Here is a 57428-nt window from a genome sequence, read left to right as displayed (position 1 = left end):
AAGTGCTGGATCACCAACGGTGGTAAGTCCACCTGGTACACCGTCATGGCCGTCACCGACCCCGAGAAGGGCGCCAACGGCATCTCCTCCTTCATGGTCCACAAGGACGACGAGGGCTTCGTCGTCGGACCGAAGGAGAAGAAGCTCGGCATCAAGGGCTCCCCCACCGCCGAGCTGTACTTCGAGAACTGCCGCATCCCCGGCGACCGCATCGTCGGCGAGCCGGGCACCGGCTTCAAGACCGCTCTCGCGACCCTCGACCACACCCGCCCCACCATCGGTGCGCAGGCCGTCGGCCTCGCCCAGGGCGCCCTCGACGCGGCGACCGCCTACGTCAAGGACCGCAAGCAGTTCGGCCGCCCGATCTCCGACAACCAGGGTGTGCAGTTCATGCTCGCCGACATGGCGATGAAGGTCGAGGCCGCACGCCTGATGGTCTACACCTCCGCCGCTCGCGCCGAGCGCGGCGAGCCCAACCTCGGCTTCATCTCGGCCGCCGCGAAGTGCTTCGCGTCGGACGTCGCCATGGAGGTCACCACCGACGCCGTGCAGCTGTTCGGTGGCGCCGGCTACACCACCGACTTCCCGGTCGAGCGCATGATGCGCGACGCGAAGATCACGCAGATCTACGAGGGCACCAACCAGATCCAACGCGTCGTCATGTCGCGCGCGCTGCTGCGCTGACACCGGTCGCGTAGGTTACCCCCGGAACATCGAAGCGATCAGGAGTTACCGCAGTGGCAGTGGAAAAGGTAGGCGTGATCGGTGGCGGCACCATGGGTGCCGGTATCGCCGAGGTGTGCGCCAAGGCCGGTAGCGACGTCCTCGTCAAGGAGACCACCGAGGAGTTCGCCGCCGCGGCACGCGAGCGTCTGAAGAAGTCGATCGGACGTGGCGTCAAGTCCGGCAAGATCACGCAAGAGGACGCCGACGCGGTCCTCGGACGGATCCGCGTCACCCTCGACCTGAAGGAGTTCGCCGACCGCGACCTCGTCGTCGAGGCCGCCCCCGAGATCGAGTCTCTCAAGGTGGAGATCTTCTCCGAGCTCGACAAGATCGTGAAGCCCGAAGGCATCCTCGCCACCAACACGTCGTCGATCCCCGTCATCAAGATGGCGCAGGCGACGCAGCGGCCCGGCAAGGTCGTGGGCGTGCACTTCTTCAACCCGGTGCCGGTGATGCCGCTCGTCGAGATCATTTCGGCGCTCACCACCGACGAGGCCACCGCCGACACGGTGTTCGACTACGCGAAGAACACCCTCGGCAAGACGGCCGTGCGCGCAGGCGACCGTGCGGGTTTCATCGTCAACGCCCTGCTCATCCCGTACCTGTGCTCGGCAGTGCGCATGCTCGAGTCGGGCTACGCGACGAAGGAAGACATCGACGCCGCGATGAAGGGCGGCTGCGGCTACCCGATGGGACCGCTGACCCTCATCGACACCGTCGGCCTCGACATCACCCTCAACGCCGCGCAGTCGCTGTACGACGAGTTCGCCGAGCCGCACTACGCACCCCCGGCACTGCTGCGCCGCATGGTCGACGCGGGTCGCCTGGGTCGCAAGACCGGCGAGGGCTTCTACAGCTACAAGTAGGCCTCACTCGGACGCCCCTGCCGTTCCTTCTCGGAACGGCGGGGGCGTCTGCGCATCCGGACAGCCGGGGGTACGCAACAGCAGTTCCGGGTTCGCAACACGGCCAGCAACTGCCGGCGTTGCGAACCTTCACTACGTGTTGCGTACCTCGCGCACGACCGATGCCCCGCTCGAAGTCGCCCGACGGTCCGCTCCGGTTCCGTGAGGGCGCCGTCTGCTATCGTCCCCACCCGGACGTATCGGGGGATTCTGTCGGGGGGCAGTGGTGACATTGCACGTAGATCCTGAAGTGCTGCGCACATTCGCAGCCTTCGTGGCGGACACCGCCGACGCGATGAACGACTGGGACGTCGGCGAACCGTATGCCGTGTCGCAATCGGCACTTCCCGGAACAGAATTCGCGGCCGTCTGCGCACGAGCCTTCACCGCCACCGATCAAGCACTCGGCAACGTGTGCAGTCGCCTGCGCGAGATCGTCGACATCACCGACGGCGCCGCGAACGATTACGTCGTCGCAGAGACGGACTTCGTGGCTGCACTCCCGGCGATGGATCAGCACGGATGAGACCGGGAGTCGCTGCGGTCCGGTCCTGGAATCCCGACGCGCTGCGAATCACCGCCGACCACCTCGACGTGCTCGTCGACACACTCGACGACCGCATGAAAGCTCTGCTCACCGAGCAGGATGTGCTCGCCGAGCGATGGTCCGGCGACGCCGCACGTGCCGCCGCCGCGCGAGTGGTCCGCGAACGCTCATTGGGCAGCGCCATCGCCGAAGCCCTCCTGCAGGTCGCGGAGGCGTACCGCACCGGCGCGTGGCTCGTCGAAGGCACCCGCCTGCACCTCCTGTCGGTCGTGGGCGGCGCCGAACAGTCCGGGTTCACCGTGCACGACGACGGCACCGTCGACCCCTCCGACCAGATCCACATCCTCTCGGCGACGCTGCCGGCCGAAGCCGTCGCAGAGGCCCGCGTCCGCCTCGAACACGAAGCAACGGAACTGACCCACACCGTCACCGGCGCTCTCGAACAGGCGTCGCGAGCCGCAACCGAAACTGCCGATCGCATCACCGCTGCCGTTGCGGTACTCGAAGCAGCCAGGGATGCCGCGGTGCCGGGGAAGGTCGTGCAGAACGAGAACGGCGAGTTCTCCTGGTGGCCGGACTGGCCATCCACCATCGCAGCGTCGTCCATCAGCGCAATGTCCGGAGCTACCAAGGAACTCCTGACCGACGCGGCGGTGGCCTCGGGCGACGATGTCGCACGCAACATCGCGCGCGGAATGAACCCGGCTGCCGCTGCAGTAGGCACCGTTCCTGCGATCGTCAACGACATCAAGGGAGGGATGGATCCCACCGAGGCAATAGTCTCCGAGAGCGCCGGAACCGTTGCCGGCATGCTCGGTGCCGTAGCCGCATCGAAACTTTCAGCGGCGTTCATCGGGGCAGTGGGCGGTTCGGTCGTCCCGGGAGTCGGCACTGCAGCGGGCTTCGTTGCCGGCCTCATAGGTGGCGGCGCAGCCACATGGTACGCATCCAAGAAAATCCAGGAGTTGTGGTGACGACCGAAAACGTTCCGCCGGACCGATATCGAACTCACATCGATTCGTTCTTCGACCCTCGTTGGCCGCAGCAACTGCGAATCGGGTGGTGCATGGGCGGGGTCTTCGCTGCTGTTCTGGCTGTATGGTCCCTCGGGGATGCACTGGTGAACGTCGGGCACGAAGAATCGATATCCACAATCGGCTCGGTAGTGTTCGGAACGTCGATGCTACTCATGAGTGTCGCAGCGTTCAGGCACGGCGGGATTCGAAATGTATTGCATTCCAAGCGGGTCAGGAGTAATAAACATTCTGAGCTCGGAATCGGAATCGTTGTGCCGGGAGGACTCACCCTTCCCAGCCTGGCTGTTGCCATGCTTATCTTCAACGGCCTTACCGGTTTGGCCATCTCTGCTCTGAACGTCTACATCACCGACAGATCCGAGTTGCCGCATGGTTACGACCCCCGAACCACTGCAATCTTCGCGCTCGTGGGTGGGATCGTTCTCTTGCTCATGGCGGCGGCGTTCATCTGGTTCCGACTTCCCACCACACTGGGGTTGTATCCACACGGAATCGAAAGAGTCGTACGTTCTCGCAAGCTCCGACGAAACAATGCCACCGTGCAATTTGTGCATTGGAACGATATCGAGGGCATCGCCGGAACGGATATCGTGACCCGTTCCGGATACGGCGACGTCCGGACTCCGATGATCCACATCCACACGACCGGACGGATTCCCCCGGAAGCGCGCATCCCCCACGACGAAGAACACATTCTCGCCATCGTCTGCACTTGGCTCATCGCAGAACCCAACACACTCCTGGCCCTGGCCCGACGAATGCATGAACGTCCACACGACCGCACACTCCTCGCTCGGGAGGACGCGGCCGAACTTCTCAGACCACCGCCTTTGCGAGGGCGATTCCGGATGGCACGCCACCAGGAGGCGTCTCGATGAATGCTTCGCTTCAGACGACGCTCTCCGACTACCTCGCAGCACGCGAAGTCGAACTGAGCCCCTGCGACCCGGACGATCCGCGGCACCCGCAACCGGAATCCCAGGCGCCGGAAGGCTGGATCACACTCCCCCGCGATGTCTTTCCGCACGCACATACGGTTCTCGTAGCTCCCCAGTCCGTCATGGATGATTGGGCACCCAACGCCGTACTCCTCCACGGCGCACTGTCGAAATGGCGGCCGACGGACGAACTGCTGGAGGTCGCGGGGAATGAAGTTCGCGAACTGCCCGCATGGAGGGAGAGGTTCCGCGACACATCCGATTTCCGCGGGCACCGATCGGTGATCGTCCAAGGCTCCTATCGAGTCGCTCTGCCTCGGCGTGTTCCTGGCCGGGACCGGAATCCTTGTGCTGCAGAAGACCGTCGACGTTCGACGAGCGGATGACGGCGGAGCCATCGCCCTGGGGTTCTGTCTCGCTGTGATGACGGCGTCAAGTTCGGCCTGGGGATTCGAGCGAGCCGGCTTCCACCGATTCGGTGTGCATCCGAGGATCCAGCAGTACCGAGACGACGTTCACAGCCCTGGCATCGAGATTCCTTACGTGAGGATACTTCCCGTTCAGCTGTCCGTCGTGTTCTCCTGCATGACAGTAGCGGGTGCTTTCATGATTACATGGCTCGTGCGGCGTGGCGTTTCGGACGTGTTCGTTCGATGGGACGAGATCCGGGAAGTGGCTGCCGATGTCTACACCGTCTCGGGTAGCGGGGCGTCTACACACAATCCGCTCATCCGTCTGCACGTACCCGGCTATGAACCGACTCCACCTCGCATGGGGCACGACAAACCGGATTCGTTGACCGTTCCGGCGTACGTTCTCGTCAGCGAACCCCACACGCTGCTCGGGCTCGTCGACCGTCTCCATCGGTGTCCCGAAGATCGCCATCTCGTCACCACACCCGAGGCCCCAGAACTCCTCCGTCCCCTCCCTGTGCGTGAACGCTTACGTATCGCGCGGAAGATCCCGCGTCAACAGTGGGAATGGTGATGGGCACGCAACACCGGTGGTGGGTTCGCAACGCCGACAGTGACCGACCACGTTGCGAGCCTTCACCCCATGTTGCGTACCTCGGTCAGTTCCCGTTGTTCGGGCCGTGGACGCGGCGGTGCAGTGCTTCCATCCGCAGGTCCAGATTGCGCGCAGTTTCCGCGGCGAGGCGGAGTTCTTCGCGCAGTTCGTCCGGTACCTCGCGGTCGTGCTTGTAGTAGATCTTGTGTTCCAGGCTCGCCCAGAAGTCCATGGCGACCGTGCGGATCTGCAGTTCGACGTAGACGCGCTCGACCCGGTCGGACATGTACACCGGGATCTGGACGATCACGTGCACGCTGCTGTACCCGTTGGGTTTCGGGCGGGCGATGTAGTCCTCGATCTCGACGACCGTCACGTCGAGCTGGCTCGTGATCATGTCGATGATTCGGTAGACGTCCGACGTGAAGCTGCACGTGATGCGGATGCCTGCGATATCGCGGACGGCCTCGCGGATGCCGTCGAGCGAGGCGGGCGCACCCTTCCGTTCCGCCTTGGCGAGGATCGACTCGGGGCTCTTCAACCGCGACTTCACGTGCTCGATCGGGTTGTACTCGCGGGCGTAGGTGAACTCCTCGCGCAGGATGTTGATCTTCGTCATCATCTCGTCGATGCCGAACTTGTACACCATGAGTGCGCGTCGCAGATCTTGCGCGAGATGCTCCACTGCCACCAGGGCTGCCGGCACCTCGTCCGGTGCCGGCAGCCCTGGTTCGGGTTCGCCCACCGTCGTCTTCACTCGATTCCTCCTCGATCACTTCCGGGATCGAGTCTGCCAGTCCGACCACGACAGGCGGTTCTGACCGCTCTGACCTGCAGTGATGCGAGACGGTCCACTCGAGCAGGACTCCCGCCGATCGTCGATCGAGGCATCCGGACGCCTCGAAGCCCAGTGCTTGCCCCAACCGAGTTCAGCGCTTACCCCGACCGAGTCGGTCGAGCACGACCGCCCGCAGCGAACGCGCTTCGATGCCGGCCTCGCGGCGGGCGCGTCCTCGGGTCACGAGCACCCCGATAAGCGCGATCACCCAGATCGGATACTGCGCGAACCACGCGACGCGGAAGGCGTCGAAGGTGTAGCCGCCGAGCCGGTCGAGCACGATGCCCATCGTCTGCACGACCAGCAGTGTCGCGAGGAAGCCACCGATGTTGACGATGCCGTTGGCCGTGCCGAGCGCGGTCCCGGGATTGAAGGTGCGGGCGTAGTCGAAGCCGATCATCGATCCCGGCCCGCCCACCGAGATGACGACGACGAGCACCACGAGCAGCCACAGCGGTGCGGGTCCGGGCAGGGCGAGCACCGCCGACCACGTCACTGCGCTGGCGAGGATGATCATGAGCACGAGCCACGAGCGTCTGGTCGGGAAGCGTCCCGACAGCACGCCGAGGATGGGTCCGGCGGAGATGGCGGTGACCACCGAGACGGTCAGCATCGAGCCGGCCGCCGCGGGTGACAGGCCCTGAGCGGAGACCAGATACGGCACGCCCCACATGAGCGCGAAGGTCGTCACCGAGAACTGCGTGCCCATGTGGGTGAAGAAGCCGAGTTTGGTGCCGGGGCGCCGCCACACCGTGCCGAGCCCGCCGATCACCTCCCGCAGCCCTGACGCGGTGGCTTCGCGCGTCTCACCGGGCGGGGTGTCGCGCACGACCGCGAACACCAGCACGCACGCGAGCAGGCCGAGCGCCGCGGCACTGCCGTAGGCGGCCGTCCATCCGGTGCCGGTGAGCAGCAGGACGAACGGCACCGCCGACAGCACCTGGCCGAGCTGGCCGAAGATGCCCGTCAGCTGCGAAACGACAGGCACGCGGCGCGGCGCGAACCACACCGGCACGAGCCGCAGCACCGAGATGAACGTCAGGGCGTCACCGACACCGACCAGCACTCGGGCCAGATACGCGACCGGCAGCGACTCGGTGAGGGCGAGGATCGCCTGACCGACGGCGAGGATCACGGCGCCGGTCGCGATCATCCGCCGCGAACCGAACCTGTCGAGGAGCACACCGGCCGGGATCTGCATCCCCGCGTAGACGATGAGTTGGAGGACGACGAAGCCGGACAGCACCGACGGTGAGATATCGAAGCGTTCGGTGGCGGCGAGTCCGGAGACACCGAACGCCGTCCGGTGGAGGACGGCGACGATGTAGGCGAAGACTCCGATACCCCAGACCAGCCATGCCCTCATGTCACAAGGACGATACGCGTCGGTCTGTTAACGGTGCTGATTACTCACGTCCGAGCGACACCCACATCGGGTCGGCCGCACGCGGACCGGCGACCTTGTCGGCGAGACGATCCAGCCGTGCAACCTGCTCGTCGGTGAGCGTCACGTCGAGCGCTCCGGCGTTCTCGGTGACGCGATTCGCGTAGCGGGTGCCGGGGATCGACACCGACGGCAACCCGAACTCGCGCCCCTTCGCATCCAGCCATGCCAGGGCGATCTGCGCGATGGTCGCGTCCGCCTCCTTCGCAACCGCCCGCACCTCTTCACGGACCGCGAGGTTGGTCGGCAGGGCGTCGGCGTCGAAGCGCGGGAAGCGCTTGCGCAGGTCGTTCTCGGCGACCTGTCCGGGATCGAAGGCGTCGGTGAGCAGCCCCCGGCTCACCGGCGAGTACGGCACGAAGCCGATGCCGAGTTCGGCGGCGGTGGGCACCACGTGCCGTTCGACGTCGCGCGAGACGATGCTCCACTCCGACTGGATCACCGCGATCGGGTGGACGGCGTGCGCGCGGCGCAGTTCGTCGCCCGTGGCCTCCGACAGTCCGATGTGCTGCACCTTGCCGGCCTGCACGAGTTCGGCGAGGGCACCGACCGTATCCTCGACCGGCACGTCAGGATCCACGCGGTGCAGGTAGTACAGGTCGACGCCGAGACGCCCGAGCGACTCGTCGATGGCCTGCTTCGCGTATTCGGGACGGCCGTTGATGCGACGGTTGGCGGTGCCCGTGCCGCCGACCGCGCCGACGAGACCGAACTTCGTCGCCAGCTGGACCTCGTCCCGCCGGTCGGCGAGCAGCGTGCCGACCACCTTCTCGCTGGTGCCGTCGCCGTAGACGTCGGCGGTGTCGATGAAGGTGATGCCCAGATCCACGGCGTGGTGCAGGGTCGCGAGCGCCTCGTCGAGATTCACCTCGCCGTATGCGGGGGCGACGGACATCGCGCCGTAACCCTGGGCGCTGACGACGAGACCGGGCGCGAGCTGGACGGTGGGGACAGGCATGTACTTCTCCTCGACGACGACACGGTGCGACTCCCGATCGTCCCGCATCCCGCGCATGATCGCAGGAGTTGAAATCGCCGTGATCCGAGCAGCCTGCGCCCTAGGCTGAGATCCATGGTGACCGACTGGCTTTCCCTGCAACGAACCGCGCGTCGCGAGTTCGACGACCGTGTCGCGCAGATCCGCGACTGGCACGCACCCACCCCGGACACCGAGTGGGACGTCACCGACCTGGTGTGGCACATGGTCGACGAGCAGCGCTGGATCCAGCCGCTGCTCTCCGGCCGTTCCCTCGACGACGCGAAGGCCGTACTCGAACCGATCGGGGACGATCTCGCCGCCGAATGGGCACGCTTCGCCGAGCAGGCGACCGCCGCGTGGGCGATGGCGTCACCGTCCCAGGAGGTCCACCTGTCCTACGGCACCGTCCCGTGCCTCGACTACATGAAACAGCAGGTCGCGGACATCACCGTGCACACCTGGGATCTCGCCCGGGCCATCGGTGCCGACGAAACGCTCGACGCCGACCTCGTCGAGGCCGTGCTCGCCGACATCGAACCGCAGAAGGACATGCTCGCCTCGAGCGGTCTGTTCGCCGATCCCGTCCCGGTCCCCGACGATGCGTCCCCGCAGTACCGGCTCATCGCCCTCACCGGCCGCGACCCCAGGAAGGCGTCATGACGGACCGACCCGATATCAAGCCCCGTAGCCGCGACGTCACCGACGGCATGGAGAAGGCCGCCTCGCGCGGCATGCTCCGTGCGGTGGGGATGGGAGACGAGGACTGGGGCAAGCCGCAGATCGGTGTGGCGTCGTCGTGGAACGAGATCACCCCCTGCAACCTCCCGCTCGAACGCCTCGCGCGATCGGTGAAGGAGGGCGTGCACGCCGCGGGCGGTTACCCGCTCGAATTCGGCACCATCTCCGTGTCCGACGGGATCTCGATGGGGCATGAGGGTATGCACTTCTCCCTGGTCTCCCGTGAGGTCATCGCCGACAGCGTCGAGACGGTGATGCAGGCCGAGCGACTCGACGGCTCGGTGCTGCTCGCGGGATGCGACAAGTCCCTGCCCGGCATGCTCATGGCTGCCGCCCGCCTCGATCTCGCCGCCGTCTTCCTGTACGCCGGGTCGATCCTGCCGGGCATCGCGAAACTGTCCGACGGCACCGAACGCGACGTGACGATCATCGATGCCTTCGAAGCGGTCGGGGCGTGTGCGCGGGGCCTGATGTCCGAGACCGACCTCGACGCGATCGAGCGTGCCATCTGCCCCGGCGAGGGTGCGTGCGGCGGCATGTACACCGCGAACACGATGGCCGCCTCGGCCGAAGCGCTCGGCATGTCGCTGCCGGGAAGCGCGTCGCCGCCCGCCACGGATCGTCGCCGCGACGGTTTCGCCCGGCGCAGCGGACAGGCGGTGGTCGAGTTGTTGCGTCGCGGAATCACGGCCTCCGACATCCTCACCAAGGAGGCGTTCGAGAACGCCATCGCGGTGGTCATGGCCTTCGGGGGATCCACGAACGCCGTGCTCCACCTGCTCGCGATCGCGCACGAGGCGCAGGTGGATCTGAGCCTCGACGACTTCGTCCGCGTGGGTGCGCGGGTGCCGCATCTCGCCGACGTCAAACCGTTCGGCCGGCACGTGATGAAGGACGTCGACCACATCGGCGGCGTCCCGGTCATCATGAAGGCGCTGCTCGACGCGGGTCTGCTGCACGGTGACTGCCTCACCGTCACCGGGAACACCGTGGCCGAGAACCTCGCCGGCATCAGGCCACCCGACCCGGACGGCAAGGTGCTGCGTGCCCTGAGCGACCCCATCCACCCCACGGGGGGCATCACGATCCTGCGGGGCAGTCTCGCTCCCGGCGGAGCGGTGGTGAAGTCCGCAGGCTTCGACGAGTCGGTCTTCGAGGGAACGGCGCGGGTCTTCGAACGCGAACGCGCCGCGATGGACGCGCTCGAGGACGGCACCATCACCGCAGGCGACGTGGTGGTCATCCGGTACGAGGGTCCCAAGGGCGGCCCGGGCATGCGCGAGATGCTCGCGATCACCGGTGCGATCAAGGGTGCCGGGCTCGGCAAGGACGTCCTGCTGCTCACCGACGGACGATTCTCCGGTGGTACCACCGGGTTGTGCGTCGGGCACGTCGCCCCGGAGGCCGTCGACGGCGGCCCCATCGCCTTCGTCCGCGACGGCGACCGGATCCGTCTCGACGTCTCGAACGGCCTGCTCGACGTGCTGGTCGACGAGAAGGAAATGGAAACGCGGCGACAGTGCTGGGAGCCACTGCCGCCGCGCTACACCCGGGGTGTACTGGCGAAGTACACGAAGCTGGTCGGTTCCGCATCGAACGGTGCGGTGTGCGGATGAGGGTCGGGTGAACCCTCCCGCTCCGGGGGTGCTGCTAGATCGGACGGAAACCTGCGCCCGGCCCGCCCCGACCGTTGATGTCGGCCATGATCACGTCGATGTTCGTTCCGACCTCGGGGCCGGCGCATGGCGCGAGCAGGTAGGCGTTGACCATCGCGACGAGCGTCGTGCCCACCACGAGCGGTGCGCCCGAGTCGCCTTCGATGACGCACACCTGCGTCCAGGTCTCCTGCGAGCCGAACACGTCGCCCCAGACGATGCCGCAGGTGTTGCCCGTGGTGCGGCCTTCCTTGCAAGCGATGTTCGGGAAGCCCGCGGGGGCACCGAGGCCGGTGATCGTCACGTTGCCGACGCGGTTGACCGGAACGACCTTGCTCCGGTCGAACTCGATCACGGCGTAGTCGAGCCGTTCGTTGGTCGACACGATGCGGCCCACCGAGCCGGCAGCGAGGTCGTATTCGGCTTTCACCGTCATGCCGGGAGAGCCGCAGTGCGCGGCAGTGAGACCCACGAGGCGTCCGGCGGCGTCGTTGCCGATCGTGGTGAGCGTGCAGTCGAAGATGTCCTGCCCGTTGTCTCCGAGAGTGATGCCCGAACCGCCACCGAGGGTGACCGGAGGAGCCGCGACGGCCACCCCGGAACCCGCGCCGACCAGCGCGACCGCGCTCGCGATTGCAACAACCAGTTTTCTGAACATGGAGGCCCTCCTGCGCTGCGCCGTCCGGCAGCCGTCGGGCTGAGCGTACTAGAGGTTTCCGCCGGATTTCCGGGTTGCGCCCAAGCTTTCCAGAGCTTGACGGGCCTCCTCGAGCTCGCGGCTGAGCTGCGCGACCCGCTCCTCGGCCGCGCGACGCGCCTCCTCGATCACCGACTGGACGGCCTCGGTGGCCGTGGGATCGCCGAGTTCCTTCACCGCACGTTCGACGGCGTCGGGTGCGACCGTTGCGGGCTTACCGACCTTGCGGGTGCCGTGCGCGACCCCCACCGTCCACTCGTTCTCCGGGTCGATCGTGACGGTGATCGTGATCGACGGCGCCTTCTTCGCTTTGCGGGCCGGGGCCTTCGGCTTCGCCGGTGCAGGCGGCCGGGAGGCGGGAGTGTCGGACGAAGCGGGGGTCGTCTGGGTCACGGGCTTCTTCTCCTGGGCGCGGGGAACCGCAGCGACTGCTGGGCTCTCGGATTTCTGGGGGGCAGGCTTCTGTGCAGCAGGCCTGGATGCGGTAGCCCGTGGGGTCGCGGGTTGCACAGGTGGCACCTTCGCGGGAGCTGCCTTCGCCGGAGCGGGCTTCGCACCACCGGACGTGCGCGCGGTCTTCGTCGGTGCGCGCTTCGTTCCGGCCGGCTCGCGGGTGGCGCGCAATTCGTCGGTCTCGAACGGCAACTCGTCGTCGACGCCCTTCGGCCGCACCATCACGGTGCTGCCGCTGATCGATACCACCCGCGCCGACGTCCCCGGGTCGATGCCGAGACTCGGAATGCCCTCGACGAGGTAGACGGTCGCGCGGCGCCCCTCGGCGAGAGCGGCACCGAGCTCTCCGAGTTGTTCCTCCGTCAGGTGGTCCGCGCGTCTGCGGGGCGACATGCGACGTCCTTTCTCGGTTCGCCGAAGGGTCGGCAGGGCTTCGATGTCGGTCACTGTCGCACATCCGTACGACACGCCTGTACACCTGTTCGATACGACCTGCCGCGCGCATGGGTCCGGGGCACGGTAAGGATGGAGGAGTGACCCCGTCCGATCCGGCACCTGCCTCAGGAACCGACGTGCTGTCCGTGATCCAGTCACAGCTGGAGAACGCGCTGCTCGGTGGTCCTCTTCGTTACACCCTGAACGAGGTGGCCGAGTTGTGCGGGCTCGCACCTGCGCGGGTGCGCCGGCTGTGGCAGGCACTCGGTCTGACCGTCGATCCCGATCCCGACGTCGTGATGTTCACCGACGGCGACGTCGAGGCCCTGCGTGCGACGGCGGCCATCATCGCGAGCGGCGCGATCGACGAAAGCCTCGAGGTGCCCGCGGCCCGGTCGATCGGACAGTCGATGTCGCGGCTGACCGAGTGGCAACTGAATCTGCTCAACACCCACGTCTTCACCCAGTTGGCCTCCGCCTACGCGAAAACGGAGACTCCCCCGCAGGAAGAGGAGATCCGCGCGCTGATCGACCACATCGTCGATCGCACGACCGAGCTCACGCTGAGCCTCCAGAGCCACATGTGGCGTCGGCACCTGGTGGCCACGACCGCCCGGGCCGCCGCGCGCCCGCAGGATTCCGGGGAGCTCCACGAGTTGGTCGTCGGTTTCGCCGACATGGTCGGCTACACACGGTTGACCCGGCAGATCGATGCGGCCGCGCTGAGCGAGCTGCTCGACTACTTCGAATCGGAGGTCTCCGACGTCATCGCCCGGCACAACGGCTGGGTGATCAAAACCGTCGGCGACGAGGTGATGTTCGCGGCCGAACGTCCGGTCGACGCCGCACGGATCGCCCTCGAACTGCAGGATTCGTTCAGGTCCCAGAAGGACTATCCGGACCTGCGGATCGGACTGGCGTGGGGCCAGGCGTTGCCGCGCTTCGGCGACCTGTTCGGTTCGGTCGTCAACATCGCGGCCCGTCTCACCGGCGCGGCGCGGCCGGGCACGATCCTCGTCGACGAGAACCTCGCCGACGCCCTCTCCGACTGCGAGGAGTTCCGCTTCCAGACGGTGCGCACGCTGCGGCTGCGGGACTTCCAGCATTCGCGGCTGTACGTCCTGCGTCGTCCGCGCGAGGAGAAGAAGGCGGCGGTGGGCGTGGAGGGTCTGCACGACGAGGACATGGGTCTGTGACCGGCAGGCTGACAACAGTCGAAGTACAACCCCCGTGCGGCGGTCGACGACGCGACCCGCGAGATCGGTGCGGCGATCGGTGTTGCGATCACGGGCAGCGTCCTGGCCGCAGCCTACGGGCACGGCATCGATCCGGTGGCGCCGATGATCCCCGAGCCGGCCCTTGCCGCCGTGCAGGATTCGCTCGCCGCCGCGATACAGGTCGCCGAGCATGCGGGTCCGCAGGGCGAGCAACTCGCCGAACTCGCACAGAACGCCTTCCTCGACGGCTTGCAACAGGCATCGTGGGCAGTCGCCGCGATCTTGCTGGTCGGAGCGTTGATCTCCGCCTTCTGGCCACCCCGGCGCCCGTAACCCTCTTCTCTCTTTTCTTTCTCGATGCCCGCGACGCAGGTCGCGGGCATTGTGCTGTGCGCGTGATCACGCTAACCTGGATAACAGTTACTAGTCGTCACACTAAAAAGGTGGAGGCATGACCGCATCGCTCACCCGCGAGACCAGCAAGGGCTTCATCCCCGGCGTCGCACTGTCCGATCGCGAAGAAACCGCCGGACGACTGCTCGCCTCGTCCGCACGTAAGTCGTACGACCCGGTCGTCGAGGTGGACTGGGAAGCCCCCGTCCCCGACGACAAGTTCGGAATGACCCCCGAATGGAGCACGCTCTACGGCACCGCACTGTGGGACGAGCTCACCGACGAACAGCGCATCGAGCTGACCAAGCATGAGGCCGCGAGCGTTTCGAGCGTCGGCTTGTGGTTCGAGATCCTGCTCATGCAGATGCTCCTGCGCGACGTCTACGACCGCGACAAGCATTCGCGTCACGTCCAGTTCGCCCTCACCGAGGTCGCCGACGAGTGCCGCCACTCGGTGATGTTCGCGCGCGCCGGCGAACGGCTGAACATGCCGGGCTACGGTCCGGCCCGCTACATCCACCAGCTCGGTCGCCTGTGGGGCCATTTCTTCAAGGGCGCCAACGCCTATGCATCGGTCATGGCTGCCGAGGAGATCCTCGACATGATGCAGCGCGACTTCATGCGCGACGAGCGGGTGCAGCCCGTCACCCGCGCGGTGTCGAAGATCCACGTCCTCGAGGAAGCGCGCCACATCCGCTTCGCCCGCGAGGAGGTCGCACGCCGACTCGCCGGTGCGAGCCGCACGCGACTCGCGTTCGAGCGGTTCAACACCGCGCTCGTGGTGTTCTTCGTCGTCAAGAGCATGATCCACCCCGACGTTTACACCAATGCGGGCCTCGATCGCGAGCGCGCTCTGCAAGAGGCGAAGGGCAACAAGCACTATCACGATCGCGTGCGCAAGTCCGGCGCGAAGCTGATGACCTTCCTCGACAACGTCGGCCTCATCGGCGGACCGTCGAAGATCCTCTACAAGAAGGTCCACCTGCTCTGATACGGCCTACGGCCATACAACGAACTGTGCGCAGTTCTCGTCGATCTCCTCGAGGGATTTCCGACGAGAACTGCGCACAGTCCTTCGTGGCGAAAACCGAAAGGCGTCAGCCCACCTTCTCGGTGGCCCGCAGGCTGTCGTCGCGCTCCTGCTCCGGGAACAGCGTGCGCGTGATCTTTCGAGCGGTATCGGCGACGATCGGCGCCACCCACTCCAGGCGAGTCGAACGCGCGTCCGCTGCCAGCGACAGGGCGGCGACCGGGCCGTCGACGCCGCGGAGCGCGACGCCCACGCATCCGATGCCCCGCGCAGCTTCCTCACGTTCGAACGCGACGCCACGACGCTTGCGAATGCGGTTGAGCTCCTGGTGCAGTGCGACGTGATCGCGGATGGTGCGCTCGGTGCACGGCACGAGAGTCTTGCCGTACAGCGCGTCGATGCGTTCGGGCTCGAGCCACGCGAGGATGGACTTGCCGGCCGCGGTGGCGTAGGCGGGGAACCGACCGCCCACCCGTGACGGCACGCTCGACGCGAACTGTCCACCAACCTTGTCGAGGTAGAGCACCTCGTTGCCCTCGAGGACCGTCAAGTGGACGACGGCGCCGGTCTGCATCGCCAGGTCGTGGAGATGCGGCGCAGCGGCCTCCCGGATGCGGCGGTGGCCCGTGTCGCTGCCACCGAGACCGAGGGCACGCGGGCCGAGGCAGTAGCCGAAGGATGCGTGCTCGATCCAGTCGCGACGCACGAGGTGATCGAGGATGCGGTGCACCGTCGAACGGGGCAACCCGGAGCGACAGGTGACCTCTTCGAGAGTGAGTGCGCCGCGGCTGTCGAAGGCCTCCAGGATGAGGGTCATCCGATCGACCATCGATGGTGGAAGTTCTCGTTTCGACGAGGTTCCGACGGGCTCGAGCGCGGAGTCGACGGCGGTCAACTGCACCTCCATAAGTCCTGGCCACGACCCTGCGCGCCTCATGAAACTGGAATCTGTTCCAGAACGTTAGCAGTAACAGAGGTCACACCGGAAGGGGTACACACAGACTGTAGGTACTCCGGAGTCAGTTTCCTGGCGAGAGCGAATTCCTATGAGTCTGGTCGGAATCGTGCGGACAGGATATTGTCGGGACCGTGAGCAAGACGTACGAGCGGGCGAGCCGGTCGCCGCACCGTCGTGCCCAACTCTCGTGTACCCGCGGGTGCCTGGCCCGCTGACCGCCGCACCCGTTCCTACCCCCTCCACACCGCCGTACGGTGATGTCGTGTAGCGGGCCCGAAGGTCAGCATGTCGACGATCAGAACACATCCCGAATCCGGAGCAGAGCCATGAGCGACACCACCCCTGAAGCAACCGATCCCAGCGCGAACTGGAGCTTCGAGACCAAGCAGATCCACGTGGGACAGCCCGCCGGCGGCGACACGAAGGCCCGGGCCCTGCCCATCTACCAGACCACCAGCTACACCTTCGACAACACCGATCACGCCGCGGCGCTGTTCGGTCTCGCCGAACCGGGCAACATCTACACCCGCATCATGAACCCGACGCAGGACGCGGTCGAGCAGCGCATCGCTGCCCTCGAAGGTGGCGTCGCCGCCCTCCTCCTCGCGTCCGGACAGGCCGCCGAGACCTTCGCGATCCTCAACCTGGCGCAGGCCGGCGATCACATCGTGTCGAGCCCGTATCTCTACGGCGGCACGTACAACCTGTTCCACTACACGCTGCCCAAGCTCGGCATCGAGGTCACCTTCGTCCAGGATCCCGACAACCTCGACCAGTGGCGCGAGGCCGTCCGCGACAACACCCGCGCATTCTTCGGCGAGACGATCGCCAACCCGAAGAACCACATCCTCGACCTGCCCGGCATCTCGGGTGTCGCCCACGAGAACGGGCTACCGCTGATCGTCGACAACACGGTCGCGACCCCCTACCTGCTCCGCCCGCTCGAGCACGGTGCCGACATCGTCGTGCACTCGGCCACCAAGTACCTCGGCGGCCACGGCACGGCCATCGCCGGTGTCATCGTCGACGGCGGCACGTTCGACTGGACGCAGGGCCGCCACGTCGGTTTCACGACCCCCGACCCGAGCTACCACGGTGTCGTCTTCGCCGACCTCGGCGCTCCGGCCTACGCACTCAAGGCGCGCGTGCAACTGCTGCGCGACATGGGCGCGGCGGTCTCCCCGTTCAACGCCTTCCTCATCTCGCAGGGCATCGAGACGCTGAGTCTGCGCATCGAGCGGCACGTGGAGAACGCACAGAAGGTCGCCGAGTTCCTCGAGGGACGCCCGGAGGTCACCTCCGTCGCCTACGCCGGCCTGAAGTCCTCGCCATGGTACGACCGCGCCCAGCAGCTCACCCCGCGCGGCGCCGGTGCGATCGTGGTGTTCGAGCTCTCCGGCGGCATCGACGCCGGCAAGCGCTTCGTCAACGCGCTGACCCTGCACAGCCACGTCGCGAACATCGGCGACGTCCGTTCGCTGGTCATCCACCCCGCGTCGACCACCCACTCGCAGCTCACCGGCGAGGAGCAGATCGCCGCGGGTGTCACCCCGGGTCTCGTGCGACTCGCCGTGGGCATCGAGAACATCGACGACATCCTTGCCGACATCACCACCGGTCTCGAGGCTGCCGGCAGCTGATTCCGGCACATCGACAACGGCGACGGCCCATCCCTCGGGGTGGGCCGTCGCCGCGTTCGGCGTATGTGCGCTCAGTCGTTGCGTGCGAGCGCCTGCGCGATCCGCTCGGCCTGCGTGCTGCTCTCGAGTAACTGCCTGACCAGCCACAGACGCAGGACACGAGTGACCGCGGCGGCGAGATGGACCGCCACACCGATCAGAGTGACAGCCACGAAGCCGAGAGCGAGCAACTGGTAGGACAGCAGGTCACGGGTATCGGAGAGGGTCAGCGACGCAATGTAGACGACGAAGATCGCGATGGCGCCGATCACCATCAGGGCCAGGCCGACGATGCGGGCCTTTCCTCCCGAATCCGGACGGGGAGCGTCGAGACCCAGCGCTGCAACGTCCTTCTTGAACTGTTCACGTCGCTCGTCGGCGAGTGCGGTCATGGTCATCCTCCTAGATAGGTGGTGGAAAGTTCTTCTTCGATCTCCGCCGGATCGCCCGTGCGCACCACCCGGCCCTGCAACATCAGCGCGGCACTGGTGGCGATCGGGAGCACCGCTCGCGCGAACTGTTCGGCTACGAGAATCGACACCCCCTCGGCGGCGAGTTCGCCGACGATGTCGTAGATCCGGGAGACGATGCGCGGTGCCAGACCCATCGACAGTTCGTCGAGCAACAGCACCGTGGGATGGGTACCGAGCGCCCGCGACAGCGCAAGCATCTGCTGTTCGCCGCCGGACATCGAACCGGCCAGCTGTGATCGGCGCTCACCGAGAACGGGGAATCGCGTGTACGCCACCTCTTCGAGGTCTGCGAGAGGAACACCGGTGCCGGTTCCGATCCACAGGTTCTCGCGGACGGTGAGGTTGGGGAAGATGCCGCGTCCCTCGGGAATCGAGCACACCCCCAGACGTGCGAATTCCGCTGCGGACACACCGTTGACGACGCGGCCGGCCAGCCGGAACTCACCCGACGAGACCGGATGGATACGCGAGCACACGCGCAGGGTCGTCGTCTTACCTCCGCCGTTGGGCCCGAGCAGGGCGACCACCGCGCCCGGTTCGAGTATGAGATCCACGCTGTGCAGCACCTCGATCGCACCGTATCCGGCCCGGACACCCGACAGTTCGAGCAACGGTTCGACGCTCATACCGCTTCCTCCTCGGTGCCGATGTAGGCGTTGATCACTGCCGGATCGTTCTTGATCTCGTCCGGGACGCCACTGGCCAGCACCGCGCCGTAGTCGAGCACGTGAATCCGGGAGCAGATCTTCATCACGAGCGGAATGTCGTGCTCGACGAGGCAGATCGCGAGACCCGAATCGGCCAGATCGCGGAGCAGGGCGGCGAACGCCTCCGTTTCCTGTTCCGTCTGCCCGGAGGCGGGTTCGTCGAGCAGCAGCACCCGCGGCGAGGTCATCAACGCGCGGGCGACCTCCACGACGCGGGCGAGGCCGGTGGGTACGTCCGAGACGTCGGTGCTCGCGATATCGGCCAGGCCGGTCAGCTCGAGGAGCCGGTCGACTTCCTCGTCCAGATCGATCTTGTTGCGTCCGTTGGCATTGTGGATGTCCCCGGCCACTCGGAGGTTGTCGCGCACGGACAGCGACACGAACAACTCGAGACGCTGGAACGTGCGGGCCATACCCATGCGGGACCGCTTGTAGGGCGGTAGCGACGTGATGTCACGACCATCGAGGAAGACCTTGCCTACCGTCGGCCGTTGCAGGCCGGTGATCGGGTTGAACAGGGTCGTCTTCCCGGCCCCGTTGGGTCCGATCGGGCCCGTCACCGTTCCCGGTTCGATGCCGAGGCTCACGTCCTTGACCGCGACGTGTCCGCCGAATCGGACTGTGATTCCGCGTGTTTCCAGAATGGGTGTCTCAGCCATGAGGAATCAGTTCCTTCTCCGACCCGGTGGCACGTGCGGCCAGAAGTTCGTCGATGCCGAGTTCACGGTCGATCTCGTCCCGTGCCTGCTCGTTGTAGGGCTCGTCGATTCCGATCCGTTCGGGAACCAGCGGCGCGCGACGTTGCGCTTCCTCTGCGCCGAGCACAGCTTCGGGCATCAGCCACTGTCCCACGACCGGAAGCATGAACACCGTCGCGATGGTGATCGACGCGAACCACCAGTTGTCGAGCGCGCCGACGAGCGCGAGCAGGTAGGACACGAGCACCACCGCGGCACCCCCGACCAACACGGGCTCCGCGTTCTTCAGGTGACGGTAGCCCTCCACCATCTGGTGGACGCTGCCGCTCGGGTTGGCCGCGACGCCGATACCGATGAGCGCGGGGCTCACTGCGGCGACGTGACCGAGGAAGGTCCACATTCCGGCCAGTTCCGGCTGTCCCGCAGCGAGATCGGAGAACGAAACCATGATGACGGCGAAGCCGATACCCGACATCAGACCACCGAACAGCGCACCGGAGGCGTAACCGATCCCGGCCACGACGGTGAGCATCAGCAGCGACAAGCTCACCATGATCGAGAAGCTTTCGTTCGACACCGAGCCCATCGCACTCGACATGAACAGCCCGCCCAGTCCGGCGATGCCCGCCGACAGGGTGAAGACCCCGAGCTTCAGACGCACCAGGCTCTGGCCGAGCATCGCCGCCGCGGCGGGGCTGTCCTTCATCGCTGCGAGCCGGCGGCCGTAGCCGCTGTTGCGCAGGGCGATGAGGCCCACGCCGAGAACTGCGAAGATCACCGTCACCGTCATGAAGAAGGCCGTCTCGTTCCGCAGGTCGAGTGGGCCGACCTTCAACGGCGGGATCGCGATGTTGCCGTCGGTGAACAGCGAGAACCTGATGCCGAACAGCTCGTGCTGGGTGGTGTCGCGCAGCACCATGTTCGACAGGAACACACCGAACGCCATCGTGGCCAGGGCGAGATAGAGGCCGCGCAACCGCAGGGCCGGAAGCGCAATGAGCCCGCCGATCACGGCCGTGACGGCAACGCCGAGCGCCACGCCCCACAGGTTCAGGTGGGCAGCCAGTCCGCTCCCGGAGATACCGAAGTGGAACGCCACGATCGTCGCGATGGCACCGAAAGATACCGGCGCGAGGTTCATCTCGCCCGCGTATCCGGTCAGCAGGGTCAGCGACAACGCGATGATCGCGAAGGCCATGCCGATCGTGAGGGTCGTGACCGCCGACGTCACCATGAGCAGGCGGATGGCATAGACGATGACGACGAGCGCGACCGCCCAGGCGATCGCCTTGCGCACCGACGGCACGTGGTAGCGCTCCCTGGTACGGGTGACGGCACCGCGCAACCGATCCTGCGGCAGTACGACGAGAACCACGAACAGCGCGATCATCGGCAGGGACACCCGCAGATTCGACGTCCACGTCCACGCGGTCGGGAAGTAGGCGAGCACGTATGTGGCTGCCAGGCCGAGGAACAGCGCACCGGCGAAGGTGCGCGGAATGCTGCGCAGCCGGCCGAACATCGCCGCCGCGAACGCGTCGATGACGAGCAGGGTCAGCATGTTCGCTTCGAGGGTGCCACCGTTGATCGGTGTCACGAGGACACCTGCCAGCACCGCGAGGGTCGAACCCATCATCCAGGACAGCGCGGCGAGCCGGTCGGGGTCGTGCCCGTTCAGGCGCAGCAGATCGGGATCATCGACCACACCTCGCATCGCCACTCCGACGCGGGTGCGCACGAACATGATTCGCAGTCCCACGGCGATGAGCACCGCGGCGGCGAGACAGATCAATTCGTGGTAGCGAATGGTGACGCCGAAGAGGTCGATCCTTGCCTGGTCGCCGAAGAACATCGTCATGGTGCGTGCGGTCTCCGGATGCCGGAACCAGTGCGACACCGAGACCATGCCGAGCAGGATCGACACGGTGACGACGATTTTGGTGACCTCGGCGGTGTCACGCATGCCGCGCATGATCACGACGTAGAGCAACAGGCCCGTCATCGGGCCGAGGACGCCGAGGACGCCGAGGACGAGAAGCAACGCGACGGGTGTGGGCAGCCCCCAGCCGTAGCGCAGTTGCCAGTAGGCGAACGCACCGAGCATCGCCTGTGCGCCGTGCGCGAAGTTGAAGATGCCGGACGTGTTGTAGGTGAGAACGAGGCCCGATGCAGCGATCGCGTAAACCGATCCGAGCACCAACCCCACGATCGTGAAGGTCAGAAAGGTGTCCATACGAGTACCTCTGGTCGGGGTTCCGGCGAGTGCGTGTCAGGCCTCGCCGGCACCGGGCGCTCGGATCAGACGGTCGGTCTGATGATGTTCGGGTTCAGGTATTTCGTCGCGACGCGGTCGGGTCCGAGTTCGGTGCCCCACGTGCTCGGATCGGTTGCGACGCGGTAGCGGTCGTCGCACTTGAAGGTGCCGGCCTCCGTGGGGAACGCCTGGGTGTATTGGGCGCCGGTGAGCCTCACGACGAGCCCGCAGGTTGCCGGCATGTTGTTCCCGGGATCGGTGACGGCGTGCAGCCCGCCTCCGTCCCACTCGTCGATTCGGGACAGTTCGTCGATGACGCACTGACGGGACAGGTCCGATCCGCAGGCGTCCGCAGCGGTCGCCCACAACAGGAACGAAGAGGTGGCCTGCATGCCGAGCAGCGCGGTCTTGCCGTCCTGCTCGGTGACCAGCTCGACGTACTTCTTCACGGCCGGTACGGCATCAGCGTTCTCGATCATCTGGAAGGTCATGCCGGCGTGGAGGTTGTCGAGCAGACCGCTCTCCCCGTTCCACGCCTGGTCGGCGTTGCCGTACCAGGTGGCCTCACCGAGCAGGATCGGGTCGATGCCGGCCTGGTCGAGTGCCTTCACGAAGTTGAACTCGGCCGGCACCGGAGAACGGGACGTCCACAGGCCCTTGACGCCGCACTGCTTGAACTTCTCGGCGAAGGGCGCGTAACTCGACTCGCCCTCGTAGTTGAGCGTGACACCGCAGTTCTTCAGCGTGAAGCCGGCGGCCTCGGCGATGGACCGGATCTTGGTGCTCGCCGAGATGATCGTGGGCATCGTGCTGTCGATGACGTCGAACCCGCCGACCAGGTCCGGGTACATCTCGGCGATCTGGAACCACTGCGAGCCGTTCGCGTAGTCGACCGGGAACGGGACGCCCTGGTAGGTCATCGGGCCGTTGGCCGCGTCGGGGGACACGGTGAAGGCGGGGACAGCGGCGAGATTGCACGCGACCCGAGTCTGCTCGGACGTCTGGTCCATGGCGAAGCCGTGACCGACCATCATGAACTCGCTCGCACACGCGTTCTGCATCACGGCGTTGGCCTGCGTCATCGCAGCGTCGTAGTGGGTACCGACGATCGTGCGACCGTTGATGCCACCCTGGGCATTGCACCAGTCGATCATCGCGGAGACGGCGTCACCGATCTCCTTGTTGAGTCCGGGACTTTTCGAGTAGCTCCGGTCGTCGCCGTATCCGATGCGGATCTCGGTATCCTACACTCCCTGGTCGGTGCTTCCTGCCGCATCCCCCGGCCCGCACGGAGACACGAGGGTTCCGAACGATTCCTCGGCCGTGGGGGCCGCCGGAGCGAGGGCGCCCGCCGACGGGTCGGCGCCGCGGTCCGACGCACAAGCGGACGTCGCCACTACGACGGCGAACAGACCCGCCATCGATTTCGAGGCAGCGCTGAGTTTCACGACGATGGACTCCTTGGTCTCGGTCTGGGCTGAAGCGCAATTCCGGGGCGCCGGACGGTAGGCCGGGTGTCGCGAAGGTAGCCACCCCACAGAGTGAGACCTGGGCCACTCTCACTCACCGGGACAAATCTGTGACAGTGAACACAGCGCCTAGGGTTCGATGCACTACGTCACCCGACACAGTTCTCCGATCCCCCTGTGTACGCCCTGCTGCGCGACGAAACCGTGCGGGACCGAGAAAGGCGAATCCTTGACAGCACAAGCAGATCTGCAGCAGATGTTGCAGATGGTCGTTTCCCAGCTCACCGGCCCCGGTGGCCGATTCGAAATCGTCGAAGAGGACGTGCGCGGCAACCGGATGCAGGTCATGCGCAACCGCGACCGCCGCATCGGCGACCTCGTCGCCGCGTCCCGGCAATGGGGCGACCGCGACTACCTCGTGACGACCGATCGCCGCCTCTCGTTCAGCGCGCACGCCGACGCCGTCGCCGCCCTGGCGACCGTCCTGCGCGACGAGCACGGCGTGAAGAAGGGCGACCGCGTCGCGCTTCTCGCGGCCAATTCTCCCGAATGGATCATCACCTTCTGGGCCGCTCAGTGCCTGGGTGCAATTGCAGTGGGCCTGAACTCCTGGTGGACGCCGCCCGAGATCGCGTACGGCGTGAACCTGGTGCGGCCCAAGGTGATCGTCGCCGACGCCAAACGCGCCGCGTTGCTGGCGAGAGCGGGGGTCTCCGGGTTCGATCTGCTCACCACCGAGCAGGACGTGCCCCGGATCGTGGCCGCGGCGTCCGGCGCCGAACTGCCGTCGGCGGACGTGGAGGAGGACGATCCCGCGGTCATCCTGTTCACGAGCGGTACCAGTGGGCGTCCCAAGGGGGCACTGCACTCCCACCGCAACGTGCTCGCCGTCGTCGACTATCACCGATACTCCGACGCGCTGGTTGCCGCGATGCAGCAGCGCCCCTATGACGACTCGGTGCCCAACGACAACCGGTATCTCCTGACCTCACCGTTGTTCCACATCGCGAGCCTGCACAACCTTGCGGTGCCGCGACTCGCAACGGGAAGCGCCGCTGTCATGACGGAAGGCCGGTTCGACGTCGACAAGGTCTTCACGCTCATCGAGCGCGAGAGGGTGACCAACTGGGGTGCGGTGCCGACGATGGCTTCGCGCATGCTCGAGCACGAGAACACCGACAAGTACGACCTCGGCTCGCTCACTGCGTTCGCGCTGGCTTCTGCTCCGTCCTCCCCCGAGTTCAAGCAACGCCTGCAGGCGAAGTTCCCCTTCGCGCGACAGGCTCTGGTGGACAGCTATGGGCTGACCGAGTGCAGCACCGCGATCGCCATGGCGACGGCCCCGGAAATCGAGGCCTTCCCCGGAACCCTCGGCTCCCCCATCATCACGGTGAGCATGGAGATCCGCGATCCGTTCGGCGAACGGGTGCCCGACGGCACCGAGGGTGAGATCTGCGTCCGCAGTCCCTACGTAATGCTCGGCTACTGGGAGGATCCGGCCGCAACGGACGCGGCCATCACCCCGGAGGGATGGTTGCGTACCGGCGACTACGGCGCGATCGAGAACGGACGTCTGCGGCTCACGGGCCGACGGTCCGATCTCATCCTGCGCGGCGGCGAGAACGTCTATCCCACGGAGATCGAACAGTGCCTCGACGAGCACCCCGGCGTCGTCGAGAGCGCCGTGATCGGCGTGGACCACGAGGATCTGGGACAGGAGATCGCCGCCGTCGTCGTGCTGCGACCCGGCAGCACGATCACCGAGGACGAGTTGCGAGCCTTCTGCGCCGAGCGACTGGCCTACTACAAGGTCCCTACTGTCTGGCGGATCACGCAGGATCTGCTCCCCCGCAACGCGACCGGCAAGATCGTCCGACGCTCGATCACCGTCTGACCGGCGAACCCGTCGATCACTCGCCGAGCCCGAACAGCGACGTGGCGTTGTCGCGGCACACCGCGCGGATCCACTCGCTGTCGGGCGCGACGCGCTCGAGCACCTCGAGCTGGTGCAGATAGTCGTACGGAATGTTCGGAAAATCCGTGCCGAGCAGGATCTTCCGACGCAGCGCGTCGAGACGCGGCAGCTGATCCCTCGGGAAGGGTGTGTCCTCCTCGACGAAATCGGTGAACGCCATCGTCGTGTCGAGATACACCCGCTCGTACTGTTCCGCGAGGTCGAGGAACTCGCGGTACTCGGGCATACCCATGTGCGCGACGATCACCGTCAGCTGCGGGTACCGGCGCATGAGTTCCTGCATCGGAGCCGGACCGGTGTACGTGCCGGGCGCCGGGCCCGACCCGCAGTGCACGACGATGGGCACGCCCGAGTCCTCGAGCAGGCCCCACACGTCGTCGAGGAGCGGATCGAGCGGCGAGTAATCGCCGACCTGGATGTGGGATTTGAACACGCGCGCGCCCGCCTCGATCGCCGACGCGACGTACTCCTTCGCCTCGGCCTCCGGGTAGAAGGTGGCGGTGTGGAGACAGTCGGGGGTCCGGGCCGCGAAGTCGGCCGCCCACGAGTTGAGCCACGCCGCCATCTCCGGCTTGTGCGGGTACAGCATGGCGGTGAACCGGCGTACCCCGAAGTCGCGGAGACGCGCGACGCGTTCCTCCTCGTCGTGCCGGTAGGTGATCGGCCAGGGCCGTCCGACGAGCGGGCCTGCGGAGTCGAAGTACGCCCAGACCTTGTCCATGACCTGGCGGGGCATGAAGTGCGTGTGGACGTCGATCAGGTGATCGAGACCGTGGGTGCTCCGAAAGCGTGCGACCGACTCGACTTCGTTCATGCCGCGACCCTATCCGGCGACCCTCAGCAGGGGTGACGTGAGTAGTTGATATTCGCTCCGGGAGATCGTTGTCACATACCCCCAGCAGGACAAAGGTTTGCCTTACCAATACTATGTGAAACTTGAATTACCGATCCGCGAGCGTCTTGGCGCATGTCAGCACGCCGTCCGACCCTTCCTCGGACGTCACCCCGTGAAACTGAATCTCAAGCGCCTGCTCCTCGCACCGGCCCTCGCCGGGGCGCTCGTCCTGACCGCCTGCGGTGACAGCGGTATCGACAGCGCCGACGCCGAGAACGGCGCGACCGTCACCATCGAGACCGTTCGCGGGAACGATGGTGCTCATCGTCGTCCTGCGCCGGATCGCGCTGAAGTCGTCGATCATCGTGCCGCTCGTCGGCATCATGCTCGGTGCCGTGGTCGGCTCGATCACCACTTTCCTCGCCGGCAACTTCGACCTGCTGCAGTCGATGTCGGCGTGGCGTTCGGGTGGCTTCAGCAGCGTGGTTCGCGGCTTCTACGAACCGCTGTGGGCGGTGCTCGCCGTCGCCGTCCTCGCCTATCTCCTCGCCGACCGGTTCACCATCGCCGGTCTCGGTAGAGACCTCGCCACCAACGTGGGGCTGAAGTACGAGCAGGTCGTCTTCCTCGGCGTCATGCTCGTCGCGATCGCCACCGGCGTCACTACCGTGGTGGTGGGCTTCATCCCGTTCCTCGGCCTGATCGTCCCGAATCTCGTGTCGATGATGCTCGGCGACGACATGCACAAGAACCTGCCCTGGGTCGCCGTCATCGGCGCCGGACTACTTCTCGCGTGCGATCTCGTCGGCCGCACGATCGTCGCCCCCATGGAGATTCCCGCGTCCGTCGTCCTCGGCGTCGTCGGCGCCGTCGTCTTCATCACTCTCGTTCTGAGGCAGCGTCGTCATGTCAGTGCTTGATTCCGTACGCGCCCGGGCCGTCCCGTCCGGCAAGGGTGAGCGCCGTCGCCTGTCGCCGGGAGTGCGCCTGGCCATCGTCGCCGCGATCGCTGCCGTAGCGGTCGCCTGCTATCTGTTCCTGTTCATCCGCGGCTCGTTCGACTTCACCTTCCCTCGCCGGCTCACCGTCCTGGGAGCCATGGTGGTCGCGGCGTTCGCGCACGGCATGGGGACCGTCGTGTTTCACACGGTCACCGACAACCGCATCCTCACGCCGTCCATCATCGGGTTCGATTCCCTGTACACGCTGATGCAGACGCTGACGGTCTTCTTCTTCGGAGCCACCGCGATCGCGACCTCCGAAGGCATCCCGAAGCTCGTCCTCCAGACCGGGCTCATGGTGGCACTGGCGACGCTGCTCTATCGCTGGTTGTTCTCCGGCCGTTTCGGCAGCCTGTTCCTGATGCTGCTCGTCGGCGTCGTACTCGGAATGGCGTTCGACAGTCTCTCGACGTTCATCCAGCGGGTGCTCTCCCCCACCGAGTACGACATGCTCTCGGTCGAGCTGATGGGTCGCCTGTCGTCCGTACCCGGCGACTATCTGCCCCTCGCGTTCGGCATCTGCATCGTCGTGGGGGTGATCCTGTGGCGCCGTCGCCACCGTCTCGATGCGCTGCTGCTCGGCCGCGACACCGCAACCAACATCGGTGTCGCCTACAAGCGCGAGTTGACGCTGATGCTCGTCCTCATCGCGCTGCTCGTGGCGTTCGCGACCGCATTGGCCGGGCCCATGACCTTCTTCGGCTTCCTCGTCGCCACCCTCGCCTACCAGATCGCCGGTTCGTACAAGCACCAGTACGTCATGCCCATGGCGTTCCTGCTCGGCGTGATCACCCTCGCCTTCGGCCAGTTCTTCATGCAGCACGTCTTCTACGCGGGCGGGTTCCTGACGGTGATCATCGAGTTCGTCGGCGGCATCCTGTTCCTGTTCATGCTCCTGAGAAAGGGAACGCTGTGATCGAGTTCCACGACGTCTCGATGTCGTACCAGGACAAGCGGGTCCTCGGACCCGTCTCCGGCACGATCCGCGAGGGCGGAATCACCTCCCTGATCGGACCGAACGGTGCCGGCAAGTCGACGCTCATGACGATCATCGGCCGACTGCTGCAACCCACCAGCGGCACCGTCACCGTGGGCGGACTCGACGTGCATTCCACGAAGACCCGGGAGCTGGCCAAGCATCTGTCGATCCTGCGGCAGGAGAACCACATCACCGCGCGCCTGACGGTCCGCGAACTGGTCGGCTTCGGTCGATTCCCGCACTGCCAGGGCAGACTCACCGCGGAAGACGTGCGGCACGTCGACGAGGCGGTGGAATTCCTCAACCTCACCGACCTCGCAGACCGCTTCCTCGACCAGCTCTCCGGCGGTCAGCGGCAGCGCACCTTCGTGGCGATGGTGCTGGCACAGGACACCAAGTACGTGCTGCTCGACGAGCCGCTCAACAACCTCGACATGAAGCACGCCGTGCTGATGATGCGTCAGCTGCGGCGGGCAGCGGACGAACTGGGCAAGACGATCGTGCTCGTCATCCACGACGTGAACATCGCCGCCGCGTACTCCGATCACATCATCGCGTTGCGCGACGGCCTGATCGTCACCAGCGGCACGTCCGACGAGATCATGCGGGACGAGATCCTCACCGACGTGTTCGATACCCCCGTGACCGTCCACGCGATCAACGGGCAACCCACCGCGGTCTACGCGCGCTGAGCGGAACTTCGCTCAGAACAAGGTCAATTCGGCGTCGTCGGCGCACTTCGGCGGCTTGTGCGCGACCACGGGCGTGCTCGGCACCTCGATCGGTCCGGGCTGCGCCGCGATCTCGCGGGCGGCCTGGCCGGCGAGCGTGTCGGCCATCTCGTTGAAGTGGTTGCCGACGTGGCCGCGCACCCAGCGGAACCGCACCGGACCGGTGCGGTCGGTGAGCTCGCGGTCGATGGCGCGCACGAGTTCGAGGTTCTTCACCGGCGCGCCGGTGGCCGTCTTCCAACCCTTGCGCTTCCATCCGGGCAGCCATTCGGAGGCGCACTTGATCGCGTACTGCGAATCGGATTCGATGATCATCGGCTCGGCGCCGGGATGCGCGCGCAGTGCCTCGAGCACCGCCCGGAGCTCGGCGATCTGATTCGTGCCCGAACGCTCACCGCCCGACGCGCTGGGCCCCTCGTGATTGACCCACGCCCACCCGATGGCGCCACCGGGATTGCGAAGGCAGGATCCGTCGGTGCTCACGATGATCATGCGCCCGACCATAGCCGCACCCTCCGACACCACGAAAGTCGGCTCGAGCGCACAGAGTCGCGAAAGTCGGCTCCAGCGCACAGAGTCGCGAAAGTCGGCTCCAGCGCACAGAGTACGGTAGGACGGTGACCGTGTCCGACGAGCGAGGCCGTCGCATCGCGAGCGTGGCGGACGAAGCACCCCTCGACACCCGCGTGCGCGTGCCGTGGCCGGTCGACGTGGTGCGCACCCTGCGCCCGCTGCAGCGCGGGCCGTGGGATCCGTGTCATCGCGTCGTCGCCGGCGCCGTCTGGCGTACCTCCCGGATGAACACCGGTGCCGTGACGTACCGACTCACCCAGGACGGTCCGCACGGCGCGCGGTGTCTGGCGTGGGGTCCGGGCGCATCCGAGTTGGTCGATCGGCTTCCGGCGCTGCTCGGCGCCGACGACGACCCATCCGGCTTCGTACCCGAGCATCCCCTGCTCGTCGAGGCGCACCGACGCATGCCTGCCCTGCGCATCACCCGCACGGGCCGGGTGCTCGAATCCCTGGTGCCGGCCATCCTGGAACAGCGGGTGCACGGGGTGGCGGCGTTCGCGTCCTGGCGTCGTCTCGTCACGTGGTTCGGCGATCCGGCGCCCGGTCCGGCCCCGGAGGGCATGCGCGTGCCGCCCTCCGCGGCGACCTGGCGGACCGTGCCGTCCTGGGAGTTCCATCGGGCGAACGTCGACCCCGGCCGCGCACGCACTGTGGTGCGGTGCGCGCAGGTCGCCGACTCCCTCGAGCGCCTCGTGCATGAACCGGCCGCCGACGCCCGACGGAAGTTGCGGGTCGTGCCGGGGGTGGGCGTGTGGACGGCCGCGGAGGTCGCCCAGCGCGCGTTCGGCGACACCGATGCGCTCTCCGTCGGCGACTACCACCTCGCGAAGGTCGTCGGATGGGCGCTGCTCGGTAAGCCCCTCGACGATCCCGGCATGATCGAATACCTCGAACCCCTGCGTCCGCAACGCTATCGGGCGGTTCGACTGATCGTGGAGTCCGGTGGGTACGCGCAGGTTCCGAAACGCGGCCCTCGCACCCCCATCACCGACCACCGTCGGCGGTGACGGGGTCTCGATCCACAGGGCCCGTAATCGTAGACTCGGTCACATGTCCGCCACCCACGACGCGGCCGGCCCCGATCGGCTCGGACACCTCCCGAGCTATCTGATGACCCTGGCGGCGCGACACGTGCATCGCGTCGTGTTCGACCGCCTCGATTCCGCCGATGCCCGAGGTCACCACTACCGGATCCTGGCCGCCCTCGAGGTACACGGTCCGTCCAGTCAGATCGACCTCGCCCGTCGCTGCGGACTCGATCGCAGCGACGTCGCCGCCGCCGTCGACGCACTCGTCGACCGGCGTTTCGTCGAACGAGCACCCGACCCGACCGATCGGCGACGCAACATCATCACCCTCCCCCAGCGCGGGCGCCGGCGACTGTTCGATCTCGACCGGATGCTCACCGCGGCGCAGGACGAGGCGTTCGCTCCCCTCGACGCGGCCGAACGCGCACAGCTCACCGCCATGCTGACCAGAATTGTCGAGTATCACACCAGGCCTGCGCCGATTTCCGCGCAGCAGTCGTAGGCTTGTAGAGGTGCATCCGGCGGAGATCCCGCCGTGAGCACGATCTACGAAAGGACCATCGGCGTGCAGGCCAAACCTTGCCGAGAATCGCGAGTCGTCAAGACCAGCAGGGTGTTTCCCAACGACGTCAACGACCACAACACGTTGTTCGGCGGGAAGCTGATGAGCGACATCGACATGACCGCGTCGATCTCGGCGACCCGTCACAGTCGTGCCTCGGTTGTGACGGCGTCGACCGATTCCGTGGCCTTCCTCGAACCCGTCCGTCCGTCCGATTCGGTGTGCCTCGAGTCGTTCGTGACGTGGACCGGACGTAGCTCGATGGAGGTCTTCGTCAAGGTCACCGCCGAAGATCTGCGCAGCGGGGAGCGGCGCATCGCCGCCACCGCCTTCCTCACCTTCGTCGCCGTCGACGACGGCGGTCGAACCATGCAGGTCCCACCGGTGCTGCCCGAATCCGACGAGGAACGCAAGCTGAACGAGTCCGGTGACGAGCGGGCGGAGCACCGCCGCATGCACCGCGCGCAGAGTCAGGAGATGGCGAAGTATCTCACCACGAGCCGGCCGTGGTAGGTGCCTTCACCCGGTGAAGGTCCGTCAACGGCCCGTCGCGAAGGCCGGCGAGCAGCCTCGTGAGGTAGATCGGGCAGTGGGACACTGCGCGGACGACATTCGCAGCATCCTCGGATGGTACGGCGTCGAGTCGCCGGCTCGCGTTCCGGAGGATCGGTCGTTGGAGCCGTGCCCAGGCCCGCTCACCGAGCACCCGCGCCGCTGCCGCCAACGGAAACTGCGCAATGAACGACAAGCCGATACGGAACTCCCTCCATGAGAAACGTTTCCGACCGCGACTCGGACTGACAGCAGCCGGCGAACGTGCACGGCCATGGCGTTCGAGTTCGAACCCGACCTGTCCACGGAGGGAGTTCCCGACGATGTGGCAGGTGCCCCAGCCCGATGCGTCGAGTTCACGCTCGACACCGTCGGCGATTCCGCGGACCCGACCTCATGCACCCTGACACGTTCCCGACGACGAGAAAGGAGCATCGTGACCGAGTATCGGAATCACAACACGGCCTTCCACTCGGAGTTGCTCGCAGCGGTTCCGCACCGTGACAGCAGCGTCCTCGATATCGGCTGCGGCGACGGACTTCTCCTTCGGAAACTCGCCACGGCAGCTGCATCGGTCACCGGCATCGATTCGGATCACTCGGCTGTCGCCCGAGCGCGCGCACGCCTTGCCGACACCCCCGACGCGCACGTCGTCGAGGGAGATGTCCTCACCTCGTCGGAACTCGATGATCGGCGCTTCGACCTGATCACGTGCGTCGCCACCCTCCATCACATGCCGCTGATCATCGCGCTCGAACGCATGCGAGAACTTCTGGCCCCGGGAGGGAGCCTGCGCATCGTGGGGCTGTCTGCCAACAAGACCGTGATCGATCGGCTCGTCGCCGGGGCCCTTGTTCTTCCCGTTCGCGTAGCGAGCACCATCCACCGCGAATCCGGCTACCCCGGCATGACGACCGAACAACCCCGCGAGTCACTCGCCGATATCCGTCGCGCGGCCGCGATGGTGCTGCCCGGAAGCCGTATCCATCGACGCTTCTACTACCGCTACACGCTGGACTGGACCAAGCCCCTCTGAGGGAATCAGTGAAATCCCGGTGATCGGCGTCGAACTGTGGAAGTATCTCGACGACTCGACGCGAAGGGGGATCGCGTGTTCGACATCGAGCTTTCGGCAGGAACGATCGAGTACGAGGACACCGGTGGCGACGGACCGGTTCTCGTGTTCATCCACGGTCTACTGATGGACGGAACCGCGTGGCGAAACGTCGTGGAACAACTCCGCGGCACCTACCGCTGCATCGCGCCGACCTGGCCTCTCGGCTCGCACCGCATACCGATGCGCCCGGAGGCAGACCTCACCCTCGTCGGCATGGGCCATCTCATCGGGGAGTTCCTCGACGCTCTCGACCTGCGTGACGTCACGCTGATCCAGAACGATTGGGGCGGCGCCCAGGCCTTCTTCGCCGTGTCGAATCCCGAACGGGTCTCGCGACTCGTGCTCGCCGCGTGCGAGGCATTCGACAACTACCCTCCCGGCCCGGTGAAACGACTCCTGCCGCTGGTCAAGCTTCCGGGTGGGGTACGCCTGCTCATGGCGGTGCTCGGCACGAAGTTCGGCCGGCGTGGCCCCGGCACCTGGGGATGGATGAGCAAACGTCCGGTACCCGGACCCGTCATGGACGCCTGGTTCCGCCCGGCCACCGTCGACCGGAACATCCGGCGTGATCTGGCCAAGTACGCACTCTCGGCCCCGCCCAAGCAACAGCTGCTCGAGATCGCTGCGAAAGCGGCGCGATTCTCCGGGCCGGTGCTGGTCGTGTGGGCCACCGAGGACCGCATGATGCCGCGCGATCACGGGCGACGCCTCGCCGAGGCCTTCCCCGACGCGCGGCTGGTCGAAATCGACGACAGCTACACCCTGCTGGCCGAAGACCAGCCCGAGAAGCTCACGGCGGCGATCGAAGAGTTCTTGACCGCCACAGCCCGCTGAGACGTCCCGCATCCGGATACGACTCGGCGGTTACAGCGCCCGCGCGATGATCTGCTTCATGACCTCGTTCGCGCCGGCGTAGATCCGCTGGACGCGCGCGTCCTCGTACATCCGCGCGATGAGGTATTCGCGCATGTAGCCGTAGCCGCCGTGCAACTGCACGCACCGGTCGATGACCTCGCACTGCTTGTCGGTCAGCCAGTACTTGACCATCGCGGCATCGGACGGATCGAGTTGGCCCTTCAGGTGCTGCTCGATGCAGTGGTCGAGGAAGATGCGGCAGGTGCGGGCGATGGTTTGACACTCGGCGAGTTCGAAGGCCGTGTTCTGGAACTCGAACAGGCTGTGCCCGAACGCCTGTCGCGCCTTGGTGTAGCGGACGGTCTCCTCGACGGCCCGGTCCATCGCACCGGCGGCCTGCGCGCCGATGATCAGACGTTCCTGCACGAGCTGTGCCATGAGCTGACCGAAGCCGAGACCTTCGGATTCGCCGAGCAGGTTCGTCACGGGCACGCGCACGTCGACGAACGACAGCTCGGAGGTGTCGGCGGCGTGCTGGCCGACCTTGTCGAGCACACGGCCCACCGAGAAGCCCGGGGCGTCACGGAGATCCACGATGAGCAGCGACACACCCTTGGCGCCTGCCTTCGGGTCGGTTTTGACGGCGAGGACGATGACGTCGGCCGAAGAACCGTTGGTGATGAAGGTCTTCGAGCCGTTGACGACGTAGTGGTCGCCGTCGCGCACCGCGGTGGTCTTGATCGCTTTGAGGTCCGAACCCGCGCCGGGTTCGGTCATGCCGATGGCACCGAGGATCTCGCCGGTGGCCATGCCCGGCAGCCACGTCTTCTTCTGCTCCTCGTTGCCGTATTCGAGGATGTAGTGCGCGACGATGCCGCTGTGCACGGAGTTGCCGAACGCGAGATCGCCGGAGTAGCCCTGCGCGTCGAACACCGCGAGGTCGTGCGCGAAGGTACCGCCGCCACCCCCGTATTCCTCGGGGATCGAGCAGCACAGCAGACCGAGTTTGCCGGCCTCGAGCCACACCTCACGATCGATACGACGCTGCGAATCCCACTTCTCGGCCTTGCCCATGACCTCGCGATCGAAGAACTCGCGCGCGAGATCGTAGACGGCAGAGACCTCGTCGTCGTACCAGGAGGCGACGTGCTTCTTCGGCATCGGGTTCGGATTTCCTTTTCGCAGTGTTCGGTCGGAGTGGTCAGGATCCGCGCAGTTCGCGCTTGAGGAGCTTGCCGCTCTGGTTACGCGGCAGGACGTCGGCGAAGCGAACGGCCTTGGGCACCTTGAACGGTGCGAGGCGCTGCTTGACGTGGTCGATCAAGGTGGGCTCGTCGAGCTCGTGACCGTCCTTGAGGACGACCACCGCGGTCACCGCTTCGATCCATTTCTCGTCCGGAGTACCGATCACCGCGACCTCCGCGACGGCCGAATGCGTGTAGATCGCGTCCTCGACCTCACGTGAGGCGACGAGGATGCCGCCGGTGTTGATGACGTCCTTGATGCGATCGACGACGGTGATGAAGCCTTCGGCGTCGCGGGTGACGAGGTCGCCGGAGTGGAACCAGCCGTCGCGAAAGGCCTCCTCCGTCGCGGCGGGATTCTCCCAATAGCCCAGGCACAGTTGCGGTGAGCGGTACAGGATCTCACCGGGTTCACCGTCGGGGACGTCGTTGCCGTCGGCGTCGACGACGCGGGTTTCGACGAACAGCACGGCCCGGCCGCACGAGGCGGGACGCGCGTCGTGTTCCTCGGGGCGGAGGACGGTGGCGAGCGGACCGATCTCGGATTGGCCGAAACAGTTGTAGAAGCCGAGCTCCGGGTAGCGGCCGCGGAGTCGCTCGAGGACGGTGACGGGCATGATCGACGCTCCGTACTGCGCCTTGCGCAGCGAGGACAGGTCGCGCTCGTCGAGGTCGGGATGGTTGGTCAGCGGCACCCACACCGTCGGGGCGAGGAACAGGGATCCGATGCGCTCCTCCTCCACCAGCCGCAGGATCTCGGCGACGTCGGGTGCGGGCAGCAGCCGCACGGTCGCACCGACCGCGAAGTACGGGATGAGGAAGACGTGCATCGCCGCGGAGTGGTAGAGCGGCATGCACACGAGCGGGTCGTCGCCGGCCGACAGGTCGAGCGCCTCGATCGACGACATGTATTCGAAGGTGAGCGCCTGGTGGGTCATCATGGCGCCCTTGGGCTTCGACGTCGTGCCCGAGGTGTAGAGGAGCTGGACGAGGTCGGTGTCGGCCACGGCGACGTCGAGCGTCGGCACGTCGCCGGTCTGCGCGACCGTCACCAGGGAGTCGTCGGCGTCGCGGAGCGGGACGACGGTCTCGGCCGGCACGTCGGCCAGGACGGCGTCGAGATTGTCGCGCAACACGGGGTCGACGAGCACGGCTTTCGCGCCCGACTGACCGAGCAGGTACGACAGTTCCTCGCCGCGCAGTGCGTAGTTGATCGGCACGTGCACCAGGCCGGCGCGGGCAGCGGCGAGATATCCGATCGCGTAGCCGTCGGAGTTGGTGCCGTAGGCGGCCACGCGGTCGCCCTTGGACAGGCCCAACGAGAGCAGGTGCGCAGCGGCACGGGTGACGGCGTCGTCGAGTTCCCGGTAGGTGAACTGCCGGTCGCCGAAGCGGAGTGCGACGCGGGCGGGATAGCGCGCGGCGGTGCGGTGGAGGATGCCGTCGACGGTGCTCTGACGCGGGTCGGGGGTCATGCAGTGAACTTTATAGGACGTCCAACCAAATAGTCCAGACCTAGCGATCGCTCGGGATCAGCGGTCCTTCCAGACCGGTGCCCGCTTCTCGAGGAAGGCCGTCATCCCCTCCTGCGCGTCGTCGATCATCGCGTTCGACGCCATCGTCTCCGCCATTGCGGCATAGGCCGTCTCTTGCGGCAGATCGATCTGCCGGTAGAACGCCTCCTTGCCGATCCGCATCGTCTCGGGGGACGACGTGGCGATCTTCAGGGCGAGCTCGGTGGTCGCGGTCTCCAGCGTCTCCGGTTCGACGACGTAGTTCACCAGGCCCCAGTCGGCGGCGGTCTGCGCGTCGATGGTGTCGCCGGTCAGCAGCATCTGCAGCGCCCGCTTGCGGCCGATCGCGCGGCTGACCGCGACCATCGGCGTCGAGCAGAACAACCCGATCCGCACACCCGGGGTACCGAAGCGGGCGTCGCCGGCAGCGACGGCGAGATCGCACGCAGCGACGAGCTGGCATCCCGCCGCGAGCGCCGTGCCCTGCACCGATGCGATCACCGGTTGAGGGATCGACTGCACGGTCCGCATCATCTCGTTGCACGTCTCGAAGATCGCGCGTTCCTCGTCGAGCGTGCGTCCGATCATCTGCCGCAGGTCGTGCCCGGCCGAGAACACCGGGCCTTCCGCGCGGACCACGATCACCTTCGTGTCGGCCGCGAGCGCCGTCAGGCCGGCGATGACCTCGCGCATCGTCTCCACCGACAGCGGGTTGCGCTGCTCCGGGCGGTCGAGGGTGAGCACCCCGATACCGCTGGCCTCGTCGACAGCGATGAGCACGGGCGGGGGCAGGGTGTCGACGGCGTCGGGGCCGTCCGCAGAGCGATCCGTCACGTTCCCTTTCCTACACCACCGGCGGGTTACCGGCGCGGCATCGACGAGACGAGATCCGCGACGCGGGCGGGCGCCCGACCGAGCAGTGCCGCCGTCACGGCGCTTCCCGCGACGAAGCCGTGATCGTCGTAGAAGTCGAACATCGCCGCCAGACGCTCCCGGGTATCCGCGGGCAGGTCGCGGCCGTGGCGCTCCATCCACACCGGGACGGACACCTGCTCGATCTCCACCGACCGCCCGGCGACCGCGCACAGCTGCCGCACACTCACCGAGTCCGGTCCCCCGAGCTCGTAGGTGGCGCCGTGGTGGATGTCCGTACCCTCGACGAGGACACGGGCCGCCACCGTCGCGACGTCCGACAGGGCGACGAACGAGAACGGCGCGTCGGGGTCGTAGGGGACGTCGAGTGCATCGACCGAGCCGTCGAGGACGGATGCGAAGTTCTCCGTGTACGCGCAGGGCTGCAGAACGGTCCACCGCACCCCGGAAGCGTGCAGGATGTCCTCGCAACGCGCCTTGTCGAGGTGGTGCGGCATCGCCGGCGTGTACGGCCAGGCGACGGAGTGGTAGACGACGTGATCGACACCTGCCTCGGCCACCGCCGCGAGGAACCGTTCGAACAGCGCCGGTTCGTCGGGGTGCATGTTCGGGGCGATGAAGTAGACGCCACGGCAGCCCGACAGGGCGTCGACGAGCCCGGCACCGGTCTCGAGGTCGACAGCACGATCCCCCGCCTGCCGAGCGGTGTGCACCACTCGGCGGACGGGGGTCGTGTCTGCTGTCTCCAGCGCCGCGATGACAGCCGTTCCGGTCTTCCCCGCGGCACCGATCACTGCGAGATCGGTGCCGCGGGAGAAAGTGGCCGTCGTCGACATCAGTTGCCGATGAAGTCGTACTCGGCGAACTCGGCACCACCCGACAGGCGGGCGTAACCGGGACCGCGGTCGAAGAAGGGCTCTTCCTCGCCGCGCTCGGCGCGCATCTGCGCACGCAGCGCCTCGGTGGCCTCGACGTCGGCGACGGGCTCCTCCGCCGAGGTGTCCTTCAGGATCACGCCGTAGTCGTCGCGGGCGCCCTCGACGGACACCTTGCGCCACAGCACGTCCCGGACCACCTCGTCGATCGGACGATCGAGCGGGTCGCCCCAGCCACCGCCACCGGTGGTGCGGATGCGCACGACCTCGCCGGCCTTGATCGGCTCGGCGTCCGTGAGGGCGTCGAACTCGCGCTCGTTCGGGCCGCCGGGATCGAGGGTGACGGAGAACGGCTTGCCGGCCTTGCCGCCCTTGACGCCCCAGCAGGCGAGGATCGAACGGTCCGCGATGGACATGAAGTTCGCGTCCTTGAGCATGCGGATGTGCTTCTCGTAGCCGAGACCACCGCGGTAGCGGCCGGCCCCACCGGAATCGATTGCCAGACCCAGCTTCTCGACGATGAACGGGAAACGGCTCTCGGTGAACTCCGTGGGCAGGTTCCGCGAGTCGGGCACCACGTGGATGGTGTCCTCACCGTCGGCGTAGTGCCGGCCGCCGGAGCCGCCGCCGAGCACCTCACGCATGAGGTAGGAGTGGCCGTCGAAGTCCTCGCCGTACACACCGGTGTAGCGGATGGTCTCCTGGTCGGCGGGCATGTTGCCGTCGACCGCCTTGGCGACCACACCGGAGAGCACACCGAGCAGACGCAGGATCACGAACGTGCGAGCGTTGGTGGGAGCGGGGAAGATCGGCGTGATGAGCGTGCCCGGCTCCGGGAACCTCATCTCGATCAGCGGCACGACACCTTCGTTGACGTCCAGTTCCGCCATGCGGTCCGGGGTGTCGGCCAGGTTGCGGAGGATCGGCGCCAGCCACTTGATGAGGAAGTTGCCGTCGGCGTAGTCACCGCAGTGGTTGATCGGGCCCTTCGCCTGCGGACCGGTGCCGTTGAAGTCCAGGATCAGGCGCTCGCCGCCCTCGTCCTCCGGGGAGGTCTTGGTGAGGGTGATGCGCTGCACGTGCAGCATGGGCTCGTCCACACCGTCGTGCTCGGCGTAGTCCTCCCAGGTGTACGTGCCCACCGGGATCTTGCTGAGGATCTCGCGGCGGTAGGTCTCCGTGGTGGCGTCGAGGATCGCGTCGAAGCAGGCCTCGACGGTCTCGACACCGTAGCGTTCGAACAGTTCCGACAGTCGACGCGCACCCATGAGGCACGCCGAGCACTCGGCGTCGAGGTCGGCGGCGAGCGAATCGGGCATGCGGGAGTTGCGGGTCATGATCCGCAGTGCCGCCTCGTTGGGAACGCCCTGGTCCCACAGCTTGATCGGCGGGACCATCAGTCCCTCCTCGTACACGGTGGTCGCACCCGAGGGCATGGAGCCCGGGCAGCAACCGCCGATGTCGTCGTGGTGGCCGAAGGCCTGCACGAACGCGACCACCGAAGGCTCGGTGTCGCCGGGGCGGGTCGCGAAGACCGGGACCGTGACGCACAGGTCGGGCAGGTGCCCGATGCCGCCTTCGGAGAGGTAGACGTCGTTGTGGAAGAAGACGTCGCCGGGCTTCATCGTCTCGAGCGGGAAGTCCCGCGCCACCGGATGCACGAGCGCCGAGTACGAACGACCGGTGAGCTTGCGCAGGTTGCGGTCGTGGATGCCGGCACGGAAGTCGTGGGCGTCGCGGATCATCGGCGAGCGCGAGGTCCGGGAGATGGAGGTCTCCACCTCCATCTCGACACTGGCGAGGTAGCCGGCGACGATCTCGACCAGCACCGGATCGGGAGCGCTACCCGAAGCGTCGGTCAGCCGGAAGGGCTTGCGGGTCGTGGCCGCGGCGGGTTCGAGAGTCGCAGTCATCGGGTGGCTCCGTTCGAGTCGGACGTCTTGCTGAGGCGGATGTTGCCGAAAGTGTCGATGCGAGCGCGGAATCCGGGATGAACCGGGATGGTCGAGCTGAATTCCTCGATCACGGCGGGACCTTCGAGTTCGTCGCCGGCGCCGAGGCGGGCGCGGTCGTACACGCGGGTGGTGACCCACTCGTCGAAGTACGCCTGACGGGTGCCGGTGAGCGCGTCGTCCGCCCCCGTGCCCGGGGCGATCTCGGCGAGTTCCGGTCGCTTGATGGGGCCGATACCACTGACGCGGAGGTTGACCCATTCCACGTGCTGGTGGGGATCGTTGCGGAAGTCGTAGCCGTAGAGCTCACGGTGGGCCTGGTGGAAGCGTTCGGCCGCCTCGTCCATCAGTTCCTGGGTGATGGGGCCGTCGCCGACCGGCACACGCACCTCGAAGGCCTGGCCGAAATAGCGCAGGTCCGCCGAGCGGGCGTACTGCCGCTGATCGGGCCCGAATCCCTCGTCCTCCAGGGCACGTTCGGCCTCGGCCGCGAGGGCGTCGAGTCCGGCCTGTAGTTTCTCGATCTCCAACCGGTCGTGGCGGCTGACGTGCGTCTGCACATAGTCGTTGCGGACATCGACGGTCAGCAGCCCGAAGGCCGAGACGTTGCCGGGCTCGAGCGGCACGAGGACGTCCTTGAGACCGAGGATGTCGATGAGGCGACAGGCCAGCAGCGACCCGGAGCCGCCGAAGGTCACCAAGGTGAAGTCGCGGACGTCGAGACCACGCTTGACGGTGATCTGGCGCAGCGCGTTGGCCTGGTTCCAGGCCGACACTTCGAGAATGCCCGTGGCGCACGCCTCGAATTCGAGGCCGAGACGGTGTGCGAGCTCCTCGACGCCCTTGCGGGCGAGTTCGGTGTCGAGCGGGATCTCACCGCCGAGCAGGTGGGGAGGGATGCGACCGAGCAGGACGTGGGCGTCGGTGATGGTCGGCTCGTTGCCACCCTTGGCGTAGCACAGGGGTCCGGGATCGGCGCCCGCCGACTGCGGGCCGACGCGCAGGGTGCCCTCGGGGGTCATCCACGCGATGGAGCCACCGCCGGCGCCGACGGTCACCACGTCGATCATGGGGATCTTGGACGGGTAGACACCCACGCGACCTTCCGTGGTGAGTGCCGGCTCGCCGCCGACGACCACGGTGACGTCCGTGGAGGTGCCGCCACCGTCGCAGGTCAGCACCTGGTCGACACCGGCGACGCCGGCAATCAGGGCCGCACCCAGGGCACCGGCTGCAGGGCCGGAGAGCACGGTCGTGATCGGCTGGTGCACGACCTCCTTCGCCGACAGCACGCCACCGTTGGACTTCATCACGTAGAACGGGATGTCGCGCTGTTCGCCCTCGGCGGAGGAGAACTCGCGGAGCCGGTTCGCGATGTTGTTGACGTAGTTGCGGATGTTGGGCTTGACCGCGGCGTCGACGAGGGTCGTGATGGACCGCTCGTACTCGCGGTACTCGCGCAGCACCTCGCTGGAGATGCTCACGGTCGCCTCCGGGTACTCCTCCATGAGGACGTCGCGGACGCGGCGCTCGTGCTCGGGGTTGGCGTAAGAGTGCATGAGGCACACGCCGACGGTGCGGATCTCGCGGTCCTTGAAGAAGCGGGCGGCGGCGCGGACGTCGTCCTCGTTCAGGGGACGAATCTCGCTGCCGTTGTAGGCGAGACGACCGCGGATGGTGCGGACACGGTCGGCCGGCACGATGCGGTCGGGCTTGACCCAGAAGTAGGAGTTGCCGTAGCCGTCGGGGACCGACTGGCGGGCGATCTCGAGGACGTGTTCGTAGCCCTCGGTGGTGATGAATCCGAGGGTGCCGACCTTGCCCTCGAGGAGCTTGTTGGTCGCGACGGTGGTGCCGTGACTGACGGCGTCGATCGCGTCGCCGGTCTCGCCGAGCTGCGCGAGGACCTTCTCGATGCCTGCGAGGAAGCCGATGGCCGGATCCTGCGGTGTCGACGGGGTCTTCGTGGTGACGATGGCGCCGGACTCGTCGTCCACCGCGACCACGTCCGTGAATGTTCCGCCGGTATCGATACCGACCCGAATCTTCCTGGATCCCATGTTTCCTCCTGGGTTCGTCTCGCCGGTGTCCCACCTGACGTCTGATGACATTCCACCCCCTGAGCGGCGGTGTTTCTTTGTCACATCTCGCCGAACTCGTCGCCTGGAGTTCGGGGTTCGTGCACCTGCCACCTGCAGACGACGGCACCCCCGGGCCGTGATGGCCCGGGGGTGCCGTGGAGATTCGACGAGAAGGTCAGCGTCGGGCGAGGATCGCTCCCAGGGCGACGCCCGCCAGCGCGATACCGGCGCCCACTCCCGCGGACAGCAGAACGGTTGCTACCGAAGTTGTTCCGGCCGGTACCGGTGCAGCGGACGCAGCGGCCACGGGCAGCGCGGTGGTCTTCACACCCGCACCCTCGGCGACCTCGGCCGCCTCGGCTCCGTTCACGCCCGCGACAACTTCGGCTTCGGCCGCACTCGGCGCCGCCGGCAGACCGTCGGCGATCACACCGTCGATGCCGTTGAAGAACACACCGGCCATCTTCTTGGCGACACCGGTGATCATCCGTTGTCCGACACCACCGACCATGCCGCCGACGACCGCGTCCGCGTCGTAGGTGAGCACGGTGCCGCCGTCGCGTTCTTCGAGACGCACCGTCACATCGGCCTTGACCGTTCCCGGGGCACCGGATCCCGATGCCGTCATCACGAACGATTCGGGGCGATTCTGCTGCGACAGAACCACTTCCCCGTCGTAGGTGCCCTTGATGGAGGCCACTCCGGCGGTGATGGACAGCTTGTAGTGGTTGTCGTTGATCTGCTCGAGCGACTGCACGCCCGGGATCGTCGCCGCGAGAACACGGCCGTCCTGCAGGCTGTCGTACACCACGTCGGGAGGTGCCTGCAGTTGCGCGGTACCGGCGATTCTCATTCGTTCTCCTTGTTTCGGGACGCCGCGTGGGTCAGACGCAGCTCGAACAACTCCGAGGGGGAAATCGGCATGCTGGTGATCGGGATACCCTCCGCGTCCTCGACGGCCGCGGCGATCACCGCCGACGTCGGGATGACACCGGCCTCACCGGCGCCCTTCATCCCGAGGGGATTGAGTGCGGACGGGGTGACGGTGTGGTCCATCTCGAGAGAGTCGGGCATCTCCGTCACGAAGGGCATGAGGAAGTCCATGTACGACGCGTTGAGCATCTGCCCGTGCTCGTCGTAGACGATCTTCTCGTAGAGTGCGCCGCCGATGCCCTGCGCAACCGCGCCCTGCACCTGGCCTTCGACGATGCGCGGGTTGATGACGTTGCCGCAGTCGTGCACCACCGCGTACCGGAGCACCCGGATCTCGGCGGTGACGGGATCGGTCTCGACGATCGCCGCGTGGATTCCCGACGCGAACGTCGAGGTGGGCGGCGAGTAGTAGCCGGTCGCCTCCAGGCCGGGCTGCTCACCCTCGAGGACGGGCGGCACCGACATGTCGGTCTCGGCGTTCGCGAATCCCGTTGCGCGACGGGATGCGTCGTCGAAGGCGTAGCGGAGCGGGTTCGACAGTACGGCCACGACACCGAGTGGGATCGAGGTGCCCTCCGCGCCGGGTTCGGTGCCCACCACGCACACGTGCCCCTCGCGCAGTTCGAGATCGGCGACGTCGGCGTGGAGGTGGTCCGCGGCGATCTTCTTCGCCTTCTCCGCCACCATCTGCGCGGCGACGTGGAAGGCGGATCCGGACATCACGGCACCGCGCGAGGCGAACGTGCCGACCGCGTACCCGAATCGGCGGGTGTCGCCGGTGACGATCTCGACATCGGAGACCGGCACACCGAGATCGTCCGCGACGATCTGCGCGAAGGAGGTCTGGTGTCCCTGGCCCTGGGTGGTCAGGCCCGTGGCGGCCTTGACCTTGCCCGAGGTCTCGATGAGCACGTGTGCGCCCTCGTACGGGCCCGGTCCCGTGCCCTCGACGTACGCTCCAACACCGATTCCGACGCGGCGGCCCTCGGCGCGGGCACGTTCCTTGTACTCGGCGAACTCGTCCCAGCCGATGAGCTTCTTGAGCTTGTCCATTCCGGCCTGGTAGTCGCCGGTGTCGTAGATGAGGGGACGGCCGTCCTGGAAGATCAGGTGGAAGTCGTAGGGCATCTCCTCGGGGCGGATGAAGTTGGTCTCGCGGACCTCGAGGACATCCTTGCCGAGATGCTTGGCGATGGCGTCCATCGCCCGCTCCATTGCGAACACGCCCTGGGGTCGTCCCGCGCCGCGGTAGGGCGTGACGATGACCGTGTTGGTGTACAGCGAATAGGCGTCCACCCGGAAGGCGCGCGGTTTGTAGGGGCCGAGCACCTGGGTGGAGGTGTTGAGCAGCACGATGATTCCGTACGGCAGGTACGCGCCGTTGTCGTGCCAGATCGAGAAGTCGAAGGCCAGCAGCCTGCCGTCGTCGTCGAACCCGACGGTGACCTCGTGGACCTGCCCGCGCTCGTGGGCGCTCGAGATGAAATGTTCGCGCCGGTCCTCGACCCACTTGACCTCGCTGGAGATCCCGGCCTGCCCCAGCTTGCGGGCGGCCCAGGTGACCATGACCTCCTCGGGCCACGGGTGGACGATCTTCACACCGAAACCACCACCGACGTCGGGGGCGATGCAATGGACCTTGTTGTGCGCCATGCCCAGTCGCGCGGCGATCGCAGCACGGGCGGACGTCGAGGTTTGGGTGGACGTCCAGAAGGTCAGCACCTTCTCGTCGTCGTCCCAGCGGGCGTAGACGCCCTTGCCCTCCATCGGCATCGACGCCGAACGTTCGATCTCGAGGTCGAGGGTCAACGTGTGCGGTGCCGCGGCGAGTTCCGCCTCGATGTCGCCGAACCCGTGCTGGAGGTGCGCCGCGACGTTGTCGGGCACATCCGGATGGACGACGTGCTCGGCGTTGCGTGCGGTGTCGACACCGACCACGGCCGGAAGGGCCTGGTAGGTGATGTCGATCAGCGCGCAGGCGTCCTCGGCGATGTACCGGTTGTCGGCCACGACCATCACGATCGCCTCACCGACATGGTTCACCTCGTCCTTGGCGAGCGGATATCCGTTGCGCGGAGCGGTGATCGCGGGGTGCGGGATGAGCAGTGGGAGATTCTCGGCCATCTCGGGCGAGTCGGCCTCGAGATCGTCGTAGGTGTAGATGGCGTGCACGCCCGGCAGTTCGAGAGCCGCATCGACGGCGATGTCGAGGATGCGGGCGTGCGCGTGCGGCGACCGGACGAAGGCCGCGGCGAGCGCGCCGTGCCCGAGATCGTCGAGATAGCGGCCGTTACCGCTGACGAGCCGGTTGTCCTCGACACGCGGGATGGGCTTGCCGAACGACTTGCCCGACTCGGTGGCACCACCGATGTCGGCGGGGGCGAGGTCGGTTGCCGTGCTCGTCGAGACCGAGGTGGAGACGGGCGAATCGGAGACGCTGGTCATGCTCGTCCTGCCTTTCCTCCGACCGGAGCGGTGGCGCCGCGGACCTTGGCGTCGAGCGAGGCGCGTGCCGCCTCGCTGTCGGGGCCGAGCGGTGAGCCTCCGGACCGTTCGCGCTTGATCTCGGCGGCGCGCAGCACGGCCGCCCGGATGTTCTGGTAGCCCGTGCACCGGCAGAGGTTGCCGGCGATCGCATCGGTCGCCTCCTCGTGGGTGGGCGACGGGTTCTCCTCGAGGAAGGCGGCGATCGTGGTGACGAATCCCGGTGTGCAGAAACCGCATTGCAGACCGTGGCAGTCGACGAACGCCTCCTGCACGGGATGCAGGGTGCCGTCCGGTTCGACGAGCCCTTCGACCGTCGTCACCGAGCGGCCCTCTAGGCTCGCAGCGAGCACGAGGCACGACCGCACCGGCTTGCCGTCGAGCAGCACCGTGCACGCGCCGCACACACCGTGCTCGCATCCCACATGGGTCCCGGTCTGGCGGAGGTGATGACGGATCGCGTCCGATGCCAGCGTGCGCGAGGGCAGCACCACGGTCTGCGTCACGCCGTTGAGGGTGAAGGTCACGGCGACGTGATGCTCGCCGGTCTCCGCCTGCAGCTCGTCGACCTGTTCGGCGACGGTCCGCCGCGAGGCATCGCGACCACCCTTGTGGATCGAGCTCGTCATCGACTTCCTCCCGTGTGCATCGGTACCCGTGTGTCGTCGCGGATCGCGTCCTGCGCGGCCGCGAAGCCGACACGGCCGGTCAGTGCCGCCACCAGCTGCGACCGGTAGCGGTCGGTGGCGTGGATGTCCGCCTCCGTCTCGACGGTCTCGCGTGCCTTCTCCGCGACCTGCTGCCAGAGCGGGTCGCGCTCGTCGTGCGCCGAGGCTCCGCGCAGGATGTCGGTGTAGTCGACGACCTGCCCGAGTTCTCCCGCGGAGACGTAGGTCATCCGGGCGGACGTCACCGCGCCGTCCTCGACCTCCACCTGCGCGACCACGCCGACGAGTGCGTAGTCGCCGTGGCGTCGTGCGATCTCGTCGATGGCGGTGCCGGTGCCCGGCCGCGCAGCCGGCACCGTCACGCTGGTGGCGATCTCGTCGGCCTCGAGGGTCGATTCGAGCGGCCCGGCGAACAGCTCGGCGGCGGGGATCTGCCGGACTCCGCGGACGGAGCGAACGGTGAGCGTTCCCCCGAGCAGCGACAGCACGGCCGGCATCTCCGCGGACGGATCGGCGTGGACGATCGATCCCACGGTCGTTCCGCGATTGCGGATGGTCGGGTGTGCGACCAACCGGAGCGCGCGGCCCAGCAGGGGCTGGACCTGCGCGACCGTCGAATCGGATTCGAGCGCTGTGTGGGTGGTGAGAGCGTCGAAGGTGACGCCGAGTTCCGGTGAAGCGGAGATCGCGTCGAGGCGCGGGATCGAGCCGATGTCGACGAGGTGAGCCGGTGCCGCCAGGCGCATCGACAGCAGTGGAATCAGTGACTGGCCGCCGGCGAGCACTTTGCCCTCGTGCGCGACCCCCGCGAGGATCTCGCAGGCTTCATCGATCGACCGCGGTCGGTGGTAGGTGAGTGGCGACGGTTTCATTGAACAGATCCTGCCCGCATAGTGTGATCGGCGTTTCGTGGAGAAGTGACAAAGCTCACCGGTCGACCATGTCAGATGTAATAGAGGTCACGCGAACTCCTTCAGCCTCCCAGCGCCGCTCTCCCCGTCGGGATCGGGCTCCGTCCGGACCGGTTCTCCCTGATCGGAGGGGGTATCGGGATCCTCGGGGGCGGTGTCCTTGGGGGCGGTGTCCTTGGGGGCGATGACCCGGCACAGGTGGTAGAGACCGATAACGACGATGGTGCCCAGCGCGATGCCGCTCAGCGAGAACGTGTCGGTGAACTCGAGGCTGGTGTCGCCGATGGCGATGATCAGGCCGGCCGCGACGGGCATGAGGTTGCGCGGGTCGCCGAAGTCGACGTCGTTCTCCTTCCAGATCTTGGCGCCGAGCAGGCCGATGATGCCGTAGAGGACCACGGTGATACCGCCGAGCACGCCGCCGGGGGTCGCGGAGATGACCGCGCCGAACTTCGGGGAGAAGCCGAGGAGCATCGCGATGACACCGGCCGCGGCGTAGGCGGCCGTCGAGTACACGCGGGTCGCGGCCATGACGCCGATGTTCTCCGCGTAGGTCGTCGTCGGGGAACCGCCGACACCGGTGGCGAGGGCCGTGGCGAGACCGTCACCGGCCAGCGCGCGTCCCATCATGGGGTCGAGATCGGTCTTGGTGATCTCGGCGACCGCTTTGACGTGTCCGGCGTTCTCCGCGATCAGGGCGATGACGCCGGGCAGCACGAGCACGATGAAGGTGAGGCTGAACGACGGGGCATGGATGCCGACGACACCGGCGGCTTCGTCCGTGAACGGCGGCAGACCGAACCACGGCGCGGACGCGACGCCGTCCCAGTTCACGCGGAAGTGTTCGGTGACGGCGTCGGCACCGGCGTCGTAGGAGGTGATCGGTCCGCTGATCCGGTCGAGGATCCACGACAGTGCGTAGCCGAACAGCAATGCCAGGAAGATGGCGACGCGGCCGAGGAAGCCGCGCAGCACGACACTGCCCACGATCAGCGCGATCATCACCGTCAGCGCGACCCACTGATCCTGCGGCCAGTAGGTACCGGCCACCACCGGCGCCAGGTTGAAGCCGATGAGCATGACCACCGCGCCGGTGACGACCGGCGGCAGGATCTTGAAGACCAGCGAGCCGCCGAGGAAGTGGATCACCACACCGATCGCGGCGAGCACGAGCCCGGAGACCATGATCGCACCGGTGACCTCCGACGGCGAGCCGCCCTGGGCGTAGATCGCGGCGATGCCGCCGACGAAGGCCGCGGAGGTACCGAGATAGCTGGGGATCCGGCCCTTGACGACAGCGAGGAAGAACAGGGTGCAGAAGCCCGAAAGCATGACTGCGAGTTGCGGGTTGAGTCCCATGATGATGGGGAAGACGAAGGTGGCGCCGAACATCGACACCACGTGCTGGCCGCCCAGGCCGATGGTGCGGCCCCAACTCAGGCGCTCCATCGGCGCCACGACCTGTCCCGGTTCTATGTTCTTGCCGTCTCCGTGCACTGTCCAGATGGGCATATCGGACCTTTCAGCAGAGTGTGGGTGCCGATAGCGTTCACGTGGATCGTTACGCCTGTGTTACCGATCACACGTGTACTTCGGTAGCCGCAAACGCTAACGGAGCAGCTCCGGCCCGGCGTGGGAGGAATCTGCCAGGAGCGACCTTCCGAAATTGGCAAGATCGGTGGTTGATCGTCAGGAATCGATCCCGCGCATCGCGATGATCTTGAGGGCGAGCGAAAGGTCCAGCCGCAGTTCGGGCTGCTCGGTGAAGGGACCGAGGATCTTTTCGAGTTTCGCCACACGATAGCGCAGAGTGTTGTAATGAAAATGTAACTGGCGCGCGGCTTCTGCGATGTTGATGTTGGTGGCGAGGAGCACCTCGAGGGTACGGCACATGTCCTGCGCCTCGGCCGTGCCGTCGGTCAGTTCCTTGAGCGTCTCGCGCGCGAACGACTCGAGTTCCTCGGTGTCCTCGACGAGGCTCAGCAACCGGTACACACCCAGATCGTCGAAATGGGTCACCGCCCACGGCCCGGAGATCTTGCGCCCCACTTCGAGTGCCGTGCGCGCCTGGGCGTAGAGCACCGGCAGGTCGTCGGTGGACGACGACGCACGCGAGACCCCCACACCGAACGGGCGACGTCCTCCCCCACCGGCCCCGCGCACCTGGGCGACGAGTTCGTGCACGAGGGTCATCGTGTCGCTGCCCTCACCCATGAGCACGACGGTCTCGGTCGCCAGGGCCGTGACGGACGCTCCGGAATCGCGGCCGGCGAGCGCACCCGCGAACGCGCGGGCCTGCCGTTCCACGACGGGCAGTCGCGCCGGTGCCGCCGAGGAATCGTCGTCCACGCGATCGGGTTCGACGGCGACCACCACCACCGGGCGGTCGAGATTCCAGCCGAACATCTGGGCGTGCACGATCACCTGTTCGGGTTCACCGGCGCGGCCGCGCAACAGGTCCCGGACGAAGTTGGCCCGGTGCTTCTCCTCGACCGCCGACACTGCGAGTTCACGACTGACGACGAGCGCACACACCGTCGCCGCCTGCTCCACGAGATACAGATCCGGCGCGGAGAGATCGCGTGCGGGACAGAAGAACACGAGCCGGCCGTGGTCTATGCCATTGGCGGAGATCGCGGCGATCGCCACGTACTCGTTGCCGAATCGGTGCAGACCGAGCCCGCCCTCGATCGAATCGGTCCGCACCCGGCCAGTCGCGTCGACAGCCGCCGTCGAGGACAGCCAGGCGAAATCGGACTCTTTTCCGGCCCTGTAGGTCTGGCGTCCGTCGGGCGTGGTGATCAGAACCGCCCCGCCGAGCCGGCGCGAGATGCCTTCGGCGAGCGCCCTGTGCCCACCACCCGCCATGACGATCTCGAGCAGCCCGCGACGGAGGTGATCCGCCTCGAAGACCGCTTCCACCTGAGCGACGGCCATGTCGCGGAGATCCCGCGCGAGACGGTGATCCGCGACGACCTCCTCCGGCGTCGTCAGCACAGGGAGGGGAACGTCGTCCGTGAGACCCTGCGGCAGCGGGTGTCCGGTGTCGAGTCGGACCACCAGAGCCGAGACCTCGCTCCGGTCCAGCCGCGCCAGGAAGTCGGCGATCGGCACGGCGAGTCGCGCGAGCACGGTGGTGGAGGTGACGAGCAGCAGTCCCGGACGCAACCAGGGACCGATCTCGGGGAGCATCATCACCGCGACCCCGGTGACGGCTCGCGCCGTGGAGACGTCACCGGCGATCACCGTCGGTGCGACGAGGAAGCCCGAGGAGACGACGTCCGTGAGCGGGCAGGGTTCGAATGCGACCGCTGCGCTGTCCTCCGGATCGGCTGCGCTGCGATCCGGTTCGGCTGCGCTGCGATCCGGTTCGGCTGCGCTGGGCCCCGGTTTCTCAGCCTTGCGCACCGTCACAGCAATACCCGTCCACCTGCCAGTCGTTCACCCCTGCGTGGGAGACACGTGACATTAGAGGGCTGTGGCAACACCGTCAATCGCAGGCGGACAAGCCGCAGGTCGGGCAGCACGTCCCGCCGGGACCCGGTGGATGGGTCCGCGCAGTGTCGCGAGGCTGCGTCCGGTGGCACCGCGCGTGCTCACGAGGACCTCGGCGAAGATCGACACGGCCGTTTCCTCCGGGGTGCGCGCCCCGAGGTCGAGTCCGATCGGCGAGTGCAGCCGTCCCAGTTCGTCGGCGGACAGACCGGCCTCGCGCAACAGGGCGACCCGGCGCTCGTGCGTGGAGCGGCTGCCCATCGCCCCGATGTATCCGGCCTCGCAGCGGAGGGCCCGTTCGAGCAGTGGGATGTCGAACTTCTCGTCGTGGGTGAGCACCGCGACGACCGTGGTGGGGTCGATCGGCGCCGACTCGAGGAAGACGTGCGGCCACGCCACCACGACCTCGTCGGCGTCGGGGAATCGGGCGGGCGTCGCGAAGACGGGCCGGGCGTCGATCACCGTCACGCGGTAACCGGCAAACTTCCCCAGCGTGCACAGGGCGGACGCGAAGTCGATGGCACCGAAGACGTACATCCTCGGTCGCGGCGCGAAGATCGCCACGATCTGCGCACGCCCCTCGTCGACATAGACCTCCGAATCGCCGTAGGACAGGCGCAGGCGCACCTCGTCCCCGACGTCGGTGCCGTCGTCCCCGTCGAGGGTGACCACACGATGGTCGGCGGACTCCCGATCGGTAACGACGGCGACCGGCTCTCCAGCCCCGATCCGCCGTGCCACCTCGGGGAACTCGGGATAGGTCGCGGCATCGACCCGCTGCACGAACACCTCGATGGTGCCGCCGCAGGTCAGACCCACTCCGAAGGCGTCGTCGTCAGTGACGCGGAAGACCTCGGTCCGTGCACGCCCGTCGGCGAGCACGTCACCCGCGATGTCGTACAGCGCGCCTTCGATGCACCCTCCCGAAACACTGCCCACCACCTCGCCCGACCGCGAGACGGCCATCGCGGCGCCGGGTTCGCGCGGCGACGACTTCCAGGTGCGCACGACGGTTGCGAGCGCGAACGTCTCACCGTCGTCGAACCATCGCGACAGCTCGTCGAGAATGTCCCGCACAGCGGTCTCCTTACCGGTGTGTCACAGACGCGCGGCGACGGCCAGCGCGACGTGGTCGTGGAAGGGGCGCGCGACGACCTGCACGCCGATGGGCATGCCGTCACTCGTCCGCCCGACAGGGACGACGACGGACGGGAGGCCGGTGACGCTGATCGTGCGGCAGCTCGCCAGTGCCTCCTGCCAGGTGAGCAGCCGGTCGCCGACAGCGAAACGATCGTCGCTGAGCGGAGGCGCCCCGATGGACGCGACCGGCAGCACCAGCACGTCGCCCATCTCGTCGAGCAGGCGATGGATCAGCGCGGTGCGCCACGCCCAGAGGCCCTCCACCTCCCGATGTTCGGCGCGACCGGCCGTGGACAGCAGGTCGCGGATGACAGCACCGAAGCGGTCGGTCCTCGCCAGCGCGTCGATGTCGGCGTGGGTCTGGGTGGCCCTCAGCCGCCCGAACAACTCGTTCCCCTCTACCAGGGCCGACCCGCGGTATTCACGGGCACCGAGGCGCCGCGCGCTCTCGCGGACGACGTCCTCGATCTCGTCGTCGACGGGCACGGTGCCCTCCCCGGGCGCCCAGGTGATCGTCAGCGTGTCGACGTCGACGGTCTCCGGGTCGGTCCACGCGACGTGCGGTTCGGAGATCATGCGCAGGGCGAGGACGAGGTCGCCGAGGTTCCGTGTCATGGGCCCGACGGTCTGCAGCGCGCCGTGCACCGTCGTCGGATTGGCACGTACATGATCGCCGACGAGCACCCCCGGGTACTGGCCGTCCGCGGACACCCGGCCGACGGTGGGGCGGATCGAGCACAGGCCGGTGCAGTGCGCGGGCCAGCGCACGGACCCGCCGAAATCGGTGCCCAATCCGAGGACGCTCATGCCCGACGCGATCGACGCGGCTTCGCCCCCGCTGGATCCGCCGGGTGAGCGCGGCGACTCGGGGCTGCCGAGCGGGTTCACGGCCGGTCCGAACATCTCGTTGTCGGTGAGCCCGGAGGTCCCGAATTCGGGCGTGTTGGTCTTGCCGACGAGGATCGCGCCGGCCGCCTTCATCGCGGCGACGGCCGGTGCATCGACGACGGGGACGTTGTCGGCCAGCGCCCTCGAGGCGGCCGTCGTGCGCACGCCTGCGGTGGCGATGAGGTCCTTGACGGTGAACGGCACCCCGGCGAGCGGACCGGCCACCTCGCCGCGGTCGAGGCGTCGGTCGAGGGCGTCGGCCTCGGCGAGGGCACTCTCCGCCGCGACGGTGACGATCGCGTTGAGGCGCGTGTTCTGCTCGGCGATCAGGGCGAGATGGTCCTCGACGACCCGACGGGCGGTGACCTCGCGGTTGCGGACCACGGCGGCGATCGACCGCGCGTCGGCGCCGGTCCACGTGCCGGTGCGCTCGGTGTCGAGCGTCGGGGATCGACCGTCTACCGCCACTGGCCCTCCTTGGTCTGCGTTCGACGAGAACGCTATGGCCGGCTCCGGGTCCCTCCTACGTCCACACTCCACAGGAAGCCGGTCGCCGCGGTGTGAAGAGTTGATACTTTCCCGCCGGAACGGGCCTGAGAGGATCGGGGAATGATTCCGTCCTGGGCTCGTCTCGCGTTCGCCGTATTCGCGGTGAGCTGGGGCGCCAATCAGTTCGCTCCGATGCAGCTCGTCTACCGCGACCACCTGGGACTCGGCAGCGACTCGTTCACCGCGATGCTCGGCTCCTACATCGTCGGGTTGATCCCCGCCCTGCTCTACTTCGGGCGCGTGGCCGACCGGATCGGGCGTCGTCCGGTGATCCGGGCGATGATCCCGGTGAGCATCGTGTCGTCGATCGTCCTGCTTCTCGGCGCCGATATCCCGGCGTTGCTGTATCTCGGCCGGGTCCTCGCCGGATTGGCATCCGGGATGGCGTTCGGAGCAGGCACCGCGTGGATGAAGGAACTGAGCGAAGGTCCAGGTGTGGGAGCGCGCCGAGCCGCCGTCTCACTGTCGGCGGGATTCGGCAGCGGCGCCCTGTTCGCCGGTCTCATCGCGCAGTGGCTGCCCGCCCCCGACCGTCTGCCCTATCTCGTGCACATCGCTCTGATGGTGGTCGCGCTGGTACTGGTGTGGACCGTCCCCGACGCCCACCGGCCCCGCACCGTGCAGGGCTCGTGGCGCCTGTCGACGCTGTCGTCCCCGCGCTTCCGCTGGGGTGTCGTGCCGTGGGCCCCGTGGGTCTTCGGATGCGCGACCGTCTCGTTCGCCACGATGCCGCCGATCGTCTCGGGCCGCGTGGACAGCGTGGCCGTCGCGTTCACCGGCGTGGTCGCCGCCCTGACCCTGCTCACCGGTGCGTTGATCCAGCCCGTGGCCCGGCGCATCACCCGGCACGGTGAGGACCGTGGCGTCTGGACGGGGGTGGGTCTCGGTGTGCTGGGCTTCGTGACCGCCGGCGTCGCAGTGCTCGTCGACGGCCCGGTATCGGTGCTTGCCGTCCTCGTCACCGCCGTCCTTCTCGGCGGGGGTTACGGCATGCTGCTCGTCTCCGGTCTCGTCACCGTCGAGCACATCGCTCCGCCGGACGAGCTGGCGCAGACCGTCGCCGTCTTCTACTGCCTGATCTATCTGGGTTTCGCGGTGCCCTTCGTCATCTCGCTCGCCGCACCCCACGTCGGGTTCGTCGCATGCTTCGCGGTCGCCGTGGCACTGCTCGTGCTCGCGCTCGTCCCCCGGAAGTTGCTCGCCGATCAGGAAGCGACCCTCGTCGGCTCGCGCTGAGCGAGGCCGACGGGACTCTGGACGCGCACCTGCTCGAGCAGATCCGACAGCGCACCGGCGACCTCCTCGGGACGGTCGGCGAGCACGCGGTGACCGGCACCGACGAACCGCACGAGGTTCGCGTGCGGCAGCCGCGCCGTCATCATCTCCGACAACGACAAGGGCACGAAGACGTCCTCCGTGCCCGCCGCGACGACCACCGGCACTCTGGCGAGCACATCGAGGGCGGCGGACTCGTCGAGCACCGCGAAGTCGGCCAGCAGTCGCGACCAGGTGACGACGGAGGTCTCGTTCGACAGCGCCGATCCGACCACCCGCAGCCACGATTCCTCCGTGCGCCTGCGTGCGGCAACCGTGCACACCCGGCCCCCGGCGCGTTTCGACAACTCCATGACGCGCGGTGCACGCGACACCGCCCGGTGCACGATGAAGGCGGCCGGATGCCGCAGATAGCGTCCGATACCGCCGTCCGCGAGCCCCGATGCTGCGGTGGCGAACAGGCCGACACCCACGATGCGGTCGCCGACGGCGTCGGGGTGACGACGGACGTAGGACAGTGCGACCATGCCGCCCATCGAATATCCCGCCAGCACCACCGGTCCGTCCGGCGCGAGGGTCCGGAGCACCGCGTCGAGGTCGTCGGCCATCCCGGAGACCGTGCACGCCGTGACGTCGCCGGTCCCGGAACGACCGTGTCCTCGCTGGTCGTAGCGGACGATGCGCAGACCCGGCAGGTCCACCGATTCGCAGACGGCATCCCAGCTCGCGGCGTCCTGGCAGTGGCCGTGCAGGCACACGAGGGTCAGACCCGCATCCCGCGATCCGGTCACCGTGGTGGCCAACGGCACTCCGTCGTCGGCAACCACGGTCACACGAGCGATCGTGTTCGGGTCCGTACTCGACGTCGGCTCGGCCATCTCGCCTCCTGCACAGCGCATCTGCAGGAGTTGTCGCGTCGCCCTCGGGTGCCGTTAACCGCCGACATCGAATCGTGACGTCCGGTCGTCAGCGCGGGGCGAGCGCCCGGATCATCGGTGCGGGATCGCCCGAGGGCACCAGGGCGATGGCCGGGGTGGTCACGCCTGCCTCGACGTAGCGCTCCACATGCTCGCGGCAGGCCTCGGGTTCGCCGTGGATCACGAGGGCGTCGACCACGTGGTCCGGGATCGCTTCGAGGGCGGCCTTGCGGTCGCCTTCCGCCCACGCCTTCCACATGCCGGCGAAATCGTCCGAACGGCCGAGGAATTCGTGGAAGGCCCGATAGACGGGGACGTTCATGTAGGCGGCGATCATGCGGCGGCCGATGGCGCGGGCGGTCTCGGTGTCGAAGCCGGGGAGCACGAAGATCCGCGCGACGATTTCCTTGTTCTCGCCGCCCTCGTGGACGTAGGGCGCCACGGTGCGGACGTCGTCGGCGGACAGCCAGTTGATGATGGCGCCGTCGGCCTCACGCCCGGCCAGACGCAGCATGCCCGGGCGCAGTGCCGCCAGCAGCACCGGCGGCGCCGGGTCGGGTACGACGCCGGCCCGGAAGCCGTCGACGGCGAAGGTGTCGTACTTCTCGGAGACCTTCTCCCCCGCCAGCGCCGCACGCAGGAACCGCAGGGTGTCACGGGCACGCTTGAACGGTTCCTCGAAGGGGATGCCGTTCCACTTCTCCACGATGACGTCGGAGGAGGTGCCCACCCCGAGCACGAAGCGGCCGGGTGCGGCGGCGGCGAGGCTCGCGGCCGACATGGCCAGCGTCGCGGGGCCGCGAGTGTAGACGGGGACGATCGCGGTACCCAGGCGCAGGCCGGGAGCCCACACGCTCGCGAGGGTCAGCGGGGTGAACGCATCGGCAGCGCCGGCCTCGGACGACCACACGTCCGTGTACCCGAGATCGGGGAGCTCTTCGATGATGCGTCGCTGGTCGGGCAGGGGGATGCCGTCGAGCGGGACGGTCAGGCCCCATCGTCGTGTCGTGTTCTCCGTCATGACCGTCACCCTAGCCACACTGTGGTTCAGGTCATATCCGGGCGTGTCCCGCCCCGGGCGATCGAGCCCGCCCCGCGCCCACTCCGGTCCTCGGTGTCCGGCGTGTTCGACACCCACTCTCGCCACCGTGTCCGGAGAGTGCGGCATCACCGCGTTTTTCGATCGACGATCGACGAAGGGGAAACCTCCCGGCCCGTCACCGCGGCGAGGTTCGACGATGCGAATCTCGTGTCGGCCGCCGGGCTCGTTCCGATCATGGGTTTGGCACAGAACTGCGGCCTGCAGGCTCTCGCCGACGAACATCTCAGCGTTCCCATCGACAAGGGTGCGCACTCCGGCGACAAGATCGGATCACTCATCGCAGGATTGATCACCGGCGCCGACAGCATCGCCGACGTGGCACTACTACGGCACGGGGCGATGGGAACACTCTTCGACCGTCCGTATGCACCCTCGACCCTGGGATCGTTCCTGCGCACCTTCACCTTCGGACACGTCCGGCAACTCGGGTGCCGTCGCCTCCGTCAAGCTCCACCGCCATCACGCGATCATCGAGCAGGTCCACGCGGACCTGAAGAACTCCGCGCTTGCTCGTGTGCCGTCGTCTCGGTTCACTGCCAATGCCGCGTGGCTGGTCTGCGCGGTGATGGCGTTCAACCTCACCCGCGCCGCAGCCGCCGCCACCGGCGATCCGAAGCCGGTCAGGGCAACCACCGGAACTGTCCGGCGGACCCTCGTGTCGGTTCCCGCACGGATCGCGTCGTCGGCGCGCCGGTTGACGTTGCATCTACCCCTGCGCGGGCCGTGGGAACCGGCGTGGAACTCCCTGTTCGACACAGCGTTCGGGCGGAACCGGCCGATCGTCGGCTAACCGGCTCGTCCTTGCCTGTCTACGACACGAAAGATCCAGTGGAACAACCCGGCACGAGCGGTCAGGCGGTCAGCTGTGTCCAGACTCTGTCCGAAGGTGCGCAAAGGAAGTCACGACGACCGCATCAGCCGATCGGTGCATTGAGGCTAAATCCAATACCGTTCAGTTAGGGGGGTTTGCGTTACGATGAGGTGTGCCTCGGAGTGGATGGGTGAAGCCGGTCTCGGATCGGCGGTTGTCGGATGTGGTGT

At 67.2% G+C, this 57428-nt stretch carries 52 protein-coding genes and 2 pseudogenes (1 of these 54 running past the window's edge); 24 read left to right on the top strand and 30 right to left on the bottom strand.

Annotation, left to right across the window (positions count from 1 at the left end):
• The 7 genes from ACQR3U_RS19260 to ACQR3U_RS19230 all read left to right on the top strand — a co-directional run.
• Nucleotides 1-684, top strand: the 3' portion of a protein-coding gene (locus ACQR3U_RS19260) for an acyl-CoA dehydrogenase (RefSeq protein WP_230811161.1). It extends 474 nt beyond the left edge of the window; only the last 684 of its 1158 coding nucleotides appear in the window; its start codon lies beyond the left edge, outside the window; it ends in the stop codon at nt 682-684.
• Between the two features lie 59 nt (nt 685-743).
• The gene (locus ACQR3U_RS19255; protein ID WP_006553692.1) at nt 744-1592 is read left to right on the top strand and encodes a 3-hydroxybutyryl-CoA dehydrogenase; all 849 of its coding nucleotides are present in this window, start codon (nt 744-746) and stop codon (nt 1590-1592) included.
• Nucleotides 1593-1857: 265 nt separating this feature from the next.
• A complete protein-coding gene (locus tag ACQR3U_RS19250; protein ID WP_230811162.1) occupies nt 1858-2157 on the top strand; it encodes a hypothetical protein in 300 nt (99 codons plus the stop codon).
• The gene (locus ACQR3U_RS19245) at nt 2154-3152 is read left to right on the top strand and encodes a hypothetical protein (RefSeq protein WP_230811163.1); all 999 of its coding nucleotides are present in this window, start codon (nt 2154-2156) and stop codon (nt 3150-3152) included. The genes ACQR3U_RS19250 and ACQR3U_RS19245 overlap by 4 nt, the downstream gene beginning before the upstream one ends.
• Complete coding sequence (locus ACQR3U_RS19240; protein ID WP_230811164.1) at nt 3149-4093, top strand: hypothetical protein; 945 nt, start codon at nt 3149-3151, stop codon at nt 4091-4093. The genes ACQR3U_RS19245 and ACQR3U_RS19240 overlap by 4 nt, the downstream gene beginning before the upstream one ends.
• Nucleotides 4090-4539 carry an LpqN/LpqT family lipoprotein gene (locus ACQR3U_RS19235; protein ID WP_230811165.1) on the top strand — a complete coding sequence of 150 codons (450 nt, stop codon included), beginning with the start codon at nt 4090-4092 and terminating at the stop codon, nt 4537-4539. The genes ACQR3U_RS19240 and ACQR3U_RS19235 overlap by 4 nt, the downstream gene beginning before the upstream one ends.
• The gene (locus ACQR3U_RS19230) at nt 4502-5140 is read left to right on the top strand and encodes a hypothetical protein (protein WP_230811166.1); all 639 of its coding nucleotides are present in this window, start codon (nt 4502-4504) and stop codon (nt 5138-5140) included. Before ACQR3U_RS19235 ends, ACQR3U_RS19230 begins: the two co-directional genes overlap by 38 nt.
• An 85-nt stretch (nt 5141-5225) precedes the next feature.
• Here the strand turns inward: ACQR3U_RS19230 and ACQR3U_RS19225 are convergent, their stop codons facing one another.
• The 3 genes from ACQR3U_RS19225 to ACQR3U_RS19215 form a co-directional block, all read right to left on the bottom strand.
• Complete coding sequence (locus ACQR3U_RS19225) at nt 5226-5918, bottom strand: GTP pyrophosphokinase (protein ID WP_230811167.1); 693 nt, start codon at nt 5916-5918, stop codon at nt 5226-5228.
• A gap of 172 nt (nt 5919-6090) precedes the next feature.
• Entirely contained in the window at nt 6091-7365 is a 1275-nt protein-coding gene (locus ACQR3U_RS19220; RefSeq protein WP_230811168.1) for an MFS transporter, read from the bottom strand.
• 40 nt (nt 7366-7405) lie between these two features.
• Complete coding sequence (locus ACQR3U_RS19215; protein WP_230811184.1) at nt 7406-8401, bottom strand: aldo/keto reductase; 996 nt, start codon at nt 8399-8401, stop codon at nt 7406-7408.
• Nucleotides 8402-8515: 114 nt separating this feature from the next.
• On the opposite strand from ACQR3U_RS19215, the gene ACQR3U_RS19210 reads away from it, so the two are divergent.
• Together ACQR3U_RS19210 and ilvD are read left to right on the top strand one after the other, a co-directional pair.
• Nucleotides 8516-9082: a TIGR03086 family metal-binding protein gene (locus ACQR3U_RS19210; protein ID WP_230811169.1), complete on the top strand. Its 567-nt coding sequence runs from the start codon at nt 8516-8518 to the stop codon at nt 9080-9082.
• Nucleotides 9079-10776 carry a dihydroxy-acid dehydratase gene (ilvD, locus tag ACQR3U_RS19205; RefSeq protein ID WP_064851672.1) on the top strand — a complete coding sequence of 566 codons (1698 nt, stop codon included), beginning with the start codon at nt 9079-9081 and terminating at the stop codon, nt 10774-10776. The genes ACQR3U_RS19210 and ilvD overlap by 4 nt, the downstream gene beginning before the upstream one ends.
• Nucleotides 10777-10810: 34 nt before the next feature.
• Here the strand turns inward: ilvD and ACQR3U_RS19200 are convergent, their stop codons facing one another.
• A complete protein-coding gene (locus tag ACQR3U_RS19200; protein ID WP_006550994.1) occupies nt 10811-11473 on the bottom strand; it encodes a hypothetical protein in 663 nt (220 codons plus the stop codon).
• Nucleotides 11474-11521: 48 nt separating this feature from the next.
• Complete coding sequence (locus ACQR3U_RS19195; RefSeq protein WP_219129543.1) at nt 11522-12358, bottom strand: DUF6319 family protein; 837 nt, start codon at nt 12356-12358, stop codon at nt 11522-11524.
• Between the two features lie 140 nt (nt 12359-12498).
• Between ACQR3U_RS19195 and ACQR3U_RS19190 the strand changes: the two genes are divergently transcribed.
• The 3 genes from ACQR3U_RS19190 (at nt 12499) to ACQR3U_RS19180 (ending at nt 15001) form a co-directional block, all read left to right on the top strand.
• The gene (locus tag ACQR3U_RS19190) at nt 12499-13596 is read left to right on the top strand and encodes an adenylate/guanylate cyclase domain-containing protein (protein ID WP_006550996.1); all 1098 of its coding nucleotides are present in this window, start codon (nt 12499-12501) and stop codon (nt 13594-13596) included.
• Between the two features lie 144 nt (nt 13597-13740).
• Entirely contained in the window at nt 13741-13950 is a 210-nt protein-coding gene (locus ACQR3U_RS19185) for a hypothetical protein (protein ID WP_230811170.1), read from the top strand.
• A 118-nt stretch (nt 13951-14068) separates the two neighbouring features.
• Complete coding sequence (locus ACQR3U_RS19180) at nt 14069-15001, top strand: AurF N-oxygenase family protein (RefSeq protein WP_019290779.1); 933 nt, start codon at nt 14069-14071, stop codon at nt 14999-15001.
• A gap of 106 nt (nt 15002-15107) precedes the next feature.
• On the opposite strand, the gene ACQR3U_RS19175 is transcribed toward ACQR3U_RS19180, so the two are convergent.
• Nucleotides 15108-15947, bottom strand: a complete 840-nt coding sequence (locus ACQR3U_RS19175; RefSeq protein WP_006550999.1) for an IclR family transcriptional regulator — start codon at nt 15945-15947, stop codon at nt 15108-15110.
• Nucleotides 15948-16324: 377 nt separating this feature from the next.
• Between ACQR3U_RS19175 and ACQR3U_RS19170 the strand changes: the two genes are divergently transcribed.
• Nucleotides 16325-17638 carry a bifunctional o-acetylhomoserine/o-acetylserine sulfhydrylase gene (locus ACQR3U_RS19170; protein WP_006551000.1) on the top strand — a complete coding sequence of 438 codons (1314 nt, stop codon included), beginning with the start codon at nt 16325-16327 and terminating at the stop codon, nt 17636-17638.
• 71 nt (nt 17639-17709) lie between these two features.
• Here the strand turns inward: ACQR3U_RS19170 and ACQR3U_RS19165 are convergent, their stop codons facing one another.
• The 5 genes and pseudogenes from ACQR3U_RS19165 to ACQR3U_RS19145 all read right to left on the bottom strand — a co-directional run bounded on the left by ACQR3U_RS19165 (nt 17710) and on the right by ACQR3U_RS19145 (nt 23230).
• On the bottom strand, nt 17710-18075 hold the full coding sequence (locus ACQR3U_RS19165; protein ID WP_019290778.1) for a hypothetical protein: 366 nt from the start codon (nt 18073-18075) through the stop codon (nt 17710-17712).
• On the bottom strand, nt 18072-18776 hold the full coding sequence (locus tag ACQR3U_RS19160) for an ABC transporter ATP-binding protein (RefSeq protein WP_230811171.1): 705 nt from the start codon (nt 18774-18776) through the stop codon (nt 18072-18074). The genes ACQR3U_RS19165 and ACQR3U_RS19160 overlap by 4 nt, the downstream gene beginning before the upstream one ends.
• Nucleotides 18773-19516 (bottom strand): ABC transporter ATP-binding protein, encoded by a 744-nt coding sequence (locus tag ACQR3U_RS19155; protein WP_230811172.1) that lies wholly within the window; start codon nt 19514-19516, stop codon nt 18773-18775. Before ACQR3U_RS19155 ends, ACQR3U_RS19160 begins: the two co-directional genes overlap by 4 nt.
• Entirely contained in the window at nt 19509-21788 is a 2280-nt protein-coding gene (locus ACQR3U_RS19150; protein ID WP_230811173.1) for an ABC transporter permease, read from the bottom strand. The genes ACQR3U_RS19155 and ACQR3U_RS19150 overlap by 8 nt, the downstream gene beginning before the upstream one ends.
• A gap of 65 nt (nt 21789-21853) precedes the next feature.
• Nucleotides 21854-23230: pseudogene (locus ACQR3U_RS19145) on the bottom strand (ABC transporter substrate-binding protein).
• Nucleotides 23231-23507: 277 nt separating this feature from the next.
• On the opposite strand from ACQR3U_RS19145, the gene ACQR3U_RS19140 reads away from it, so the two are divergent.
• Nucleotides 23508-25172, top strand: a complete 1665-nt coding sequence (locus ACQR3U_RS19140; RefSeq protein WP_372477703.1) for a class I adenylate-forming enzyme family protein — start codon at nt 23508-23510, stop codon at nt 25170-25172.
• A gap of 16 nt (nt 25173-25188) precedes the next feature.
• Here ACQR3U_RS19140 and ACQR3U_RS19135 read toward each other — a convergent pair whose 3' ends face one another.
• Both ACQR3U_RS19135 and ACQR3U_RS19130 read right to left on the bottom strand, forming a co-directional pair.
• Nucleotides 25189-26067, bottom strand: a complete 879-nt coding sequence (locus ACQR3U_RS19135) for an amidohydrolase family protein (RefSeq protein WP_200358801.1) — start codon at nt 26065-26067, stop codon at nt 25189-25191.
• A gap of 127 nt (nt 26068-26194) precedes the next feature.
• Complete coding sequence (locus tag ACQR3U_RS19130) at nt 26195-26413, bottom strand: hypothetical protein (RefSeq protein ID WP_230811186.1); 219 nt, start codon at nt 26411-26413, stop codon at nt 26195-26197.
• Here ACQR3U_RS19130 and ACQR3U_RS19125 point away from each other — a divergent pair.
• Genes ACQR3U_RS19125 through ACQR3U_RS19115 form a run of 3 tightly spaced genes read left to right on the top strand, consistent with a single transcriptional unit; the run spans nt 26403 to nt 28760 of the window.
• Nucleotides 26403-27008, top strand: a complete 606-nt coding sequence (locus ACQR3U_RS19125) for an iron chelate uptake ABC transporter family permease subunit (protein WP_308251509.1) — start codon at nt 26403-26405, stop codon at nt 27006-27008. The two genes, ACQR3U_RS19130 and ACQR3U_RS19125, sit on opposite strands and share 11 nt — an antisense overlap.
• Nucleotides 26995-28005 (top strand): iron chelate uptake ABC transporter family permease subunit, encoded by a 1011-nt coding sequence (locus ACQR3U_RS19120; protein WP_230811174.1) that lies wholly within the window; start codon nt 26995-26997, stop codon nt 28003-28005. Before ACQR3U_RS19125 ends, ACQR3U_RS19120 begins: the two co-directional genes overlap by 14 nt.
• A complete protein-coding gene (locus ACQR3U_RS19115; protein ID WP_230811175.1) occupies nt 28002-28760 on the top strand; it encodes an ABC transporter ATP-binding protein in 759 nt (252 codons plus the stop codon). Before ACQR3U_RS19120 ends, ACQR3U_RS19115 begins: the two co-directional genes overlap by 4 nt.
• A 12-nt stretch (nt 28761-28772) precedes the next feature.
• Here ACQR3U_RS19115 and ACQR3U_RS19110 read toward each other — a convergent pair whose 3' ends face one another.
• Nucleotides 28773-29291: a ribonuclease H family protein gene (locus ACQR3U_RS19110; RefSeq protein WP_033098456.1), complete on the bottom strand. Its 519-nt coding sequence runs from the start codon at nt 29289-29291 to the stop codon at nt 28773-28775.
• A gap of 125 nt (nt 29292-29416) precedes the next feature.
• On the opposite strand from ACQR3U_RS19110, the gene ACQR3U_RS19105 reads away from it, so the two are divergent.
• From ACQR3U_RS19105 to ACQR3U_RS19085, 5 genes are all read left to right on the top strand, one after another.
• Nucleotides 29417-30379 carry a DNA-3-methyladenine glycosylase family protein gene (locus ACQR3U_RS19105; protein ID WP_006551013.1) on the top strand — a complete coding sequence of 321 codons (963 nt, stop codon included), beginning with the start codon at nt 29417-29419 and terminating at the stop codon, nt 30377-30379.
• Nucleotides 30380-30422: 43 nt separating this feature from the next.
• Nucleotides 30423-30902, top strand: coding sequence for a MarR family winged helix-turn-helix transcriptional regulator (locus ACQR3U_RS19100; RefSeq protein WP_019290768.1), 480 nt, complete (start codon nt 30423-30425; stop codon nt 30900-30902).
• Nucleotides 30903-30935: 33 nt separating this feature from the next.
• Nucleotides 30936-31475 (top strand): acyl-CoA thioesterase, encoded by a 540-nt coding sequence (locus ACQR3U_RS19095; RefSeq protein ID WP_019290767.1) that lies wholly within the window; start codon nt 30936-30938, stop codon nt 31473-31475.
• A 475-nt stretch (nt 31476-31950) separates the two neighbouring features.
• Complete coding sequence (locus ACQR3U_RS19090) at nt 31951-32550, top strand: class I SAM-dependent methyltransferase (RefSeq protein WP_230811176.1); 600 nt, start codon at nt 31951-31953, stop codon at nt 32548-32550.
• 75 nt (nt 32551-32625) lie between these two features.
• Complete coding sequence (locus ACQR3U_RS19085; protein WP_230811177.1) at nt 32626-33465, top strand: alpha/beta fold hydrolase; 840 nt, start codon at nt 32626-32628, stop codon at nt 33463-33465.
• A gap of 30 nt (nt 33466-33495) precedes the next feature.
• Here the strand turns inward: ACQR3U_RS19085 and ACQR3U_RS19080 are convergent, their stop codons facing one another.
• The 14 genes from ACQR3U_RS19080 to ACQR3U_RS19015 all read right to left on the bottom strand — a co-directional run bounded on the left by ACQR3U_RS19080 (nt 33496) and on the right by ACQR3U_RS19015 (nt 53012).
• Nucleotides 33496-34647, bottom strand: a complete 1152-nt coding sequence (locus tag ACQR3U_RS19080; RefSeq protein ID WP_006551018.1) for an acyl-CoA dehydrogenase family protein — start codon at nt 34645-34647, stop codon at nt 33496-33498.
• A 40-nt stretch (nt 34648-34687) separates the two neighbouring features.
• Nucleotides 34688-36205, bottom strand: coding sequence for an acyl-CoA synthetase (locus tag ACQR3U_RS19075; RefSeq protein WP_064851683.1), 1518 nt, complete (start codon nt 36203-36205; stop codon nt 34688-34690).
• Nucleotides 36206-36262: 57 nt separating this feature from the next.
• Complete coding sequence (locus tag ACQR3U_RS19070) at nt 36263-37078, bottom strand: enoyl-CoA hydratase (protein WP_006551020.1); 816 nt, start codon at nt 37076-37078, stop codon at nt 36263-36265.
• A 26-nt stretch (nt 37079-37104) separates the two neighbouring features.
• Nucleotides 37105-37953 carry an SDR family oxidoreductase gene (locus tag ACQR3U_RS19065; protein ID WP_039586499.1) on the bottom strand — a complete coding sequence of 283 codons (849 nt, stop codon included), beginning with the start codon at nt 37951-37953 and terminating at the stop codon, nt 37105-37107.
• Nucleotides 37953-39905, bottom strand: coding sequence for a hydantoinase B/oxoprolinase family protein (locus ACQR3U_RS19060; protein ID WP_006551022.1), 1953 nt, complete (start codon nt 39903-39905; stop codon nt 37953-37955). The genes ACQR3U_RS19065 and ACQR3U_RS19060 overlap by 1 nt, the downstream gene beginning before the upstream one ends.
• Nucleotides 39902-42004: a hydantoinase/oxoprolinase family protein gene (locus tag ACQR3U_RS19055; protein WP_230811178.1), complete on the bottom strand. Its 2103-nt coding sequence runs from the start codon at nt 42002-42004 to the stop codon at nt 39902-39904. The genes ACQR3U_RS19060 and ACQR3U_RS19055 overlap by 4 nt, the downstream gene beginning before the upstream one ends.
• A gap of 196 nt (nt 42005-42200) precedes the next feature.
• The gene (locus ACQR3U_RS19050; protein WP_230811179.1) at nt 42201-42878 is read right to left on the bottom strand and encodes an SRPBCC family protein; all 678 of its coding nucleotides are present in this window, start codon (nt 42876-42878) and stop codon (nt 42201-42203) included.
• A complete protein-coding gene (gene cutA / locus ACQR3U_RS19045; RefSeq protein ID WP_230811180.1) occupies nt 42875-45403 on the bottom strand; it encodes an aerobic carbon-monoxide dehydrogenase large subunit in 2529 nt (842 codons plus the stop codon). The genes ACQR3U_RS19050 and cutA overlap by 4 nt, the downstream gene beginning before the upstream one ends.
• Complete coding sequence (locus ACQR3U_RS19040) at nt 45400-46071, bottom strand: (2Fe-2S)-binding protein (RefSeq protein WP_006551027.1); 672 nt, start codon at nt 46069-46071, stop codon at nt 45400-45402. Before ACQR3U_RS19040 ends, cutA begins: the two co-directional genes overlap by 4 nt.
• Entirely contained in the window at nt 46068-46982 is a 915-nt protein-coding gene (locus tag ACQR3U_RS19035) for an FAD binding domain-containing protein (RefSeq protein WP_019290758.1), read from the bottom strand. Before ACQR3U_RS19035 ends, ACQR3U_RS19040 begins: the two co-directional genes overlap by 4 nt.
• 87 nt (nt 46983-47069) lie before the next feature.
• A complete protein-coding gene (locus ACQR3U_RS19030; protein WP_230811181.1) occupies nt 47070-48533 on the bottom strand; it encodes a uracil-xanthine permease family protein in 1464 nt (487 codons plus the stop codon).
• A gap of 177 nt (nt 48534-48710) precedes the next feature.
• A complete protein-coding gene (locus ACQR3U_RS19025) occupies nt 48711-50435 on the bottom strand; it encodes a helix-turn-helix domain-containing protein (RefSeq protein ID WP_019290757.1) in 1725 nt (574 codons plus the stop codon).
• A 54-nt stretch (nt 50436-50489) separates the two neighbouring features.
• Complete coding sequence (locus ACQR3U_RS19020; RefSeq protein ID WP_006551033.1) at nt 50490-51593, bottom strand: XdhC family protein; 1104 nt, start codon at nt 51591-51593, stop codon at nt 50490-50492.
• A 21-nt stretch (nt 51594-51614) separates the two neighbouring features.
• Nucleotides 51615-53012 carry an amidase gene (locus ACQR3U_RS19015; protein WP_019290755.1) on the bottom strand — a complete coding sequence of 466 codons (1398 nt, stop codon included), beginning with the start codon at nt 53010-53012 and terminating at the stop codon, nt 51615-51617.
• 141 nt (nt 53013-53153) lie between these two features.
• Between ACQR3U_RS19015 and ACQR3U_RS19010 the strand changes: the two genes are divergently transcribed.
• Nucleotides 53154-54329: an MFS transporter gene (locus tag ACQR3U_RS19010; RefSeq protein ID WP_006551035.1), complete on the top strand. Its 1176-nt coding sequence runs from the start codon at nt 53154-53156 to the stop codon at nt 54327-54329.
• Here ACQR3U_RS19010 and ACQR3U_RS19005 read toward each other — a convergent pair.
• Entirely contained in the window at nt 54299-55246 is a 948-nt protein-coding gene (locus tag ACQR3U_RS19005) for an alpha/beta fold hydrolase (protein WP_019290754.1), read from the bottom strand. The genes ACQR3U_RS19010 and ACQR3U_RS19005 overlap by 31 nt on opposite strands.
• A gap of 88 nt (nt 55247-55334) precedes the next feature.
• Complete coding sequence (locus ACQR3U_RS19000; protein ID WP_019290753.1) at nt 55335-56306, bottom strand: LLM class F420-dependent oxidoreductase; 972 nt, start codon at nt 56304-56306, stop codon at nt 55335-55337.
• Between the two features lie 168 nt (nt 56307-56474).
• Between ACQR3U_RS19000 and ACQR3U_RS18995 the strand changes: the two are divergent.
• Nucleotides 56475-57177 (top strand): annotated as a pseudogene (locus tag ACQR3U_RS18995) (hypothetical protein).
• The last annotated feature ends 251 nt before the right edge of the window (nt 57178-57428 follow it).

It is taken from the genome of Rhodococcus sp. IEGM1339 (assembly GCF_050321925.1).
Classification (GTDB): Bacteria; Actinomycetota; Actinomycetes; order Mycobacteriales; family Mycobacteriaceae; genus Rhodococcus; species Rhodococcus pyridinivorans.
Note: the sequence above shows the minus strand (reverse complement) of the source record. Positions and strands in the feature narration are given on the sequence as shown.

Excerpts from the sequence above, each read along its gene's own strand:
- ACQR3U_RS19060 (WP_006551022.1), bottom strand. The coding sequence starts at position 39,905 with ATGACTGCGACTCTCGAACCCGCCGCGGCCACGACCCGCAAGCCCTTC.
- ACQR3U_RS19050 (WP_230811179.1), bottom strand. The coding sequence starts at position 42,878 with ATGAGAATCGCCGGTACCGCGCAACTGCAGGCACCTCCCGACGTGGTG.
- ACQR3U_RS19135 (WP_200358801.1), bottom strand. The coding sequence starts at position 26,067 with ATGAACGAAGTCGAGTCGGTCGCACGCTTTCGGAGCACCCACGGTCTC.
- ACQR3U_RS19040 (WP_006551027.1), bottom strand. The coding sequence starts at position 46,071 with ATGACGAGCTCGATCCACAAGGGTGGTCGCGATGCCTCGCGGCGGACC.
- ACQR3U_RS19130 (WP_230811186.1), bottom strand. The coding sequence starts at position 26,413 with ATGAGCACCATCGTTCCCGCGAACGGTCTCGATGGTGACGGTCGCGCC.
- ACQR3U_RS19195 (WP_219129543.1), bottom strand. The coding sequence starts at position 12,358 with ATGTCGCCCCGCAGACGCGCGGACCACCTGACGGAGGAACAACTCGGA.
- ilvD (WP_064851672.1), top strand. The coding sequence starts at position 9,079 with ATGACGGACCGACCCGATATCAAGCCCCGTAGCCGCGACGTCACCGAC.
- ACQR3U_RS19170 (WP_006551000.1), top strand. The coding sequence starts at position 16,325 with ATGAGCGACACCACCCCTGAAGCAACCGATCCCAGCGCGAACTGGAGC.
- ACQR3U_RS19175 (WP_006550999.1), bottom strand. The coding sequence starts at position 15,947 with ATGGAGGTGCAGTTGACCGCCGTCGACTCCGCGCTCGAGCCCGTCGGA.
- ACQR3U_RS19185 (WP_230811170.1), top strand. The coding sequence starts at position 13,741 with ATGATCCCCGAGCCGGCCCTTGCCGCCGTGCAGGATTCGCTCGCCGCC.
- ACQR3U_RS19220 (WP_230811168.1), bottom strand. The coding sequence starts at position 7,365 with ATGAGGGCATGGCTGGTCTGGGGTATCGGAGTCTTCGCCTACATCGTC.
- ACQR3U_RS19065 (WP_039586499.1), bottom strand. The coding sequence starts at position 37,953 with ATGTCGACGACGGCCACTTTCTCCCGCGGCACCGATCTCGCAGTGATC.
- ACQR3U_RS19200 (WP_006550994.1), bottom strand. The coding sequence starts at position 11,473 with ATGTTCAGAAAACTGGTTGTTGCAATCGCGAGCGCGGTCGCGCTGGTC.
- ACQR3U_RS19160 (WP_230811171.1), bottom strand. The coding sequence starts at position 18,776 with ATGAGCGTCGAACCGTTGCTCGAACTGTCGGGTGTCCGGGCCGGATAC.
- ACQR3U_RS19075 (WP_064851683.1), bottom strand. The coding sequence starts at position 36,205 with ATGACCCCCGACCCGCGTCAGAGCACCGTCGACGGCATCCTCCACCGC.
- ACQR3U_RS19210 (WP_230811169.1), top strand. The coding sequence starts at position 8,516 with ATGGTGACCGACTGGCTTTCCCTGCAACGAACCGCGCGTCGCGAGTTC.
- ACQR3U_RS19110 (WP_033098456.1), bottom strand. The coding sequence starts at position 29,291 with ATGATCATCGTGAGCACCGACGGATCCTGCCTTCGCAATCCCGGTGGC.
- ACQR3U_RS19245 (WP_230811163.1), top strand. The coding sequence starts at position 2,154 with ATGAGACCGGGAGTCGCTGCGGTCCGGTCCTGGAATCCCGACGCGCTG.
- ACQR3U_RS19055 (WP_230811178.1), bottom strand. The coding sequence starts at position 42,004 with ATGGGATCCAGGAAGATTCGGGTCGGTATCGATACCGGCGGAACATTC.
- ACQR3U_RS19155 (WP_230811172.1), bottom strand. The coding sequence starts at position 19,516 with ATGGCTGAGACACCCATTCTGGAAACACGCGGAATCACAGTCCGATTC.
- ACQR3U_RS19235 (WP_230811165.1), top strand. The coding sequence starts at position 4,090 with ATGAATGCTTCGCTTCAGACGACGCTCTCCGACTACCTCGCAGCACGC.
- ACQR3U_RS19180 (WP_019290779.1), top strand. The coding sequence starts at position 14,069 with ATGACCGCATCGCTCACCCGCGAGACCAGCAAGGGCTTCATCCCCGGC.
- ACQR3U_RS19215 (WP_230811184.1), bottom strand. The coding sequence starts at position 8,401 with ATGCCTGTCCCCACCGTCCAGCTCGCGCCCGGTCTCGTCGTCAGCGCC.
- ACQR3U_RS19000 (WP_019290753.1), bottom strand. The coding sequence starts at position 56,306 with ATGACGGAGAACACGACACGACGATGGGGCCTGACCGTCCCGCTCGAC.
- ACQR3U_RS19125 (WP_308251509.1), top strand. The coding sequence starts at position 26,403 with ATGGTGCTCATCGTCGTCCTGCGCCGGATCGCGCTGAAGTCGTCGATC.
- ACQR3U_RS19035 (WP_019290758.1), bottom strand. The coding sequence starts at position 46,982 with ATGAAACCGTCGCCACTCACCTACCACCGACCGCGGTCGATCGATGAA.
- ACQR3U_RS19165 (WP_019290778.1), bottom strand. The coding sequence starts at position 18,075 with ATGACCATGACCGCACTCGCCGACGAGCGACGTGAACAGTTCAAGAAG.
- ACQR3U_RS19150 (WP_230811173.1), bottom strand. The coding sequence starts at position 21,788 with ATGGACACCTTTCTGACCTTCACGATCGTGGGGTTGGTGCTCGGATCG.
- ACQR3U_RS19120 (WP_230811174.1), top strand. The coding sequence starts at position 26,995 with ATGTCAGTGCTTGATTCCGTACGCGCCCGGGCCGTCCCGTCCGGCAAG.
- ACQR3U_RS19030 (WP_230811181.1), bottom strand. The coding sequence starts at position 48,533 with ATGCCCATCTGGACAGTGCACGGAGACGGCAAGAACATAGAACCGGGA.
- ACQR3U_RS19005 (WP_019290754.1), bottom strand. The coding sequence starts at position 55,246 with ATGGCCGAGCCGACGTCGAGTACGGACCCGAACACGATCGCTCGTGTG.
- cutA (WP_230811180.1), bottom strand. The coding sequence starts at position 45,403 with ATGACCAGCGTCTCCGATTCGCCCGTCTCCACCTCGGTCTCGACGAGC.
- ACQR3U_RS19010 (WP_006551035.1), top strand. The coding sequence starts at position 53,154 with ATGATTCCGTCCTGGGCTCGTCTCGCGTTCGCCGTATTCGCGGTGAGC.
- ACQR3U_RS19100 (WP_019290768.1), top strand. The coding sequence starts at position 30,423 with ATGTCCGCCACCCACGACGCGGCCGGCCCCGATCGGCTCGGACACCTC.
- ACQR3U_RS19080 (WP_006551018.1), bottom strand. The coding sequence starts at position 34,647 with ATGCCGAAGAAGCACGTCGCCTCCTGGTACGACGACGAGGTCTCTGCC.